46 protein-coding genes, 4 tRNA genes and 1 pseudogene (1 of these 51 running past the window's edge) are annotated in these 57,671 nt (G+C 35.4%); 29 read left to right on the top strand and 22 right to left on the bottom strand.

Features of this window, described 5'->3' with window-relative positions; translation table 11 throughout:
- From T368_RS0100290 to pseH, 5 genes are all read left to right on the top strand, one after another.
- On the top strand, window positions 1-643 hold the 3' portion of the coding sequence (locus T368_RS0100290) for a hypothetical protein (RefSeq protein ID WP_004083889.1). It extends 599 nt beyond the left edge of the window; 643 of the gene's 1,242 nt are visible here — the last part of the coding sequence; the start codon falls outside the window, past its left edge; it ends in the stop codon at window positions 641-643.
- A gap of 288 nt (window positions 644-931) precedes the next feature.
- Window positions 932-2,323: an arsenic transporter gene (locus T368_RS0100285; protein ID WP_004083891.1), complete on the top strand. Its 1,392-nt coding sequence runs from the start codon at window positions 932-934 to the stop codon at window positions 2,321-2,323.
- A 58-nt stretch (window positions 2,324-2,381) separates the two neighbouring features.
- Window positions 2,382-3,164, top strand: a complete 783-nt coding sequence (locus tag T368_RS0100280) for a hypothetical protein (RefSeq protein WP_004083897.1) — start codon at window positions 2,382-2,384, stop codon at window positions 3,162-3,164.
- Window positions 3,165-3,297: 133 nt separating this feature from the next.
- The gene (locus T368_RS0100275) at window positions 3,298-4,431 is read left to right on the top strand and encodes a cytidylyltransferase domain-containing protein (protein WP_004083898.1); all 1,134 of its coding nucleotides are present in this window, start codon (window positions 3,298-3,300) and stop codon (window positions 4,429-4,431) included.
- Window positions 4,428-6,047 (top strand): UDP-4-amino-4,6-dideoxy-N-acetyl-beta-L-altrosamine N-acetyltransferase, encoded by a 1,620-nt coding sequence (gene pseH, locus T368_RS0100270; RefSeq protein WP_004083899.1) that lies wholly within the window; start codon window positions 4,428-4,430, stop codon window positions 6,045-6,047. The genes T368_RS0100275 and pseH overlap by 4 nt, the downstream gene beginning before the upstream one ends.
- 427 nt (window positions 6,048-6,474) lie before the next feature.
- Here pseH and T368_RS0100260 read toward each other — a convergent pair whose 3' ends face one another.
- From T368_RS0100260 to hisS, 4 genes are all read right to left on the bottom strand, one after another.
- Window positions 6,475-7,206, bottom strand: coding sequence for a (Fe-S)-binding protein (locus T368_RS0100260; RefSeq protein WP_004083901.1), 732 nt, complete (start codon window positions 7,204-7,206; stop codon window positions 6,475-6,477).
- A gap of 329 nt (window positions 7,207-7,535) precedes the next feature.
- Complete coding sequence (locus tag T368_RS0100255) at window positions 7,536-9,080, bottom strand: class I SAM-dependent methyltransferase (protein WP_027338221.1); 1,545 nt, start codon at window positions 9,078-9,080, stop codon at window positions 7,536-7,538.
- A 176-nt stretch (window positions 9,081-9,256) separates the two neighbouring features.
- Entirely contained in the window at window positions 9,257-10,192 is a 936-nt protein-coding gene (locus tag T368_RS0100245) for a D-2-hydroxyacid dehydrogenase (RefSeq protein ID WP_004083907.1), read from the bottom strand.
- 343 nt (window positions 10,193-10,535) lie between these two features.
- Window positions 10,536-11,852 carry a histidine--tRNA ligase gene (gene hisS, locus T368_RS0100240; RefSeq protein WP_027338220.1) on the bottom strand — a complete coding sequence of 439 codons (1,317 nt, stop codon included), beginning with the start codon at window positions 11,850-11,852 and terminating at the stop codon, window positions 10,536-10,538.
- A gap of 274 nt (window positions 11,853-12,126) precedes the next feature.
- Here hisS and recA point away from each other — a divergent pair, with 274 nt between their 5' ends.
- The 5 genes from recA to T368_RS0100215 all read left to right on the top strand — a co-directional run bounded on the left by recA (window position 12,127) and on the right by T368_RS0100215 (window position 19,513).
- Window positions 12,127-13,167, top strand: a complete 1,041-nt coding sequence (gene recA / locus T368_RS0100235) for a recombinase RecA (RefSeq protein ID WP_004083911.1) — start codon at window positions 12,127-12,129, stop codon at window positions 13,165-13,167.
- Between the two features lie 240 nt (window positions 13,168-13,407).
- Window positions 13,408-13,887 (top strand): hypothetical protein, encoded by a 480-nt coding sequence (locus T368_RS0100230; RefSeq protein ID WP_004083915.1) that lies wholly within the window; start codon window positions 13,408-13,410, stop codon window positions 13,885-13,887.
- A gap of 192 nt (window positions 13,888-14,079) precedes the next feature.
- Window positions 14,080-15,690 carry a glutamine hydrolyzing CTP synthase gene (pyrG, locus tag T368_RS0100225; RefSeq protein ID WP_004083916.1) on the top strand — a complete coding sequence of 537 codons (1,611 nt, stop codon included), beginning with the start codon at window positions 14,080-14,082 and terminating at the stop codon, window positions 15,688-15,690.
- Window positions 15,691-15,698: 8 nt separating this feature from the next.
- Window positions 15,699-17,450 (top strand): single-stranded-DNA-specific exonuclease RecJ, encoded by a 1,752-nt coding sequence (locus T368_RS0100220; protein WP_004083917.1) that lies wholly within the window; start codon window positions 15,699-15,701, stop codon window positions 17,448-17,450.
- A gap of 47 nt (window positions 17,451-17,497) precedes the next feature.
- Window positions 17,498-19,513, top strand: coding sequence for a pseudouridine synthase (locus T368_RS0100215; RefSeq protein ID WP_004083918.1), 2,016 nt, complete (start codon window positions 17,498-17,500; stop codon window positions 19,511-19,513).
- 42 nt (window positions 19,514-19,555) lie between these two features.
- On the opposite strand, the gene T368_RS12835 is transcribed toward T368_RS0100215, so the two are convergent.
- Genes T368_RS12835 through T368_RS0100195 form a run of 4 tightly spaced genes read right to left on the bottom strand, consistent with a single transcriptional unit; the run spans window position 19,556 to window position 23,152 of the window.
- On the bottom strand, window positions 19,556-20,164 hold the full coding sequence (locus T368_RS12835) for a threonine/serine exporter family protein (RefSeq protein ID WP_004083919.1): 609 nt from the start codon (window positions 20,162-20,164) through the stop codon (window positions 19,556-19,558).
- Complete coding sequence (locus T368_RS0100205) at window positions 20,157-20,942, bottom strand: threonine/serine exporter family protein (protein ID WP_004083922.1); 786 nt, start codon at window positions 20,940-20,942, stop codon at window positions 20,157-20,159. Before T368_RS0100205 ends, T368_RS12835 begins: the two co-directional genes overlap by 8 nt.
- Before the next feature lie 16 nt (window positions 20,943-20,958).
- Window positions 20,959-22,203: a type 1 periplasmic-binding domain-containing protein gene (locus tag T368_RS0100200; RefSeq protein WP_004083924.1), complete on the bottom strand. Its 1,245-nt coding sequence runs from the start codon at window positions 22,201-22,203 to the stop codon at window positions 20,959-20,961.
- A gap of 34 nt (window positions 22,204-22,237) precedes the next feature.
- On the bottom strand, window positions 22,238-23,152 hold the full coding sequence (locus tag T368_RS0100195) for a hypothetical protein (protein ID WP_004083926.1): 915 nt from the start codon (window positions 23,150-23,152) through the stop codon (window positions 22,238-22,240).
- Between the two features lie 350 nt (window positions 23,153-23,502).
- Between T368_RS0100195 and T368_RS0100190 the strand changes: the two genes are divergently transcribed.
- The 4 genes from T368_RS0100190 to T368_RS16075 all read left to right on the top strand — a co-directional run bounded on the left by T368_RS0100190 (window position 23,503) and on the right by T368_RS16075 (window position 26,979).
- Window positions 23,503-24,069 carry a flagellar FLiS export co-chaperone gene (locus T368_RS0100190; protein WP_004083927.1) on the top strand — a complete coding sequence of 189 codons (567 nt, stop codon included), beginning with the start codon at window positions 23,503-23,505 and terminating at the stop codon, window positions 24,067-24,069.
- 384 nt (window positions 24,070-24,453) lie between these two features.
- The gene (gene pyrC / locus T368_RS0100185; RefSeq protein ID WP_027338219.1) at window positions 24,454-25,509 is read left to right on the top strand and encodes a dihydroorotase; all 1,056 of its coding nucleotides are present in this window, start codon (window positions 24,454-24,456) and stop codon (window positions 25,507-25,509) included.
- Between the two features lie 9 nt (window positions 25,510-25,518).
- A complete protein-coding gene (locus tag T368_RS0100180; protein ID WP_004083930.1) occupies window positions 25,519-26,799 on the top strand; it encodes a hypothetical protein in 1,281 nt (426 codons plus the stop codon).
- Between the two features lie 27 nt (window positions 26,800-26,826).
- Window positions 26,827-26,979, top strand: a complete 153-nt coding sequence (locus T368_RS16075; RefSeq protein ID WP_004083932.1) for a hypothetical protein — start codon at window positions 26,827-26,829, stop codon at window positions 26,977-26,979.
- A gap of 192 nt (window positions 26,980-27,171) precedes the next feature.
- Here T368_RS16075 and fliI read toward each other — a convergent pair whose 3' ends face one another.
- Window positions 27,172-28,539 carry a flagellar protein export ATPase FliI gene (fliI, locus tag T368_RS0100170; protein ID WP_004083933.1) on the bottom strand — a complete coding sequence of 456 codons (1,368 nt, stop codon included), beginning with the start codon at window positions 28,537-28,539 and terminating at the stop codon, window positions 27,172-27,174.
- 80 nt (window positions 28,540-28,619) lie between these two features.
- Here fliI and tig point away from each other — a divergent pair, with 80 nt between their 5' ends.
- Window positions 28,620-29,912, top strand: coding sequence for a trigger factor (gene tig / locus T368_RS0100165; protein ID WP_004083935.1), 1,293 nt, complete (start codon window positions 28,620-28,622; stop codon window positions 29,910-29,912).
- A 550-nt stretch (window positions 29,913-30,462) separates the two neighbouring features.
- Here the strand turns inward: tig and nikR are convergent.
- Window positions 30,463-30,933 (bottom strand): nickel-responsive transcriptional regulator NikR, encoded by a 471-nt coding sequence (gene nikR / locus T368_RS0100155; RefSeq protein ID WP_004083936.1) that lies wholly within the window; start codon window positions 30,931-30,933, stop codon window positions 30,463-30,465.
- A 175-nt stretch (window positions 30,934-31,108) separates the two neighbouring features.
- Between nikR and alr the strand changes: the two genes are divergently transcribed.
- The 3 genes from alr to T368_RS0100140 all read left to right on the top strand — a co-directional run bounded on the left by alr (window position 31,109) and on the right by T368_RS0100140 (window position 34,207).
- A complete protein-coding gene (gene alr, locus T368_RS0100150) occupies window positions 31,109-32,236 on the top strand; it encodes an alanine racemase (protein ID WP_004083937.1) in 1,128 nt (375 codons plus the stop codon).
- Window positions 32,237-32,335: 99 nt separating this feature from the next.
- The gene (locus T368_RS0100145) at window positions 32,336-32,854 is read left to right on the top strand and encodes a shikimate kinase (RefSeq protein ID WP_004083938.1); all 519 of its coding nucleotides are present in this window, start codon (window positions 32,336-32,338) and stop codon (window positions 32,852-32,854) included.
- Between the two features lie 12 nt (window positions 32,855-32,866).
- A complete protein-coding gene (locus tag T368_RS0100140; RefSeq protein WP_004083939.1) occupies window positions 32,867-34,207 on the top strand; it encodes a glycosyltransferase family 9 protein in 1,341 nt (446 codons plus the stop codon).
- A gap of 356 nt (window positions 34,208-34,563) precedes the next feature.
- Here the strand turns inward: T368_RS0100140 and T368_RS0100135 are convergent, their stop codons facing one another.
- From T368_RS0100135 to dxs, 4 genes and pseudogenes are all read right to left on the bottom strand, one after another.
- Window positions 34,564-35,859, bottom strand: a complete 1,296-nt coding sequence (locus tag T368_RS0100135; RefSeq protein WP_004083940.1) for a hypothetical protein — start codon at window positions 35,857-35,859, stop codon at window positions 34,564-34,566.
- 295 nt (window positions 35,860-36,154) lie between these two features.
- Complete coding sequence (locus tag T368_RS0100130; protein ID WP_027338215.1) at window positions 36,155-36,823, bottom strand: FkbM family methyltransferase; 669 nt, start codon at window positions 36,821-36,823, stop codon at window positions 36,155-36,157.
- Between the two features lie 412 nt (window positions 36,824-37,235).
- Complete coding sequence (locus T368_RS16420; protein WP_268902562.1) at window positions 37,236-37,691, bottom strand: transketolase C-terminal domain-containing protein; 456 nt, start codon at window positions 37,689-37,691, stop codon at window positions 37,236-37,238.
- Window positions 37,692-38,042: 351 nt separating this feature from the next.
- Window positions 38,043-39,587, bottom strand: a pseudogene (gene dxs / locus T368_RS16415) (1-deoxy-D-xylulose-5-phosphate synthase); the annotation flags it as partial.
- A 381-nt stretch (window positions 39,588-39,968) separates the two neighbouring features.
- Here dxs and T368_RS0100115 point away from each other — a divergent pair.
- The 11 genes from T368_RS0100115 (at window position 39,969) to T368_RS0100060 (ending at window position 46,778) form a co-directional block, all read left to right on the top strand.
- Window positions 39,969-40,046, top strand: a tRNA-Pro gene (locus T368_RS0100115).
- A 29-nt stretch (window positions 40,047-40,075) separates the two neighbouring features.
- Window positions 40,076-40,152: transfer RNA gene (locus T368_RS0100110), tRNA-His, on the top strand.
- A gap of 43 nt (window positions 40,153-40,195) precedes the next feature.
- Window positions 40,196-40,272 (top strand) — tRNA-Arg (locus tag T368_RS0100105).
- 6 nt (window positions 40,273-40,278) lie between these two features.
- Window positions 40,279-40,355, top strand: a tRNA-Arg gene (locus T368_RS0100100).
- Between the two features lie 154 nt (window positions 40,356-40,509).
- The gene (locus T368_RS0100095; RefSeq protein ID WP_004083946.1) at window positions 40,510-40,764 is read left to right on the top strand and encodes an HP0268 family nuclease; all 255 of its coding nucleotides are present in this window, start codon (window positions 40,510-40,512) and stop codon (window positions 40,762-40,764) included.
- A 213-nt stretch (window positions 40,765-40,977) separates the two neighbouring features.
- Window positions 40,978-41,670: a Bax inhibitor-1/YccA family protein gene (locus T368_RS0100085; protein ID WP_004083949.1), complete on the top strand. Its 693-nt coding sequence runs from the start codon at window positions 40,978-40,980 to the stop codon at window positions 41,668-41,670.
- A 210-nt stretch (window positions 41,671-41,880) separates the two neighbouring features.
- On the top strand, window positions 41,881-42,312 hold the full coding sequence (locus T368_RS0100080; protein ID WP_004083950.1) for a hypothetical protein: 432 nt from the start codon (window positions 41,881-41,883) through the stop codon (window positions 42,310-42,312).
- Window positions 42,313-42,612: 300 nt separating this feature from the next.
- Window positions 42,613-42,831: a hypothetical protein gene (locus T368_RS0100075; RefSeq protein ID WP_004083951.1), complete on the top strand. Its 219-nt coding sequence runs from the start codon at window positions 42,613-42,615 to the stop codon at window positions 42,829-42,831.
- Between the two features lie 12 nt (window positions 42,832-42,843).
- On the top strand, window positions 42,844-43,776 hold the full coding sequence (locus tag T368_RS0100070; protein WP_230455576.1) for a hypothetical protein: 933 nt from the start codon (window positions 42,844-42,846) through the stop codon (window positions 43,774-43,776).
- Between the two features lie 77 nt (window positions 43,777-43,853).
- Entirely contained in the window at window positions 43,854-45,320 is a 1,467-nt protein-coding gene (gene truD, locus T368_RS14340; RefSeq protein WP_004083955.1) for a tRNA pseudouridine(13) synthase TruD, read from the top strand.
- A gap of 30 nt (window positions 45,321-45,350) precedes the next feature.
- On the top strand, window positions 45,351-46,778 hold the full coding sequence (locus tag T368_RS0100060; RefSeq protein WP_004083956.1) for a DNA recombination protein RmuC: 1,428 nt from the start codon (window positions 45,351-45,353) through the stop codon (window positions 46,776-46,778).
- A gap of 220 nt (window positions 46,779-46,998) precedes the next feature.
- Here the strand turns inward: T368_RS0100060 and T368_RS0100055 are convergent, their stop codons facing one another.
- The 8 genes from T368_RS0100055 to T368_RS12825 form a co-directional block, all read right to left on the bottom strand.
- Complete coding sequence (locus T368_RS0100055; protein WP_004083958.1) at window positions 46,999-47,307, bottom strand: hypothetical protein; 309 nt, start codon at window positions 47,305-47,307, stop codon at window positions 46,999-47,001.
- Between the two features lie 14 nt (window positions 47,308-47,321).
- Entirely contained in the window at window positions 47,322-49,526 is a 2,205-nt protein-coding gene (locus tag T368_RS0100050) for an NADP-dependent isocitrate dehydrogenase (RefSeq protein WP_004083961.1), read from the bottom strand.
- 159 nt (window positions 49,527-49,685) lie between these two features.
- Window positions 49,686-50,633, bottom strand: a complete 948-nt coding sequence (locus T368_RS0100045; protein ID WP_004083963.1) for an arginase — start codon at window positions 50,631-50,633, stop codon at window positions 49,686-49,688.
- A gap of 17 nt (window positions 50,634-50,650) precedes the next feature.
- On the bottom strand, window positions 50,651-53,857 hold the full coding sequence (locus tag T368_RS0100040) for a cytochrome c biogenesis protein CcsA (RefSeq protein ID WP_004083965.1): 3,207 nt from the start codon (window positions 53,855-53,857) through the stop codon (window positions 50,651-50,653).
- Between the two features lie 51 nt (window positions 53,858-53,908).
- Window positions 53,909-54,514, bottom strand: coding sequence for a thioredoxin fold domain-containing protein (locus T368_RS0100035; RefSeq protein WP_004083968.1), 606 nt, complete (start codon window positions 54,512-54,514; stop codon window positions 53,909-53,911).
- 95 nt (window positions 54,515-54,609) lie between these two features.
- Window positions 54,610-55,197, bottom strand: a complete 588-nt coding sequence (locus T368_RS0100030) for a thioredoxin fold domain-containing protein (protein WP_004083969.1) — start codon at window positions 55,195-55,197, stop codon at window positions 54,610-54,612.
- A 401-nt stretch (window positions 55,198-55,598) separates the two neighbouring features.
- The gene (locus tag T368_RS0100025) at window positions 55,599-55,973 is read right to left on the bottom strand and encodes a GIY-YIG nuclease family protein (RefSeq protein ID WP_004083971.1); all 375 of its coding nucleotides are present in this window, start codon (window positions 55,971-55,973) and stop codon (window positions 55,599-55,601) included.
- A gap of 314 nt (window positions 55,974-56,287) precedes the next feature.
- Window positions 56,288-56,833 carry a restriction endonuclease subunit S gene (locus T368_RS12825; protein ID WP_004083973.1) on the bottom strand — a complete coding sequence of 182 codons (546 nt, stop codon included), beginning with the start codon at window positions 56,831-56,833 and terminating at the stop codon, window positions 56,288-56,290.
- Window positions 56,834-57,671 lie beyond the last annotated feature (838 nt).

Below are 57,671 nucleotides of genomic sequence, written 5' to 3'. Positions count from 1 at the left end.
ATATCTCTATTTTACTGGATTTTTTACTACCTTTGGTGTGAAAGCGGCAATGTCTTATTACATTACGCATGATATTAAAATGGAGACAAAGCTGCATATAGCAGGTTACAACAAATACTATCCGCATACTTTCCCTGCAAATGTCAATCATAAGTTTGAGTTAGCCGCACATGCTGGTGGTATGAATAAGGATATGGCAGGGGTCGCATGGCTAGAGCAAAAGGTAAAATACCTTGATTTAATAGAGGCAAAAGTAGGGCTTATAGGCGTTACACCAAGTGGAGCAGAACTAATCGATTATTATGGGCAACTCACACCATTTAAATACACCGTTGGTATGTTTTGGGCGGGGGCTATTACGACTTATGGGAGTGTGGGCTTTCATTGGGATAATCTCTTTGAGATAAAGGCTAGTGTGCGAGGTAGCTTTTTGCCTACTGGAAGTGTAACAAGCTTTGAGATAAAAGGCGAGAGTGAGTTTCCTATATGGCGACAAAGAGATCGCTATGGACAGCTTAAAACCTATATGAAAGGCAAAGTAGGGCTAAATCTCACAGGCGTATATAATAACACCCCAGCGATTAACTTCTATGGCGGAAATCAATATACAATTATACGCGGCTATTTTAGAATCTCCATTTAGTGTGGGTTTTAAATCTACACTTTTAGAGTGAGTGTAAATAGGGTTAGATTCTAATCCTTGTCATGTTGAGCGTAGCAAAAAACATCTAATATGGAATCTAAAGGAGATTTTTCATATTATGGTTCGCGCGATCCATAAAGATTTTTGCAAGCTTAGGTTTATGGCTTATGCTCACATTTTGCAGATACGGCAAGATTCTAGTTTCTAAAAATTACACCCTAAACCCTCTGTCCTATCCGAATTTGACAGGGTTCTAGTTTCTTAAATTTCATTCATAAGGCTAATTTCGTGAGTTTTCTCATTTTTATACTGACTTTGCTTTGCATTTATATCCGTCCTTTTAGGTTGCCTTTGTGGGTGTATAGCTCTCTTGGGGCGTTGCTTTGCTTGGGATTTGGGGTTGTAGGTTTTGCTGATGTGGCATTTGTGTGGAATATGGTATGGGATAGCACACTCACACTTGTTGGTCTCATCATCTTTTGCATTGTGCTTGAAAAGCTACTATTTTTTGACTTTTTAGCCTATAAGATTCTAAGATTTTTAAGTGAAAAGGGGGAGTGTGGGGGCATTTCTAGCTTTAAATTTTATGTGTTTATCGTGCTTTTTGGGGGATTTTTGGGGGCATTTTTTGCTAATGATGGTGCGATTTTAATCCTAACACCACTCATCATCGCCCTTTTTGGCAAACTAGATTCTAAAGATATGGAATCTAAGCTAGATTCTAAAAATTCAGCACAGATTCTAACCCCACTTGTGATTTTCCTGCTTATAGTGAGTTTTGTAAGTGATTTTGCTTCAAATACCTTTGTGATTTCAAATCTCACAAATATCATTGCCTTGCATTTTTTTAATCTTAATGCCCTAGATTTTAGCAAGGTGATGGCACTGCCACAAATTTTTATCATCATTGCTAGTCTTTGCTTTTTTATCCTTGTGCGTAAGAGATTGCCTAGAATCTTAGGGGTTAAGATTCCAAATGCGGAATCTCACAAGCCAGAATCTCATATTGTAGAATCTAGCATAATGCCCCAAAAAAGCGTGATTATTATCTGTTTTGCCCTGCTTTTCTTGCTTTTATGCGGGATTTTTATAGCAAATGCTTTTTCTCTCCCGCTTTCTTCTTTCACGCTTTTATGTGCGACTCTTAGCCTTATTCTTGCGTATAAAAGGATTGAGATTCTGCCCTGCCTTAAGGCTTCACCCTTTGGGATTGTGGTATTTTCTTTAGGGCTTTTTATCGTGGTGTTTGGGCTACATAGCACAAGCTCTTTTATGCGTGATATTTTTGCGTTTTTCCTTGATGATTCTCTAAGCGATAGTTTTTCTACACACACTCTCACACAAATCTTTAGCGTTGGTGCGATTAGCTCACTTGGCTCAAGCCTTATTAATAATCTGCCTATGGTTATGCTTGGGAATCTTGCTTTAGGCGACTTTGTGGGGTTAGATTCTAGCTCTAGGGAGTTACTCATTTACGCTCATCTGCTCGGCTGTAATGTCGGGGCAAAGATTACTCCCATTGGCTCACTTGCTACACTGCTTTGGCTTTTTAGCCTTAAACGATATGGCATTTATATTAGCTTTTGGCGATATATGCTAGTGGCAATGCTTGTCGTGCCTTTTATGCTGTGCGTGGGGCTTTGCGGACTTGTGATGTATGCAAGTTTAATATCATTTTAAGTTTAATTTAATTTTAAAATACTACAATTCTAGCTTTATTTTAAGAAAAAGGGCAACTATGAAAGGTAAAGTTTTAGCACCAAATTTAATCAGCGGTGAAGATGGCAATCGCTACACTTTTGAAGCAAGTGATGTATCAAATCTAGAGGGCAGAAGTATGGAAAGTCTCACAGGCTGTGAGGTGGATTTTGAAGTGAGTGAAAATATGGCAAAAAATATTTTCATCACAGGTGGTAGCATTAATATGGCAAATATTCAAGGGCAGCTTATGGCAAATGACACACAAAGCATTCGCTTTAAGTTTTTACTTAGCACTGGGCTTTATTTTGGAGGAAGTTTTATCTCTTTAATCCCATTTATAGGCTGGGTGATTGGGGGTATTTTACTCATTGCTGGGTTTGTGGTCTTTGTGTTGGCTGTGCTTGGGACAAAACGCACAAGTGAAAGTCCAACTTTGTTTAAAAACTTTATTCTCTCTATCGCGATTGTGGTGGTGGCACTTATTTTGGCTATGATTTTTGGTGGAACTGCGTTACTTGGGGGTATGGCTGGGTATAGCTCGGATGGTGGATTTGGGCTTGTTGTAGCGGCGATATTGCTTATTGTTGGTAGTATTGCGGCACTTGTATATAATCTCTTATTTTTTAGAGAATTAGCTTTTGTTACCGAGCAGAAATTCTTGCTTTGGGCTTTCTATGCAAATATTATTGGAAGCATAACAGCAGTTATTTTTATCGGTTGGTTGGTTATTGTTGCGGCTGTTGTGTTGTGGATTATTGGATTCTATCAAATGAAAGAAATCCGCAAACGCACTGCAACTGATTCTATGCCTTGGTTTTAGTGTGGTGATATGACTTTACATATCGCAAGATTCTGTAATATGTATAACGATTGAGGCTTATTTGTGAATCTTTTGCGTATATGGTGAATGAGACTTGCTTATCACATGTTAATGACATTTAAGGAATATACGTGTGAAACAAATTGATTGTGTGATTATCCCAGCTCGTGGTGGTAGCAAAAGGATTCCTAGAAAAAATATGCAGCCCTTTTGTGGCATACCTATGCTTGAGAGAAGTATAGATTTAGCAAGAAGACTGAGTGATAATGTGATTGTAAGCAGTGATGACTACTCTATGCTGGAGTTTGCTAAAAACTTAGGGGCATATCCATTGCTTAGGGATAAAGCCTTAGCAGATGATATGACGCCGACTTTACCTGTGATTATCCATGCTTTATTGCCTTTTATCAAGGTTGATTCTTTTGATAAGGGATTATTTGATTCTAAGTTGCTTTTCTCTAGTTTATTTGATTCTAATACACTTAGACATAAATCACAAAATAATAAGAGTTTAGATTCTAGTGATTGTCATATTCAGTGTAGCGAAATATCTAGCATATCAAATAGAGATATTTCGCCTTTTTCAAAGGCTCAATATGATAGGATTTTAGATTCTAAAAATTCTATTCTAAACCCATCAGCCCACATAGAATTTGATAAGAAACTAGAATCTAACAATCACGCACAAAGCACAGAAAATGCAAATACAAGTGATTCTAAAAATGCCAAAGATACACTACACATAAGCGACAAATCACAAAATAAAACATTTTTTGAAAACCACAAAAGCACCTTAAAAAATAACAACGCAACATTACAAAGCGACAAAAACACAACACAAAATAAACCCGCATTACAAATATTTCCACACTCAAAAGTCCTATGCCTTTATGCCACTGCGATGTTTGCCACAGAAGAAGTTATTTTAGAATCTTGCTTTATGCTTGATAAGAATCCAAGCACAGCCTATATAGTCTCCATGCTTGAAGCTTCAAAGACATTCCGTTCCTTTTGCCTTGATGAGTCTAGGCATTTAAACTTCTTATTTCCAGAGTTTATAGGCACTCGTTCGCAGGATTTGCCACAGGCTTTTATCGATGCGGGGCAGTTTTATTTGGGCAGGGCAGAAAGTTTCCTAAAAGAGATTCCTTTACTTGGGGATAAAAGTATGGGGATTATCATGCAGCACGCACATGATATTGATACCATGCTTGATTTAGCGATTGCAGAGAGTCTTTTTAGCCATATCAATAAGGGCGGGGAATGAAAATACGCATATTAACAGAGAGTGAAAAAGGCTTAGGTTTAGGGCATGTTGCAAGGTGCTATAATCTTGCTAGAGTGTTTGTTGGCATGGGATATAATGTCGATTTTTTTGTGCGTGGGAATGCGACTTTTAAGGATTTTATCGCAACACAAGGCAGGATTGAAGGCAAAGAAGCGGCATGCTATCCACTTGCATTACAATGGGAAGAGATAGAGAATAAGGCATTACTTCATAGCGATATTTGTATCATCGATAGCTATCAAATATGTGATTTTACCCCCTTTTTAGAATCTAGCAATGTGCTTGTAATCTTTGATGATGATGGCAGACATTTTGAGCTTTTAAAACGCATTGTGAGAGAGAGAAATAACACAAAAGCAAAGCTTTTTTTACTTAATCTCAATGGGTTCTATAACACACAGACAATAGATAGTGATATAAAAGAGCATATATTTTCAGGCTTAAAGTATGCGTTATTACACCCATTTTTGTATAGCATAGATATTACAAATAGCAAGAGAGAGAGTGAATTTTTTGTATGTTTAGGTGGTGAAGATTCTAAGGATATAAGTAGTGAGATTTTTACGCAGTTACTAAACTTTGCAAAAAGCATTGTAGTGGTTGTTGGACCAAACTATAAAGGCAGTTTGCTTAAAAGCAAATATCTATGCGACAACATAGATTCTATGAATCCTTATAGAATCTATTCTAACATCACACAGGCAGAAGTTGCCACACTTTTAGCAAAAGCAAAGCATTGCATTGTATCAGGCGGTGGGATTTTATTTGAAGCTTTGAAACTCTGCCCAAAAGTCTTTGCAATAAATCTAGCGACAAATCAAGACATACAAATAAGCACATTAGAAAAGCAGAATCTAATCCGCACAATCACACTGCCCTTGCAATCCACGATATCTGAAAGTCCAGATTCTATTAGCACCTTAAAGCCAGAGATTGGCACACATACAAAAGACTTTGCCACAGAGTTAATCTTTAATGCACTTAATCACACACTAAAAGCTAAACAAGAGATAAAAGCAAAAAACTTTCAGCTTGATGGATGCAGTGCATTTGATTTTTGCAACCTAAGCCATAAAGATTCTATGAATATACTCACATATAGGAATCACCCTTTTGTGCGAGAGCGAATGTATGGCAGTAGCGTAATTAGCAAACAAGCACATATTAGCTTTTTGCAGTCCCTGCCCTATGATGAACATGCTAGATATTTCCTTGTAAAAGACATAGAATCTTTACAAACGATAGATGGAAACACTACGCATGATATAGGTGTCATTAGCTTTTCACGCATCAATCTCAAGCATAAAAACGCCTATCTTGGAATCTATAAAAATCCATTTTTAGCAAAACATAAAACGAAGCGATATGGGCATATACTCATGCAGATGATACAGCATATCGCCTTTTGCCATTATAATCTTTACATGCTTTATCTTGAAGTCGTTGCCACAAACACACATGCACTAAACTTCTATGAAAAAGAAGGTTTTATCTATCTTGGCACTTTACAAAATGGCTTTAGGATTTGTGAAAACAACACTGAAACTTTCCACAATGTCTTGCTATATGGCATGAAAAATCCACATTTAGAGTGATTGGGATTTGTGTCTTAGAAAGCTCGTATAGGTTTAATTTCTTAGATAACTTGTATATTAAGTGGATTATAAGGTATGAAATATAAAAATTTTAGAAACCCAACACGCAAAGATTCTAAACTTAAAAATCCAAGCAAAAGCTCTAATCACTGGATTGCATATTCATCACATTTTTTATTTAGCACACTACAACACGATAAACACATGAACCCACAAAAGAGACACATAATGATCAAAAAAACTAACCCTACAAATTTAAACCTATTTAAGAATATAGTTAGATACCAATAGAATATCTAAATACAGATTATTCGGCAGTTTAAAATAAAGATAGGAATAAATACTGCATACCCACATTCATCAATCATCAAAAAAACTAAATTCTAGACATACACTCCCATCTATCTTAAACAACCCCACACCCTTATTATGCTATCCCCACGCGTTTTGCAAGGAAATCATAAAGATGCATAGATTGGATATCCACGCCCATTTTTGCCATAGCCCCACTAATATTCATAAGGCAACCCGCATCAGCAGATACTAGGCAATCAATATTTCTAGCCTGTATATCAGCAATCTTTTCGCTTACCATAGCGTGGCTGATTTCTGGTTCTTTCACACTAAAAGTCCCACCAAATCCACAACACTCTTCTTCTCTCTCAAGCTCTACAAGCTCCACATTGCTAAGGCTTCTTAAGAGATTTTTAGCACTTGTTATACATTTTGCAACACGCAAGGCATGGCAGTTTGAATGCCATGTGATTTTTATCGGCGCACCGACATCAAAGTATCTTACCTGCAACACTTTATCTAAATATTCGCTTAACTCATAGATTCTAGAACTAAATTGTTTGACTTCTTCTTCATATTTTGTGCCACAAAAAAGCTCTTTATAATCCTCTCTCATCATACCCGCACATGAACCACTAGGGATTATAATGGGATAATCACCCTTAAAAAGCTCTAAATTATGTAATACTACCTCTTTTGTTTCATCATAATAACCGCTATTATAGCTTGGCTGTCCGCAACATGTTTGGTCTTTTTTAAAAATCACTTCCACACCCTCTTTTTGCAAGAGCTGTATCGCATGCAAACAAGTATCAGCATAAGCAGCCGCACCCAAACAAGTCGCAAAAAAATACACTTTTTTCATACACATTCCTTTCACACTATCTTTGCATAGCTAGATTCTAACCTTAATTTTGTGAGTTTATAAAGAATCATATTATTTTTACAAGATGGATATGAAAAATGTTTATTAAGGTTACATGCTGTGTAACTTGTGGTTTTTAGTTTTGCTATGATTGCAATAAGCTACAAAAATTGATAGCAGATAGCACTAAATCTAAGATTAGATTCCAAGTAAAACACATTTAAGCCATATTACAGCATTAAATAATTTTGAAAGCACAAAATCTTTGACTAAAACACACTAAAGCTAGAATCTAGCATCCAATCCCAGCCTATTATCAGCACTATTTTCTAAATAATACCCAAATTCTTATAAAGCGGTATTTTTGGCAATAAATCCTGTAATACAGAATCAAGCTCTTTTATATTCTCTTTATCACTTTCTAAATCTACACCAGCCTTATTGAGTTTTCTACCTTGTGCCTTGAGAATATCCCATGCGAATGCACCTAAACCTTTTTCATCTACACCACTCATTAATCCATATAAAAACACTTGCGATACTTCATTAATCAATACACCGCCACCAATAAGTGGAGCAGCCGCATATCGCACATATTGCTTTTTGCACTGATTGCTGAAAATATGTCGATTGAAATCTATTGAGCGTTTTGCAATGGAATCTGTAATGTCTTTATTTGTTACTGGGTGTATATAGCCGCTTGTCATCATATCTGCGACAAGTTTAGCTAACTCTCGTATATGTAACCCCCCCCCCCCCAGCTGTAGCTGTGCCTCACGCATGCTTTTTGGTGTATAAGAATCTTTTGCAAGAAATGCAATCATATCTTTCCTAATTACATCAAGATCTTCTGCATCACTATCGGGTATGCTTGTAAGTGTAAAGCGGGTATTGAGAAACTTATCGCATATTTGCTGCCCTGATAGCTTTTGTGCCCCTTTTACAAATATATCATTTCGAAATTGTCTATTAAGATAGTAATCTTTTAGCTGCTCTTTTAATGTCGGTTCTGCGATTTGATCTAAAAAGGCTTGATTTTGCTTATTTAAACTAGAATCTTCATAATGCCACAAAGGTAATGCCCCACACGCAAATTGTAATTTACATGATTCCAAATCACGCACCATATCAACAAAGTAGCAACAATTTGCTCCATCATTAAAAAATTCATGTGCTAAATAGTCAAACTTTTCATTTTCTATTATTTGTGAGACTCGTGCTGCACTTGGATTATTCTGCAGATAAAGCGGATTTGTCTCTAAAAAGTCTTTGAAAAATCCAAGCGCATTACGGATTCGTTCGACTTTCGTACCAGACATATAGTCATGATACATTGTAAGTAACTTGCGTGAAGACCATTTGCCATCCCAGCCCGGAAAGCAATTATAGCTTACATATACAATACCGCCAACTTTCAAATGATCGCGGATAATCTGCAAAATCACCTTTTGATTCTCATAACTTACCCAAGACCACACACCATGCAACACAATGTAGTCAAACTCTGCTTCTTGCTTTTGCAATCGTTTATACAATAGCTCAAAGCTATCATCATAAAGCTGTATATCCGCGTTGCCAACTTTGGCTAAGTTTCTTGCAAATAGGGTATGCGAGGGATTAAAATCCGTCCCAACAAAACTCATATCAGTAGTGGCAGCATGCACGCATAAACTCACACCCCTACCAAAGCCCATTTCAAGATAGCTCTGCTTATCATTAGAGTCACTGCTTGTTTGCAAACTAATGCAGTCTTGCTGACCGACATCAAAACCCGCAAAAGTGAGATTCAGATTTATAAAAAGTGGATTTAGATACGAAAAATAAGTATCAAGATACTCAATGTCTGTCAAATAACCATCATTCCAATTTGCCATCAATAGTCCTTTAGTGTATTTTGTGTGCGATATTGTAGCATAAAACTAGCTTTGTGTATTGATATTGTAAGTCCCAATTTTTGGCTTAACTCATGTTGCACTGCGAACACATTGTGTTCATAAGCAAGGTTATGATAACAACTCATTGATAATGTTATGGCTAAACCAGACAAACACTACCCATTCGCATTCAAAAACTGCTTAATATTTTCTGCCACCATTTGTAGTAATCTATCTTTTGTGTCCTTATACGCCCATGCGATATGCGGCGTGATAATGATTTTATGTGCGATTTTAGAATCAAGTAGGGGGTGATTAGCTATCATTGGCTCTTTTTCTAACACATCTGTGCCAAATAGAAAGTCTTGTGTTTGCAGGGCTTGTGCGAGATCCTTTTCATTGACAATGCCACCACGACCAAGATTAAGTAGAATTGCTCCCTTTTTTAGCATTTGTAGTTGCTCTTTTGCGATTAGATTCTGTGTTGTGTTATTTAGCGGAGCGTGAATGGATATAATATCGCTTGTTTTTAGAATCTCATCTAGGCTTTTGTGTGGTATGTCATTTTGCGTATTATTTCCGCTTGTGGAATGATAGCTAACCTGCGCACCAAAGGCTTTTGCAAGATGGCATACCTGCTTACCAATGCTACCATAGCCAATAATACCCCATTGCTTACCATAAAGATCTTGTAAGTCATAAGTGAGATGGCAGAAAATCTCACTCTTACACCACTGCCCTTGTTGCACATATTGTGAATAATAAGGCAAACGACCAAGCAGACTTAATGCCAACATAAGCGTATGCTGTGCGACTGAATGCGTGGAATAACCTGCTACATTTTTTACCGCTATATTGTGTGTCTTAGCGTATTCCATATCAATATTATTTGTGCCTGTTGCACTCACGCAGATAAGCTTTAACTTTGGTAAAGAAGACAAAATCTTAGAATCTAGCACAACTTTATTTGTGATGATAATGTCTGCATCCTTTGTGCGTTCTAAAACCTGTGTAGAATCTGTAGTTTGATATGATTTAAATTCGCCAAATTGTGCGAAAAGTGTCTCATCAAAATTACCAAGTGTCATTTTATCAAGTAAAACAAGCTGCATATTTTTCCTTTCTATGAGATTTTGTATTCTAAAAGTCTTTACAGAACGCTTTTTTGATATAGCTATATCAATCTATAAAAGACCAGAATAGATAAAGTCTTACAATTCTAGCATTATTTTACATAAAACTATAGTGTAAAACTACATAAAAGTTATGTCAAAATTATCTCTTCGTAACACATTTGTAGTGAATCACAAAGGAATTATTTCTAGCATATCTCTTAGATTCTATAACAAATTGTCATGATTGAGCCTTTAGGCGAAATATCTAACATAGAATCTAAAAAGATATTTCGTGCTTACGCACTCAATATGACAATTGGTTTCTATACATTAATGCGATTTAAGAATTTCTTACAACTTGCAATGCGTGCAAAAAGCTTACTTTCTCAATCTGTATGCCTGAAGTCATATTTTTGACAGAAAGCGTTTTTGTTTGAAACTCTTCATCACCAATAATAATGCTGAATTCATGCCCTTTTGCGTTTGCATAGCCGAGAGACTTCTTAATCTTTACTGCATCTGGATAGACTTCAGCTTTTACATTGCTGTGCCTTAAAGCCTCTGCGATCCTATGTGCGAAGGCAAAATACGCCTCATTCGTTACAATTAGCAGCACTCTCACCATAGTCCCACGCAGTTCCAAAAGCTCAAGCTCCATTAGTGCCGCAATAAGCCTATCAAGACCAATACTCGCACCAACGCCACTTAATCGCTCTTTGCTAAAACTTTGTGTCAAATTATCATAGCGACCGCCACTACAAACACTCCCAATACTTTTTAGTCTATTTAGCGTTGTTTCATACACAATGCCTGTATAATAGCCAAGCCCCCTTGCAATAGAAAAGTTGATACGACAACTCGATATATCAAGCTCCAAATCATCAAGAATGCTAAACATAGATTCTAAATCTTGCAATCCTTTACGCAATGTTTCATTATAATCTTTAAGGTAGGCAATCTCTTTAAAGAAATCACTATAATGTGAAGTCTGCTTAATCATAACAAGTCTGCAAATCTCTTGTGCTTTTTCTGCTGTAATATTTAGCTCCTTTTGCAATTCTTTTTGCACTTCATCAAGTCCAATCTTATCAAGTTTGTCTATGATACGCAAACCAGATTCAACATTATCATGCAAGCCAAAATATGCAAAGATTCCATTCAGAATGTCTCTGTGATTAATCCAAATGGTAAATTCCTGCAAACCAAGTGCATTAAGCGAGCTATAAATAACCTGCAAAATCTCTGCATCACAACTTAGCGAATCACTCCCAATAAAGTCAAAATCACATTGTGTAAATTCCCTATATCGCCCCTTTTGTGCGCGTTCCCCACGGAATACATTGCCTATCACATAGCGTTTAAAAGGCATGATTAATTCATGTCTGTGCTGCGTGATAAAACGCGCTAATGGCACGGTTTGATCAAATCGCAAGGCGACATCTCTATCGCCATGGTCTCTAAATCGATACAATTCTTTTTGTATCTCTTCGCTTCCCTGCTTCACCAAAATGTCAGCATACTCTAAATGCGGTGTCTCAATAGGCATAAAACCATAGCTTAAAAACACTTCACTCACTTTTTCCACAATACTTGCTTTTGCATAAGCCTCTTGTGGCAATCTGTCTTTAAATCCACTTAATGTGCGTGGTTGTATCAGTGTATTACCCATTTATTCTCCATTTTGCAAAATTATTAGTTTATTTTCACTCAAAATGCTTGCAATAGCTTTAACTATAAAAATATATAAACTTACATTGTAGCAATAAAAAGTGTATTTCTCAATAACTGATGATATGGACATAAGAGACTTTATGCTTTTGCGATAACCTGCAGACGCGAATAAACAAGTTTTACAATAAAACATTCATTCGTTTTTAAAATCTACATTATCATGCTAGAATCTTATAAAAATTACTAGATAAAGGGTAAAAATGGCAATTGATCCAAATAAACAAAAAGCACTTGAAAATGCGATGAAGCAAGTGGATAAGGCATTTGGCAAAGGTGTGCTTATACGACTTGGAGACAAGCAGGTAGAAAAGATAGATTCTATATCCACAGGTTCATTGGGACTTGATTTAGCACTAGGAATTGGTGGTATCCCAAAGGGCAGAATCATTGAGATTTATGGACCAGAATCAAGCGGTAAAACAACATTATCTCTGCAAGTTATCGCAGAGTGTCAAAGAAATGGCGGTGTGTGTGCATTTATTGACGCTGAACATGCTCTTGATGTGTATTATGCAAAAAGTCTTGGCGTTGATACCGAGAATCTTTTAGTCAGCCAGCCAGATAATGGCGAGCAGGCGTTAAGCATTTTAGAGACGATTGCGTGTAGTGGCGGGGTCGATTTGATTGTTGTAGATTCTGTTGCAGCTTTGACACCGAAAGCAGAGATTGATGGCGATATGGGCGATCAACATGTGGGTTTGCAAGCAAGGCTTATGAGCCATGCTTTGCGTAAGATTACAGGTGTGTTATCAAGGATGAATACCACCGTGATTTTTATCAATCAGATTCGTATGAAAATCGGCGTTATGGGCTATGGTAGTCCAGAGACAACAACAGGTGGTAATGCGTTGAAATTCTATGCAAGTGTGCGTGTGGATATAAGAAAAGTGGCTACACTCAAGCAAAGCGATAGTATTATCGGCAATCGTGCAAAGGCAAAAGTGGTGAAAAATAAGGTTGCACCGCCATTTAGAGAAGCGGAATTTGACATTATGTTTGGCGAGGGTATCAGCAAAGAGGGCGAGATTATTGACTATGGTGTGAAGCTTGATATTATCGATAAAAGCGGTGCGTGGCTATCTTATGGCGATAAAAAGATCGGACAGGGCAGAGAAAACGCAAAAGCCTTTTTAAAAGAAAATGTTGATATAGCAAATGAAATTGCTGCGAAAATAAAGGAACAAATTGGCACAAGTGATGAGATTATGCCTCTGCCAGATGAATTAGAGGGGAGTGAGTAGAGATTATGTGAGTTGGGTGCAAGATTCTAGAATTTGGGGTTTGCTGGATTAGTAAATATTCCAAACCCATTATTATCTCATATGTCTCTAGTAATGGGGGTATTTTTGCAGATATATGGTGCATATAAGGTATAACAAAACTCAGCTTTACATAAATCTCTTCCAAAAGAAAATATTGTTTTTATAAATATCAAAGTTGATATTACATGTTTCCCAATCATCACGCTTGAAAGGAAATAAATGGATTCAATAAACTTTAAATTTCAACGCATACAAATTGATCCGCAAGATTATGATGATGAGTTATTTGCTGAATATACGCATGAGCTTATTTTGCAACCCTACATTAATAATCAATATTTTCATTTTGAAAACAATGCGTATTATTTAAATATTTCTCATTTAGAGTATTCCTTGCAAGAGAGTTGCAAATGCCCAATTTTTGTGTGTGGTTGCGGCGATGAAGGGTGTGCTGGGATAGTCAATACACCTAAAATTATCGTTTTAGATTCTGTAATTGTGTGGGAAATTTATGAGCCTAAAGAGTTTAACTTTACTTTTGATAGAATACAAATTTTAACCGCTATTAAAGATTTGAAAGATTCAATGTTGCAGCATTGTAGCCTTGAGGAATGGCAAAAAACTATGTATTTGGGAATAGAAGATGCGGATTATTTCTTACGCAAAAGCCCTATACACATATATAAAGACATAGCATGAAATAATCTTGTATCACAATTCACAAGCCTAAACTAAGCAAAGACTATGATTGCAATAAATACCAAATCTCACATAAACACAAAAAACCAAAATGACAACTTAAGAGAAATGATGGGGCATTGCACTTTTTACATACTTTTATTTTATAATTGCATTTGAAAAATAGACTCGAAAAAAACAAAAAGGTGTTATATGGATACAAAATATATCTTTGTTACAGGCGGTGTTTTAAGCTCTCTTGGGAAAGGCATATCATCATCATCTATTGGGACTTTACTGAAACATGCTGGGTTTTCTGTATCCATTTTAAAGATTGATCCCTACATTAATGTGGATCCCGGGACTATGAGTCCGCTTGAGCATGGTGAAGTGTTTGTTACCATTGATGGGGCAGAGACGGATTTAGATATAGGGCATTATGAAAGATTCTTAAATACAAGCTTTTCAAGGAATAATAATTTTACAACAGGGCAAATCTATCTATCAGTCATTGAGAAAGAGAGAAAAGGTGAGTATCTAGGCAAAACCATACAGATTGTGCCACATATTACAGATGAGATTAAAAGTCGTATAAAGCGTGCTGGTGTTGGCTTTGATGTGCTTATTGTAGAGCTTGGTGGCACGGTGGGCGATATTGAGGGTATGCCCTATTTAGAAGCCATGCGACAATTAAAGCATGAAAAAGGCGCACATAATGTATTAAGCATACATGTTACACTTGTGCCTTACATTAAAGCTGCTGATGAGCTAAAGACAAAGCCAACGCAACATAGCGTACAGGAATTGCGTAGGATAGGCATTAGCCCACAAATAATTATCGCAAGGTCTGAAGTCCCATTATCAAAAGACACAAAGCAAAAAATAGCTCTTGCATGTGATGTCGATACGGATAGTGTGATTAGTGCTGAAGATGCACAAAGCATTTATAAATGCCCTATAAACTTTATGAGTGAGGGGATATTAGCCCCATTATCACGCATTTTGCAATTACAGATTACACCAGATATGAGAGAGTGGGACTTGCTTGTCAAAAAGATTCTATCCCCTACAAAGCAGATTACAATAGGTTTTGTAGGTAAATATCTCTCCCTTAAAGAATCTTATAAATCACTCTTAGAAGCCCTAACTCATGCGGGGGCAAATCTAGATACAAAAGTTGAAATTGTGTTTTTAGATTCTGAACATATTGAAGAGTCTAAATTAGAGAATCTAGATGGCATATTAGTCCCCGGTGGCTTTGGTGAAAGGGGTATTGAAGGTAAAATATTTGCTATTAAATATGCTAGAGAGAAGAATATACCTTTTCTTGGTATCTGTCTTGGCATGCAGCTTGCCTTAATTGAGTTTGCAAGGAATGTATTAAAACTAGAAGATTCTAACTCCACAGAGTTTGATAAAGAATGCAAGAATCCTATTATCTACATGATTGAAGACTTTTTGGACACAGAGGGTAATAAGCAAGTAAGGACGCATAACTCCCCGCTTGGTGGCACAATGCGACTTGGCGAATATGAATGCTATCTAAAACCAAATACAAAGATTTCTTCTGCCTATAATAACTTAAAAGTTGTGCGAGAGAGACATAGACACAGATATGAGGCAAATCCAAAGTATAGATCTTTATTTGAAGAGAATGGCTTAATCATTAGTGGTGAGTGTAATGGGCTTATTGAGACAATAGAGATTGCAAAGCATAACTTTTTTGTTGGCGTGCAGTTTCACCCTGAATTTACCTCAAGATTACAGAATCCTAATGCCATTATCCTTGCATTCGTGCAGCAAGCCCTAAAGTATCACAAATAAGGTGTAATATGCCTAGTGATTCTGCTATAAACACGCAGCATGACTTTAATGCGATCAAAAAAGGCTTACAAACCTTTAGTCATATCGATGAGATAGAATCTATTTTAAAACAAAGATTCAAAGACTTTTGCTTTCATACATTAAAAGATATACCGCACCCAAAAGAACTTCATAATAATATGGAAGCAAGTCTTTTTGTATGTCAAAGTATATTGCGTAATGAAAAGATTGTAATCGTTGGGGATTATGATACTGATGGGATTTGTGCGACTTCTATTATGCTTGATTTTTTTGACCAGCTTTCATACAATAATGTAGCCTTTGCTATGCCTAATCGCTTTATACATGGCTATGGCTTTAGTGTGAAACTATTTCATGAGATTCTAAAAGACCATAGCGATGTAAAAGTGATTATAACCGTTGATAATGGTGTGAGTAGCTTTCAAGCAGCAGAGCTATGCAGGGAGCATAATATAGGATTGATAATCACAGATCATCATACACTTGAAGTAGATAGCAATAAAGACCAAAAGATTCCATATTGTAACTTTATGATTAATCCGCAACAAGCAATATGTAACTTCCCTTATAGTGAGATTTGTGGGAGCTTAGTGGCGTGGTATTTTTGCTGTGCGATAAAGATTAGTATGCTAAATCTTTGTAGTGATTCTAACACTAAGAATAATCAAACAAAAAAGCTTTTAAATTGCTATGAAAAGAATCTAAAAATTATAAGAATGGAATCTTTTCTACTGCTTGTAGGTATCGCAACAATCGCTGATGTCATGCCGCTAAATGCGATAAATCACACGATTTGTAAATATGCCTTAAAGCACATTCCAAATAGTAAGAGATATGCCTTTCAAGCCCTTATGGAGAATCTAAAAAGTGGCATTGATTCTCAAGTGCTAGGCTTTAGAATCATTCCGCTTTTAAACGCAGCAGGCAGGATTAGCGATGGTAAAATCGCCCTATCTTTCCTGCGCTCAACTTCATTATCAAATGCTAGATTCTATCTCAAGCAGTTAAAAGACCTAAACACACAAAGAAAACTTTTACAAGATGAGGTAACTAATAAAGCCTTTCAATCCATTAGTCAAATACCTCAAAATGAGAATATGCTATGTGCGGTGGGTGAAGACTGGCATGAAGGTGTGCTAGGGATTGTAGCGGGTAAAATGGCTGATGAGTTTCAAAAGCCCTGCTTTGTTTTAACAAATACAAATGGCGTATGTAAGGGCAGTGGTAGAAGTGCTGGTGATGTAGATCTCATCTCCAGTATGCAAAAAATAGGGCATTTAATGCAGCGGTATGGCGGACATGTGGGAGCTGTGGGACTGGAATTAAAAGACTATAATCTAGAATCTTTTATAAAGTCTTTCAAGCCAATTTCTCATAATATAGAGAAAAAAGAGAATGTTTTGGGTATATTAAACTCACATTTAATTAATTATGAGCTTTTTTCATGTATAACAAGTTTTGAGCCTTTTGGAAATGGGAATCCACTGCCAAAATTTCTCTGTGAAATGGAGATACTTGAGTGTAAGAAAACAGGGCAAGGCTTTCGTGAATTTCACTTTAAACGGACAGAAAATAGCAGTATTAAAGGCATGTTTTTTAATCAAAAATATGCGGATTATAACTTTACTATCGGTTCTATATTATGTTTTCGTGCGACAATAGCCCTTGATTCTCAAAGCTTTTATACCACGCAAAATAGACAGATTATGCTTATAATTGATAGAGTTTATACAGAATAGAATCTATTATTTTAATCTATGCGAAATATTTATAAGGGATAGAATCTGTGGGCTTTAAGACAATCTCACTTCAAGTAGCAGAACGCATAAAAGCTACACATTTCTTACTTCAAAATGGATATAGCAAAAAGGACACACAAAAGCTACTTGATAAAAACCGCATAAAACAAGATTCTAGAATCATTTGCAAAAAAGACTTTTTAGAAAAAGGATATGTAGAGATTCTAAGCTTTATGCCAGATGATATTAATCTTATACCATTCTTTGCTTGTGTGCCACCAAATCATGCGATTTTAAAGCAAGATATAGCAAACCTAGAGATAAAAATCTCGCAAAATCCTCCTTATTTTTGTGTGTTTAATAAGCCTTCAAAACTTCTCACTCACCCTAAAAACCTAGCAGATTCTAAAAGCATACTTGATTCTTTGCGGTATTATTTTGGCAAACATGCTAATCCCTGCCATAGACTTGATTATGAAACAAGCGGGCTTTTAGTGTGTTCTGTTGATAAGCAAAGTGAAGTTATGCTAAAAAATCTCTTTTTACAAAAAGGCGTAGAAAAAAGCTATATGGCTATTTTGCATGGCGAGATAACGCAATCTTTACTTATAGAATCAGAGATTATTTTTCCAAAAGATTTTGGGAATCTTTGCATTAAAGGTAGTGTAAAAAATTTAAAAGTAAAAACGATTAAAGAAGATGAAATAAAAATTATCACAAAAGATTCTATACAACAAGACCAAAGCAGGGCTACTACCATACTCACACCACTTCATGTATTTCATAACTTTAATGAAGTTTCAAGCTATCTTTATAAATCTAGCAATCCGTTTTTTTCACATAAAGCACTTTTTTCACTTGCACCGCAGGAAAATTTAGCTGATATTTCTAGGGGTTTTATACAAGATTTTATGCTTTTTACAGAGTGTGATTATGATAAAAAAATTAAGCAAGATTCTATAGCTAGAAAAAGTGATGATTTTACTTTGCAATATAGCGATTTTTTTAATAAAAAGAAGTTATTGCAATGTTATGAATCTTTTCTTAATGTGTGGGGTGCGGGGTTTAGGGCGCAAAATAATATTTTAGATTCTCATACTTGTCATACTGAGTCTTTAGGCGAAGTATCTAAAAAGCTAGATTTTACAACAGCCTTTCATGCTAACTTTAAGCAAAGCAAAAAAGAAATATCTAAAAACTTAGAATCTAAACAAAACGAAAAATTTACACTTGTAAAACTTTTTCCCTTAAGTGGCAAAACACATCAGCTCCGCATTCACACTTCAAGTGTGCAACATAAAATCTTAGGCGATACGCTTTATGGCTTATGCCCTGTTGTCGCAAGTTTATTTCTTGATTTACAAAGCAAGAAGTTGAGGGCAAATATAGAATCTTATCTCTTTGAAACTCTCACAAAAAAGCATTCTAGCAATATTCAAAAATATGTTTATGCTATCCACTATTTAAGGCGAGATAAAAATATAGCACAAACAATGCTTTATAATGCAATGCTACATTTTAGCGTAGTTTGTAAGACTATAGAAGCTAAAACAGCTTGTCATGTTGAGCAAAGCGAAACATCTAATATGGAATCTAAACAAAGATTACATTCTAAAATAGATTTAAATACAGATTCTAAAAACATTCAAGTTGCAGAATCTAAATATTTCGTTCTACCATTTTGTAAGTTTCTATCTCTATCACTTAGTAAGATTCTAATCTCTTGCTTTTTTTCTCAAAAATATAATAAAACAAATCGGGCGAGTTTTCTCTCATGTTTCCTGCATGATGATATAGAATCTATATCGCAATGCTTGCACCCTAAACCCTACTATCGCTCAAATGAGATAGATTCTAAACTCTCTCAACCACATAGCAAAACACAAGATTTTAATAAAGATTTTGAATCTTTCTTCTTTACATTTCTGCTTTTTTATTATGCCTTGCCCTCACAGCAAGAAAAGATTCTAAAAGATATAAGGCTTCATTATTGCAGCACAGATAGGCTATTACTACATGCTTCTAGTCTTAGCTTTTTGGAAGAGTGCTTTATATGTGAATAAGCAATAAAAACACAGATACAATATGAGTATAACAAGAGATTACTATGGCTTTTGCTTTCTAGTCTTACGCAATTCGCGTAATACCTGATAGATTGAAGTCTTTTTAGTCCCCCTTGTCATTGTAAAGTTTTGCTCATGGAAAATGATAAATATCACCAATACACCAGCAACAAGGGAAAGTGAGACAGATAGCATTGTTGTAATATTATTAAAAAATGCGAGTAAATAAGTAAGCTGTTCTGGCTTATCGGCATGTTGCGTAAAAGTGAGAAGCGATAAAATACTTCTATATCCATAGCTACCCGGAAACATAGGCAAAAGTGCGGGAAATACAATAACTTCTACGGGGACTTTTGTATATTTTGCAAGCAACACAACGACAAACCCCATGCAAACTGCCGCACAAAAAGTAGCACCAGCAAGGCTAAAAATAGGGCTTTGCAAAAGAATGGAGCGGATAAAATAGCCAAATCCAGCAACAATAATGATTCCAAAAAATACCTTTTTGGGCGGATGAAGTGCATAGGCAAAGCCAAATCCAGCAACCATAGCAAATAGCATTTTATAAAATATATGTGGCAGAGTGTTTGTATTAAAAAAATCAGTATATAAAAATTCTTGTAATTGTGGATATAACTCTAAATTAAACATCAAACACACTCACATGGGCGATACTCAAGGTTAAATACGCACCAACTGCAATACAAGTCAGTAAAATAATCATATTCACACCGCGACTTAATGCCATTAAAGTGTATTCATGCAAGACATCTGCTAGGGCATTAATGATTTGTATGCCGGGTATTAGATATACAATGCTTAAACCAATGGCAATTCCGGGCGTTTTTGTAATCCCAAAATGCACGCCAATATAGGCGACAAACGAAGAGATAAAAGATACTAATACATAGATTCCGCGTATATCAACCTGTAAATTTGTTAGTATATGCTTGCTTGCAAATCCAGCAAATGTCCCCATAAATACGCATATCAATGCACCAATATCACCTTCAAATAACTTGCAAAATGCCGCATTCGCAAGGCTTGCAAAAAAGAGTGTAGCAAAAAAGCCATTATGCTTATTTTGCATAATATGCTCAAATCTTATACGCGCTTCTTTGAGTGTGATTTTACTATCATGTATCTGCCAGCTTAATGCGCTAAGTTCTGATATGATTCTAAAATTTGTATTCATAGGAGGGTTTGAGCTGACTTGTGTGCGGCGATATTCATAATTATCTTTTTGTGCGATACTAAGATTAATGTATTTAAGCCAAATAATCATAGATACATCATATCCATAACTCTCACCAATACGCTCTGTGCAACGAGACACACGCGAGGTATAAGCACCACTTGATAATAATGCAGCAGCATATTTTGCTAAAAATATGCTTAACTCTTCTATATCTTCGCTGTTTTTATTCATAGTCTATTTACTCACTTTATTTTAACTTTACAGGGATAAAATGGGAATCTTTAACGCCATAGAATCTATTATGATATATCACTTGATTGCCTTGCAAACTTTCCGAGAAAAAACGCTGATTTGCTTTACTGCCTTGTGTTAAGAATATGTCAAGAGACAAAGCGGTTGCATAATTTACCCAGTCATATTGTAAGTCAGCAGATAGAATCTCATTAAATAGCAATAAACGCGTATGTATAGGGCTTATTGCACTCACGACAAAAAGCTTTTTAGCATCTTCCTTTGGCATTAAAGTAAGAAGTGATGGGTTATAATTAATCTGTGTGGAAAGAAAGACAGAGGGCATAGCCTTTGCGTTACCCATTTGAGGGATAATTAAGCCGCTTTTTATCACAGAGGTATTTAGCATAACCATAGAGTTTCTAATACCTTGACGATATTTTGCGATGATAGGGGCAAAATTAGTAGATTTTTTGGAATCTATTATTTCTTGTCTTACATTTCCAGCACGCGATTGCACGATTGCCCCAATCATTTTTCCAATCATGCCATCATCATTAAAGCTTATAATCGCATTCTTTTTTTGCTCAGCAAGTGTTACCATCATATTTACCTGACTTTCATAGTCAATACCACCAAAATATACATTTTTATTCGGTGCAAACTTCATAGCTTGTTTTTCATTAATGGTAGGGATAAAAAGCGGGGTTGTGATATTTACATTTTGCAGTAGATTCTCTAAGCCTTTTGGCGTGAGAATGCCAACTATAAGATCAAACTCTTCTTCATGTATTTTATTATAGCCCGCGACAAGGTTTTTTATCTCTTCATTTTGTGTATCAAAGACTTTAAAGGAAAAGTTATCGCCATGTGCGATGAGATAAGCAAGGATTGCATCAGCACTTGTTACAGAATATCTACCGACATTTTTTTGTGGAATCATTAAAGCAACGCGGATTCCATGACTAGAATCAAACAAAGGAATAACAGCATTAATGCCAAGCTCTTCTACAACAGCCTTGTATCTCTCATTTAAAGATTTATCTTTTGTGGAGCGATAATGTGAAGCAAAGCTAAAGAATTGCTCACTTTCATAGAGTTTATTTAAACATGATTTAGAACATTTTTTTATCTCAATATCTACAATTTCTTGTTCAGGGACTGGCAAGGGGGACATAATATGCTCTTTTGCTACTGCTAAATGCGTTACAAATATAACAAGGCATAATGCTATTTTTTGTATGATTTTGCTATGTAACATTCCTATCCTTAAATACAAATAATGAAGCAATATTTTAGCATGAAATTGCATAAATTGCATTTCTTAGCAATACAAAATTAATAAAGGCATCTTTTTTTAACTTTGGATTCATAAGCATTTGCATAATATCTGGCACACATACACAAAGCACTTTTTTGCCCTGTGCTGTATGATATTCAAGTAACTTACCACTTGCCTCTTGCAATGAAATCTCAAAGAAATCAAAGCATATATGCTCACCAAAAAATACCGCATAACTCATATTTTCAAGTTGAGCTTTGAGATAATTGCTACAAATGCGTCTTTGTGTAGCAAGGGGCTGTGTGCGGATTTGCATACTTATTTGCTGATTATTGCCAACCTCAGCACATTTAAAAAGCGGAAAAAGAAATACACTTTCTTTATAGAGTAAAAAGACTTTTTCTATAATGTCAAAAAGCATTTCATTACTTCTATTTAACTCAAGATTCTCTAATAAAGCATAGCTGTCTTTTGGAGCTTCCCTAAGATGCAAGGAATCTGTGATAAAGGCAATATTTGGAAATGCTTTTGTGTGATTTTGTATGGTTTTAGTGGCAATAGAATCTTTATTTGTAGTCTCTTTTGCATTGCTAGAGAAAGGCGTATCAATAGGATAATCTCTTTTTGTAGGTAAAATAGCACATAATCGTTCAGAATCTTTTACAGATTTAGAGAGAGAGCAAAGATTGCATTGTATAACTTTTTGTGCGATTTGTTGCATGTTTTGCTGTGTGTTTGTATGATTTGAAGTAGTTGCTTCATAGCTATTATATTGCTGATTTGCTTGTGTGGCAAGAGTGATTTTTTGCTTGTGTGTATTAGAATCTTGTTTTGCTAAATCCACAAAACTATCGCCAAGCATTGCATATCTATACAACATATCTAATGCCTTCACATGCTTATATAAAATCGCCATATCATCTTGCATAACACAATCCAAATTTTAATAAATTTTTACACACAACTTTGAGAGAAGATTCTAATAAAAATATATGCTGTTTTAATAAATATATTTCATTCGATATCAATATTTGCCGATATGTTTCAGTCGTGGTTGCGACTTTCAGAGTTTGAGAGAATCTTTAGCTAACATTATCTATAAAGGATTTAAGTTCTATATTACTTTCTTATTTTGAGTGTTAAACAAAAGATTTTTTAGAATCTTAGGCTGAATGTTTTTACATGCCCAACATGCTAAGTTGTTTTAGATTCTAGAATTTTGCAATGTTGGCATACTATTTGCTTAGTTTTAAGGAAATTTTAATACAAGGATGCGTTATGGACAAGATGTTGCAAACTTTTAAGAAGCATTTAGGTGGTTTAGATAATATCGAAGATATTATGATGAATGCAGTGCCGCAAAGCAAAATGCAAACACATCGTTTTGGTGAGGGAATAAAGGCTGCTAATGAGCTTGTAGGCTGTCTGCAAGTGTTAAGTGCAAAACTAAATAAATTGCAAACTATCGTTTCGAAGATAGAGTTTAGCCTAGAAGAAGATCCTACAAATCCAGCAAATGTGAATATGAGTGAGATTCTTCTCTCACAAGCTAGAGATTTGATAGCAAATACGCGTTTTATCGATAGAGATTTGTTTGATACAGAGCTTAGTGCATCGATGGGGACACATAGCGTATCTTTTGAGATGGCAAGTCCCATGCCACTTTTAAATGCTAAAGATTTTCAGTCATTGCATCAATACATAGACACTAAGAAAGAAGAGATTATGGCGTGTATGGAGGCAATCCGAGCGTTAAGTGAAATAAATGTAGCAACAAGCGATGTTTCTATGACTAATCTGCGTGGAAAAACTATCGGCGAAGCGTTAAGAAATAGCGGATTTTAGATTACGCTTTACTTCTAGATTCTATTAAACCACAAAGAGTTTATTAGAATCTACACATAAGATACTCCCAAAACAATAGGATAAATCAATTGCTATGTGTAAGCAATTGTGTAGGATTAACCACATTGATATACTCGATCCCAAAAAAATAAAAAAATAAGGCTTAGAGTGTTATAGAATCTTATTCACATTGAAATTATATGCTTTAAAGTTAAGATTCTAAATGGCTGGTCGTGCTTATAAATTAAGACGATAATTTACTATTTTCTAAACAACATATACTCTATTCTTGTGTTATAATTTCGCCTTTATTCTAATAGAGAGTTCGCTCCAACTTATTCAGTGCGATTGCTTTCGATTTTTATTATTTTCATGGGGTTAAACATGGATACCATCATCTTGCAAAATCCAATAGATATGCACATACATTTACGACAAGATTCTATGCTAGAAGCAGTGCTACCTTATAGTGTGCGACATTTTAGCACATTACTTGCTATGCCAAATCTAAATCCACCACTAATGGATGCGGAATCTATACTTGCTTACAGACAAGAGATTATGCGATTAGTTAAAAAAGATTCAGAAACTTGTGGCTTAAATGGAGAGCATTTTACCCCCATTATCGCCCTATATATCCATGATAATCTCACACTTGATATGCTAAAGGAAGCACATTTAGCTGGAGTTAAGATTCTAAAACTTTATCCAAAGGGGGCTACTACAAATGCTGAAAATGGCGTGAGTGAAGTGCTAAGTAAGCATTTATTAAGCTTACTTGAAGAAGCACAGAATCTAGATATGATTCTAAGCATACATGGTGAGAGTGCGGGTTTTAGTATGGATAGAGAAAGGGAATTTTTAGAAATCTTTAGTGAGTTAGCAAGGACTTTTCCGCAACTAAAGATAATCATAGAGCATTTAAGCGATAGGCATTCACTTGAGTGTATCCATAAGTTTAGTAATCTTTATGGCACGATTACACTTCATCACATGCTTTTAACGCTTGATGACATTATAGGCGGTAAGCTTAATCCTTTTATGTTTTGCAAACCTGTGGTAAAGACACCCAAAGATAGAGATGCGATACTAGAGGCGGCATTGAGTGGAGATTCTAAGATTAGCTTTGGGTCTGATAGTGCGCCACATACGATACAAGCAAAGCTAGATGGAGCGGCTGGAATCTTTAGTGCGCCAATTCTACTTGAAGCCTTATGCACGCTTTTTGGAAAGCATAATAAGCTAGAGAATCTCTCACATTTTCTAAGCCTTAACGCACAAAAGATATATAACATAAAGCTGCCTTTCACCAAGCAAATCACTCTTAAAAGAAGCCCTTTTAAGTTTGGAGAAAGCATAGAATCTAAGTTAGGCAATATCTCTGTATTTATGGGAGATTCTACACTTAACTACAAAGTAGATAAGATAGAGATTCTATAGGTTAAATATATGAAAATACTTGATTATCTCTTTTACATAGCGTTATGTATAGTAGCAAGTATTGGATTATTTAGCTTTAATCGCAGCGTTGATATGTATTTTTTCCTGCCTACTTTTGAATCAACACGATATGAAGTATATGAGAAAGATCAATGGCAGCTAGATTCTATAAATCTAGTCTCAATGGATATAACACAAATAAACCCTGATAAATATCTCATTAGCTACATAAGCAAGGATAATAATACAAATCTATATGGCATGATTTTTTATCCAAGCAAATACAGCATACTAACCCAAAAAGGAATATGGCAAAATATTGCCACAAACACAAAAACACATAGCCAAGAAATACTACTCTTTGACACAAAAACTCTTAACGCACAAACAAAGCAACACATACATTCCTTGCATAGTGCCTTGACACAAAATATTGATTCTAATCTTTATTTATTTCTTAATGCTACCCTACTACAAAAGCCACTTACCACAAGGACATATATCTTTCAAGCAAACTTAGAACATATTGCAAAAGCTATTGAATCTAATACTACACAAGAGAATGCAAACCCACTTTTTAGTTTGCACGAAAATCCAGCATTAAGCCTATTTGCAAGGACAAATGCGTTTTTCTCGCATAAACCAAGCACTTTTTTTGGCACAAATAATACTATACAAGGCATAATCTTACCATTTTTTACACATATAGAAAAAAATCAAGCATTTTTTGGAATCTTTAATAAAGAACTCCAACTAGAAGAGATAGCTAAGCCACATAATAACACGCTTTATTCAAATCCAATTATAACACCCCTGCATCCTAGCTATGATATAAATAATCCAGCAAATGATTCTATAACGCATCAGTGTTTAGCCTTATATAGCAATAAGAGTGTGCAAGAAAATACGCCAAATCTAGCTTATCAATTTTGTAAAATAAGCAATGGATCATTACAATCTGAAGATATACAAGAGAGTAATAATCTAAGCGTTGGGGCTATGAGTGTGGCAGCGTTTGGACGCTATATCGTGCTACTTTATACAAATAAAGAGAATACAACAATCAATCTAGCCGTATGGAATGGCAGTGATTTTATAACTTTAAAAGAGCTTGATAGAAGCACAAAGGGAAGCTTTATAAACCCAAAGATACTCACTCATGGACCTTATGCTTATATCGCTTACGCAAAAGATATGCAAAGTAAAATCAATATAATCACATTGAATGAAACTTATATTAATAACCTTATTGCATCACGCAATGCGATAAATCAAAATGCAATGAAATAGGGAGTTTTTGATAAGGCTAAAGACTTTATGGATTCAGCTGCTGATGCGATGGAAAGTCAAGTGAGAAAACAGGCTGCTAAAATGAGTGATTCTCAGTTGTTGGATCGCTATAATAATGCCGAGAGTGATAAGGTTAGAGCAATACTTGAAGCGGAGCTTAGAAAAAGAGGATTATTATAGGATAGTCCGCTAAGTCTAAATCTCTTACCGCAGCATTAAAGTTTTAATCAACACAGCTTTAATAAAAACTACAATGCAAATCTATCTATAAGTTAGAATCATGATAGATTTGCAACTAAACCCTACATTCTGTATAGCCTTAAACATTAAATTAGTTAAGTTTTACTCTAGTTTCTAAACCAAAACAAAATTTTACTGCATACCACCACTATTTGCTATCTCTATCATTTGCGTAATGCTTTCTTCATAACTTGATTGTATATTTTCATCTTGTCCTAGAAACTCTTCCATTAATGCTTTTTTATCAATCGCTTCATCAAGCTCGACATCATTGCCTTTATGATAGCTGCCGATGCGGATCAGTACTTCATTTTCTTTCAAAAGGGCTTGCATACGGCGAAATTTCCTTGCCGCATTTTTATGCTCTTGTGAGATAATATCGTGCATAACCCTTGATGATGAATTTAGTATATTAATAGGCGGATAGATTCCAAAATCAGTTAGATTCCTATCAAGCATGATATGTCCATCTAAAATACTTCTGCTTTGGTCAGCAATAGGATCATTTAAGTCATCGCCCTCCATAAGCACGGTAAAAAATGCGGTAATACTGCCCTTACCCTCTTCCTTACCAGCACGCTCCATTAATTGTGGCAGAAGTGTCAAAACTGAAGGTGGATAGCCCTTACTTGTTGGCGGCTCACCTAAGGCTAGTCCTATTTCTCTTTGTGCCATTGCAAAACGCGTTACAGAATCCATGATAAATAGCACATCATGCCCTTTATCTTTGAAAAACTCCGCTATTGCCATAGCCGAGAATGCCCCATATTTTCGCATAAGTGGTGAGTCATCACTCGTTGCCACGACAAGCACGGTATTTTCAAGATTCCCACCTAAGTTTTTCTCAATAAATTCAGGCACTTCTCTGCCCCGCTCCCCGATAAGTGCTACAACCTTTATTTGTGCGGCACTCCCTTTTACAATCATACCCATAAGTGTTGATTTACCCACGCCAGACCCAGCAAAGATTCCCATTTTCTGCCCCTTACCGCATGTAAGTAAAGAATCTATGCTTTTTACCCCTACGCTAAAGACTTCATCTATAAGCCCCCGCTTTAACGCAGAAATAGGTACGTTAATGATAGGGGTGCAAGCACTCGCATATAACGCCCCAAGACTATCAAGTGGCACACCTAAAGGATTTATCACTCGCCCTAAAAGCTCATCGCCCACAGGGATATTTAAACCCTCTTTTGCAATCATCACTCTATCGCCACTCTTAAAGCCCTCTGTAAAACTAAAGGGACTAATGCTAAAGACTTCCTTATGCGTAGCGATTACAATGCCCTCTGTGCGTGTATCATTACCGCGGATAAGCCATACGACATCGCCCACACTTGGTGATAAACCGACTGCCTTTATGATATTTGTCTCCACAGAGATAATCTCGCCAAAATTTGGCGAAAGATTCGTTGTAAGGCTTAGTTTTTGTTTTAGATTCTCAATAGAAGCAATTTTAATAGTTTGTTGTTTTGCATTGTTATCATGTGTTTTAGACATTTTTGCTCCTTAAAAGATTTACAAACAATAAAAATTTGGTTACAATACGAAATTATACTTAAAAACCCTTAAGGATAGTTATGAATACAGAAAGAATTAATGAAGCAAATGCAAAAGCAAGTGGAAAAATCGCTATTGAAACGATTAATAAGCACATTGAAACACTTGCAAGTAAGTATGCAAAGACTATGAAGCTAGATGGCTTTAGAAAAGGTAAGGTGCCAGTGAGTGTTATAAAAACTCGCTACAAAGATAGTCTGCTTGAAGAATCTCGTCAGCAAAGCATTAATGAGTTTTTTGCGAATGCTATTAAGGCATTAAATATCACCGAAAAAGATGTGATAGGGCAACCACTTATCTCAAAGTTTGAAGAAAGTGAAAGCGGTATTGATATTGAGCTTAAAATTGGCATTACACCGACATTTAGCGTTGATGATGCAATCTCTTGTATGCCAAAGTTTAAACCTGAAAAAATCACTGATAAGCAAGTAGATGAGCGATTAGAGCAACTCGCAAAAAATCGCGCTCCAGTCGTGCCATCAAAAGCTAAAAAGCTAAAAAGCGGACATATAGCACATATTGATTTTGAAGGGTTTTTAGATGGCAAGGCATTTGATGGTGGCAAGGCAGAAAAGTTTGATTTAATAATCGGTTCTAATCAGTTTATCCCCGGCTTTGAAGATGCTTTGGTTGGCATGAGTGTGGGTGAAGAAAAGATGATTAATGTAACTTTTCCAGAGGATTATCAAGCCCCAAACCTTGCAGGAAAAGCCGTGCAATTTAAAGTAAAATTACATGCTATCAAGCAAAAAGATGAAGTAACTATTGATGATGCCTTTGCAAAGGCTATTCTAGGCGATAAAGAAGAGAATACTCTTGCAACACTAAAAGATCAAATCAAAAAAGATTTAGAGAGAGAATCTAAAATGAAGCTTTATAATGAAAAGCTAAAAGAAGAAGCCCTAGAAAATATCGCAAAGAAATTTACATTTGATTTGCCAGAAAATATTTTAGAGCAAGAAACGAATGTATTGCTTAATAATGAAATATCTAGCATGAAGCAAGAAGAAATAGAAGCTTTAATGGGCAATGAAGATAAGGTAAAAGAGCTAAGAGAAGCACAAAGACCAAAGGCTGAGATGAGTGTAAAAGTTACTTTTGTCGTGGATAAACTCGCAAAACAAGAGAAAATCAGCGTAGATGATAATGAAGTATTTCAAACGCTTTATTATGAATCTATGATGAGCGGACAAAACCCACAAGAAGTAATCGAGCATTATCGCAAAAACAACCTTCTACCAGCAGTAAAAATGGCAATCATCGAAGATAGAGTTATCACGCACTTGCTTGATAAGCATAATGGGGTTAAGTAGAAATTGCCTACGATATACGCATTAAAACATGCTCTTCCTGCTTGATATAAAGTTGGAACTAGCATTGTTTGTTCTTTCTTTTTATTGATTGTTCATAAAATTACATTAATTACTAAAAATTGCAGAAATGTCGGCTTTTTGATAATCTTTAAGAAGCATTGTTTGAGAAATTTATTAGCTGTCTGCGCGATTGCCACTCTCACTAATTGTATATAGCTATATTGATTGATTTCTTATTCTTTTTTTCTGCATCTAGTTTGCAGTTAATTAATTGCATTATATCGCTAGAGTAGCTTTTTGCAGAGTTTTTATAAATATGAGATTTTATATATAAAAATTTCTCTATTCTAATTACAACATGTGTATTATTCAAAGCTATGTAATTGACAAGATTATCAAACAAAAAAGTCTTTTATATAGCAACTTGATCTCTAAAAACACATTGTATGTCCTTATTCCAAGACTTTGACGCATTACACAACATGACATAACTTATATCTATGGAAATTCAGAATCTTAATTTATTGCGGATAAATACACAACACAAAAACTACATCTGCTCCATAAAACTTGCAGTGCGTGTGAGTTTTGCAAATTTAACTCCAAGTAATCCACCAATCTCTATACACAGCTTTTCAATATCTTCTTTCTTACCCTTAAGGATAATGGTTTCAAGGCAATTATGATGATCGACATGCACATGCGTTGTGCAGATAATTTGCACTAAATGATTATTATGTTCTATTTCATTCTTTTTTTGATTTAGCCCCCTTTGATGATGATCATAAATCAACACCAATACGCCTAAATGCTCTTTTGTCCCCTCACTCTCGCCCTTATCCCATTTTTCATCGACTAGCTTTTCGCGTATCATATCGCGGATAAGTTCTGAACGCGAAGTGTAGCCATTTTGCGTAATCTTACTATCAAGCTCATCAAGCAACCCAGATGGTAGGGATACGGAAAAACGAATAATGGAATCTTTATTTTCTTGTGTTTTTTCACTCTTTACTTGTCGCATATCTATCTCATTTTATTTAGAATCTAGTTTACAAATCACTCAAAAACTTGCATAATTATAGCAAACTCTATATAAATTAAATATTTCATAGCTATATTACAAATGAAAAGCTAACAACACTTAGCAAAGTTTTAAGTAAAATTACAAGATATTATCAAACCACGAAAGCAACACAATGGCACATAAAGATTTAAAGCGTTATGTCTATGCAAATATTCATACAGACCATTTTCTACATAATCTAAAGCTGATACGCGAATATGTGCCACAACGCACGCATTTAATGCTAGTCCTAAAGGCTGATGCGTATGGACATGGTGCATTAAAGTTGGGAAAACTCGCCCTAACACACGGAATCTATCAAGTAGGTGTTGCCACTTTTGATGAGGCAATGGAGCTAAGAGAGCATTTAGCACAAGCCAAGATTCTAGTCTTGGGATATACGCCGCCTTCTGTCGTTGATGGGGCGATTAAGCATGACATTGAGCTATGCGTATATGATATAGACATGGCAAGAGAGCTAAATAAAAGCGCAAAAAGACAGAATAAACAAGCAAAAATACATATCAAGCTTGATACTGGTATGAATCGAATTGGCTATCAATGCGATTCAAAAAGTCTCAATGAAATCCATGAGATAGCAAAGCTACCAAATGTTTTTATACGCGGTATCTTTACGCATTTTGCGAGTGCAGATTGTGATTTGGGATATTTGAATCTGCAGCATGAACGATTTTGTGCTTTTGTATCTTTGCTTCCTAAGCATCAAGATACACTACTGCATTGTGCCAATAGTGCAAGCATTATGAATGCAAGTAAAACGCATTTAGATATGGTAAGACTTGGAATCATCGCCTATGGTTTAAAGCCATCTTTTGCGATGGATATGCAAGGGTTAGAGTTAAAACCTGTTATGAGTTTTAGGGCGCATATCGTGCATATCAAAGAGGTTGATGCGAATGAATGTGTGAGTTATGGTGGCACTTTTATCACACATAAGAAAACTAAAATCGCTACATTACCAGTGGGCTATGCTGATGGATATATGCGACTTTTATCTAATAAAGCAGAAGTTTTAATACGCGGTAAAAGAGCAAGGGTTATAGGCAATATTTGCATGGATCAATGCATGGTTGATGTGAGCGATATAGAAGAAGTGAAAGTGGGAGATTGTGCTGTGTTGTTTGGCTATGATGATTTTGGCAATATTCTTAGCGTAGATGAGCTAGCCGCACACATAGGCACGATTAATTATGAGCTTATCTGTGCAGTATCAAAACGCGTCGCAAGGGTGTATGTGTAGTATGCTTGTTCTTCATCATATAACCCCAAATATTTGTTATAATACTTCAATTAAAACCACCACGAAAAACGCTTTAATAAAACAAAAGAGAGACAAGCAATGGATAATATCATCTTAATAGGCTTTATGGGTAGCGGTAAAAGCACCATAGCAAAGCTACTTGCAACAGCCCTAAATATGCCCTTTATAGATAGTGATACATATATAGCGAAGAAAGAAAAAAGCAGTATTAAAGATATTTTTACATATAAAGGCGAAGCATATTTCCGCCATTTAGAATCTCTTTTTATAGAATCTTTTTCCACACAAAAAGGGTATATTATCGCAACAGGTGGTGGTATGCCAATCTTTAATAATGTAAGAGGGCTTGGTGTATGTTTCTATTTGCAAAGCGATTTTGATACAATCACACAACGCATTTTAAAAGAAAAAGAAGCCACAAAAGAAAACACACGACCTCTATTTGATGACATATCTACAGCCAAAGATCTCTATAATGAACGCATTAAAATATATGAAAACTCATGTGATTACATTATAGATTCTAGACAAGATACACAAGCAATAGTTGATAGAATCATATCTCTACTGCACACAAAACCCATACACCCACAATAAAAAGGCATATTCATGCTCACACTAAATACAAACAACCCTTATCATTTTCTACTCGTTCATTGCAATGAGTATAAAAATGGTGCAAGTCTTATACTCTCCTTGCATTGCATAAGTGCCCTTGCAAATGAGTTTCCAAACTCTAAAATTAGCTTTCTTTTGCACTCAAGTATGCAGGACTTTTTTCAAAATAATCCACATATACACAAGATTTTTTGCATTGACACAGACCCAAATCTAGCAAAATCCTTAAAAAATGCAAAGATTAATATTTCACTTTCACTTGTAGCTGATAAAAAAAGCACAATAGCATTATTTCGTGCTGGGATTAAAGCTAGAATAGGTGTATTTTCACACTTTTATTCACTTCTTTTTAACTATAAGATTAAGCAGAAACGCACATTAAATAACAAACATGAAGCTGAATATAACTTTGATTTACTGCGATTTCTGCAATGCAAACAATTCATATATCCAAAGCTATATCTCAAACTAAGCGATATAGCCACCGCCCAAGAGATTATCGCACAGAAGTTTGACACAGATCTAGACACTAGCTATATTACAATCTGCCCAAGTTATGGATTGCAAGAGCTAGGCTGGAAGAGTAGGCATTTCTTCACCATTGCAAATGCCATTGCTAAGTTTCATAATGTATTGATACTAGCCCCAATTGATGAAATGCAGGGTTATCAAGCTATGCTTTCACAATTCCCAAATCTCTCACAAAAAAATCTTTTTTCTAGCACAGCACAAGATAGCACGACAAAAACAAATACTATCACACAAGTCCTAGCCTTAATCCACCTAAGTAGCCTTTTTATCGCTAATAATAACACGCTTTTACACGCCGCCGCTGCACTTGATACTAGCACCTTTTCAATATTCCCGTATAAAAATACGATAAATCCGCACCGATATGCCCCCATCGGTCAAAATAAAAAGCATGTGATTTGCACACCTTTTGGTCTGTTTAACCCAAAAGATTCTCATGAGTATAGCGACTATGGATTGAATATGGATAGCATTACACCTGATATTGTATTAGCCATATTGCAGGCAAAATTCTTCTTAGATGAGCAGATTTTATTGCAGAATCTAAGCACGCCAATATCACAAGCAGACACAGAATCTAATACAGACATTATACAAGATTCTAACAATCTACAAAACTCAAAAATTACACAAGATTCTATAAATACAAAAGATTCTAAATATGCGAGTAATTCTGCTAACTTACAAGATTCTAAAAATTTGCAAGATTCTAAAACCACACAACCAAACCAAAGATTAGATATTACAGAATCTAGCCTTACATACACAAGACAAGCAAGTATTATTGATGAGAGAGGGTAATTACCCTACTAATATCTTAACCTTACAAACACCTAAAAAACCAATGCAAAAAAGTATCAATACTCCAAAGCCCTACATTAAAAGTTTTACATAATTCTATTAATCTTTCATATATTTGTTATAACTAAAAAACATATTGATAAGGCAAAATTACACTACTTTCAATACTTTCTTATAAGAATATGTTTGATTAAGTTTTAAAGGGTTGCATAAAGAGTAAAAACGATATTTTCTTAGTATTAGACTAGGGGATTGGAGCATGAAAAACTGAGATAAATTAAGATTACACAATAACACTTGCATAACCTCTAAAGATTCTATTTAACTACAAGGTAAAATCACATAAGAATCTATCCCTACTTTTTATGCGTGGTTTTATAGGGAATAAGGGCGTATTGCGCAACTTTAGTGTTGCCATAAGTTATTATGATAGAGCCTTTATTGTTTGCTATGAGTGTGTATTTTGGCAGATTGTCTTTTATGTCTGTATTGATACCATAAAAGTTAAGCCGCAGGGCTAAATCACTATTTGGCACATTGACATGTGTTATATTTCGCTTATACAATTCCTTTGCTATATCTTTTGCTTCATAAAACGAATAGGCAAAGTTATGTTGCACATTACTTATATAATAGGTAATTTTATTTCCAAAAAGAGCTATATTTCCAAATAGTAAAAATAAAATAAGCCCATAAATGCGAATCTTATATCGCATTCTAAATTGTGGCAAACGAGAACGCAAGTCAAAGAGAATCTTTTGCATAAAAAATGGAATCCCAACGCATAATGGCGGCAAAAAACTCTCAATTTCAATCTTTTGCCGTGTTGAAAACAGCATGATGAATAAAAATCCAACAAATGGTATGAGATGCAATAATAATGGGGACTTTTTAAAAGTGTAGCTATAAGTAGCAGCGACATAATATACAAACAATACAGGCGTAAAAACCAGCGACATAAGCCCCAAAGTATCAAAAAAATATGAATTTGGGACACCATGTATAGGTGCAAATTGATACATATTAACACCAAAACATATCATACTAAAAACCATTGTATAGGCTTTTCGCTTTAAGAGTGCGTAAAAAAAGAGAGCTAAGCACAAGATCGCCGCACCAGAATCTAAAAATACAGCAATGATAAATAACTCATAAGCAATGCGTTTGTAACGCACTTGAAAATACACAATAAGTAAGCATAAAAGTGTTAAAATCCCCATGTAAGAGAGAACTAAAGCTTGGGCTGATACGCCCGGTATCGCCATAAAAAGTAGCACACATACAATCGAATCGCTACTTTTATGCAAGATATGTAATGAAATGCTATACATCAGTATGCAATTAAGTATATGCAGACATATAAAAGGCAGACGCATACCATAATCATTGAACAATGGATTATGAAAAAAGTGTTGCATAAAAGATACGCCGATATTTGCAAGATAGCTTGGAAGAGAATCTTTATTAAAAAAATCATGTGCTTCTCTAATATATATACTCGTTTGGCTAGTCATAAAGCAAAGCAAGGCTACATCAAGTAGTAAAATAAGGCAAAAAGTCGCATGTAGTTTAAGATAATTTATAGAATCTAGCGTTTGAACTCTATGTGTATAGTCATATACCTTGCGTTTTGTGCCATGTTTTGTTGTCATTATCTACCTATTTTGTTGCCATTATCTCTAGCATTGCATTGTATGATAAAAATGTAAAGTTGTTGTTGTCTTTATTTGCTTGTGCTGGGATTGAATTAACATATTGATTTTTTTGTTGATATGATTGAGTGAATGGACATGACGCTATATGTTGTGATTACAGCCTATTTGCACCTGTGAATATATAGAATTATACAAATAAAATAGGAATAAAATGGGTGTAAGATTCGATGATTAAAACGAAATCCATCATCTTGCCACTCATTTAAACTTGATACAGAATTTACTTACATTTTTACACAAGCCATTGTTGTGTTTTGTAATTTTCTAATACTGCTTTTACATTATCATTATAGTATTTCGTTTGTATGAAAAGGGCATTAGCAAAATATTCGCTTGCACCAACAAGTCCCAAGAAAATAAAATCTCTTGCTTCAAGATAGCACTTTATATCATCAAATAAGGGTTGATTTTCATATAACTCCATAAATTCAACTTCTGTGTAAATGAGTTTTACATTATGAATTCTTTCACCTAGCCCCTTTAGTGCTTCAAGCTCCCCACCTTGTATATCCATCCATAAAATATCAATACACGGGATATTATTTTGCTGCATAAAAGTATCCAGTCGCACAGATTTTACACGCACTTCATCTTGCACATAATCTTCTATAGAATACTTACCAGAAGCCTTGAGTGTAGAGCTTGCACCTTGATTGCCATCAGAGTGAGTTGTATTTGTATGCTGTGCATTAATGGGATAAAAACTAATATAATCATCACTTTGTGATACTGCGGCTTCTGTTAATGTTATGTTTGAATAGAGTGAAACATTGCGGCGACAAGTAGGCAATGTATTTTCATTGCACTCAAAACTCCATATACAAGCATTTAAATTATTTTTAGCAAGTGTTTTTGCAAACGCCACGCTGTCTTCGCCATATCGCGATCCAAACTCAAACACATGGGTTACCCCCCCCCCCCATTTGTATTGCCTAACTTTGCAATACGAGGTATATGACTGAAAAATAAGTGATCGCCCAATCCACCATATTCTACTTTTATAATTAAATCTTTTGACATTGCTATCCTTTTTATGAAAATTAATGAATTTTAGAATAAAGATTCTATTATAATAAAAACAAAAGAAGTATTATTAAATCGTGTATAATTTTTTATTTTGATTGGGTTTCACACTATAACATAAAGAATATTGATTTAATCTTTTAATTCTAGTTTATTGGATTTTGTCGCAAAAATATCCAGCATAGAGTCTAAAAAAATAATTTCATTAGAATTTCAGTGAGATTCTAATGTAATAAATACTTAGATTCGAATAATCTTTAAATCTCGTAGTATATTTAGGTATATTTTAATTAAAAGTGGGTTGATTCTAAAACTTTAGACACCAAACTTTCTGTGTCTATATTAAGCTGTTTTTCAATCTTTTGTGTGTTGCCGTGTTTGACAAAAATATCTTCTATTTCAAAGCTTATAATCTTTGGAATCTGTGCTAGATTGCCACGCTCTAACTCACTAAATGCAAACTGCATGATACATGCACCAACACCATTTAGCTTATAACTATCACTCATAACAAAAATATGCGTATAGTCTCTCAAACACATAGCAAACATATCAGTATCAAGCGGCTTTAAGCTAATTATATCAAGCAGTGAAGCATAAATATTATGCTCTATTAGCAAACTAAGCCATACATCAAGCATACGACCCACACCATTGCCATAACCTACGAGTAGAATCTTTTTCCTGCTAGATTCTGTGTTATGTTGTATAGAATCTTTTGTATGCACTAAGCTACCATATAGCATTTGTGCTTTGTGTGCTTTTAGGTGTGTGTTATAGTTTTGTGTGTTATGAAGATTCTGCAGGACTATTCTACAAGATTCTAAATTCTCATTATCTTGCACCCCAATGCCTTGCACCCGCCCAAATGGTTGAGGTTCTAGATTCTTGTCGTTTTGAGTTTTTGACAAAAGCGAAAAATCTTTATTTGAATCTTTTTTAGATTCCGTGTTAGATACTTCGCCTAAAGGCTCAGTATGACAAGCGGTTGTTTTAGAATCTGTTTGCGTTGTCTCTTTAGTGCTTTTTGTAGATTCTGTTATGTGTTTATTAGAATCTAAACTTTGAGACATTTCGCTTCGCTCAACATGACAATTATTAGATTCTATATTTTGCCTTGCTTTTGTATCATAATCCTTTATAATAGAATCTAAACGCATATAGCATTTTTCTAGCATAAACTGCCCTCTAGGATAGCGGATAGCAAGCGGTGAAGTTACATATTGTGAATATTCAAGTTGCAAAGAAAGTGTATTATTATCCCTTGGGGCAATGAGAGTTATATTTGGTATGCTTTGTAGATAGGCAATATCTAGTAAGCCTTGATGCGTTTCACCATCTTCTCCCACAATCCCAGCTCTATCAATGCAAAATACCACAGGGAGTTTCATAATGCAAGTATCATGCACAATCTGATCAAATGCTCGTTGTAAAAAAGTAGAATAGATAGCAATATAAGGCTTAAAGCCTTCCTTTGCCATAGCTGCCATAGAGGTTACTGCGTGTTGTTCTGCGATTGCTACATCAAAGAATCTCTCTGGCATTATATCCATGAGTTTATCTAGCCCTGTGCCACTTGGCATAGCTGCGGTTACGCCTACGATTTTTTCGTTTTGTTGAGCCATACTTAAAAGCGTATCACTAAACACAGCGGTTGGGCTTTTAATCACACTTTTTGCAATCGCTTGTCCCGTGTTTAAGTCAAATGGGGCAACGCCATGCCATTTTTCATATTTACCTTCAGCGATTTGATAGCCCTTGCCCTTTATGGTTTGGCAATGTAGCAATACGGGACGATTTAAGTAGGCGACATTTTTTAGCGTAGTAACAACCTCTTCTATATTATTGCCATCAATTGGTCCTATATAATCAATCCCAAACTCTTCAAATAATAATCCGGGCGTAATGAGTTTAAAACTCTCTTCAAATCGTTTTGCGATAAAAGTCGTGCCATTTGGCATTTTATCCACTATTTTTTTCACTTTTTCTTTCATGGATTGATACAGCGGACTTGCAATCGTTTTTGATAGAATCTTAGAAATCGCACCAATAGGCTTTGCAATACTCATTTCATTATCATTTAAGATAATAATTACAGGCAGTTTTAAATCCCCTAATTCATTCAACGCTTCATAGACTAGCCCCGCACTCATAGAGCCATCGCCTATCATTACAATGGGCTTATGCGGATCATTTCTTAGCTTTTTAGCTTTAGCAGCACCTACTGCAAGGGAGAGTGAAGTCGAGCTATGCCCTGCTATAAAGTAGTCAAGACTGCTTTCATAAGGTGCGATAAAACCACTTATGCCATCAATTTGACGCAAACTCTCAAACTCTTTATACCTACCTGTAAGCAATTTATGTGCATAGGCTTGATGACTCACATCATAAATAAATGGGTGCAAAGAGCAGTCAAACACCGAGTGCATACCTACAATCAATTCAACCGCTCCAAGCGTAGAACTTAAATGTCCACCATTTTTACTCACCACTTCTAAGATTCTATGTCGTATTAACTCTGCTATGCTTTTTAACTCTGCTATGCTTACATGTGGCAATAAATGATGAATGTCTTCATTATTGAGTAGTTTTTGTGTGATACTACAAGGTGTGGCTACTTGCTTTGCAGTATCAGTTTGCATATCAAGATTATCAGTAAGAGTATTAACAAGTGTATCAATAGGTAAAGCCGTATTGCTAGTTGTGGATATAGATTGCCGCATTATCTCTCCTTTTTGTTCCTTGATATTATAGCGTTATATTGTAGTTTTATGTTTGTCGAGAAACTCGAATTTTTGCAGAGAGAGAGCAAAAATATAATACAACAGATACAAACATAGTATAAATGTTTTTTACTATAGAAACGAACTCTCACGGATTCTCCATAAAAGCCTAACTCTACTTGTTTTTGCTATACCTATATAAAACAATATTTGAAAACAAACAAAAAAACTAAACTTAAAATCATAAAAATATCTTGACTTTATTGCAAAAATATCTTATAATCACTTCTTTTTTTGTGTCGGGGCGTAGCTCAGTCTGGTTAGAGTACTTGGTTTGGGACCAAGGGGTCGAAGGTTCGAATCCTTTCGCCCCGACCATTTTCACTTAGCGTATTAAGGCATGTATGGTGGGTGTAGCTCAGTTGGTTAGAGCATCAGGTTGTGGCTCTGAGGGTCGTGGGTTCGAGCCCCATCATCCACCCCATATTTCTACATTGTTATAAAGCATAATATAAGCGAAGCTTTATGCGTCCATAGCTCAATTGGATAGAGCACCAGACTTCGGATCTGGGGGTTAGGGGTTCGACTCCCTTTGGGCGTACCACTTCATGCGCTCATAGCTCAGCTGGATAGAGCAACGGCCTTCTAAGCCGTAGGTCAGAGGTTCGAATCCTCTTGGGCGTACCACTTCTTTCTGGATTTTCAATTAACCATACTAAAGTATTTTTACATATGTTGCGTGGCGTTGTGGAGATATAATCTTAATTATGCTGTAATGCCGAAATCTTAACAAGATTAAGATAGAATGTCATTCATTTTAATTATATGAAAAAGGATATACATGGAACTAAAACTTGCTAAAGAAAGTCTCAAGGCAGATATCAAAGCAAACACCATTACATTTGAAGCAATGGCAAAAAAGGTGGAAGAAAGCGGCAGCAAAGGTGCAATATTTTATCTTGATAGAGAAAATGCGGAAAAGGATTTGAAAAAACTTGAGAGCTTTTTTAAAGGGAAAAACCATCACACGCTTATACGAGAGTTGCGTTATAGTATGGACACAAAGGATTATATTTACGAAGTGCATGTTTTATAAGCTAAATGTCGTTTTATATCATCATGCGGTAATGAGTGCTTTATGCACCCTACATGCCAAAGAATCTAGGATGGTCCAGCAGGGTGGGACTACTTATAAAGTCAAATAACTTTGATTATACATAGTTTGGGCTTTTGTGGAGCAATGCATTTTGTTGCTTGGTTAATAATTTTTGGTTAAAATCTCGCAAATTCTTTATTATGAGGAGAAATTATGGGAATTTATGATAGAAATTACACTCAAAATACACAAGAAGTAGATTACCAATCTTCATATAGTGATACTGCTCTTGTGAATTTTGTAAAAACGACATATAAATTTTTTGCAGGCAGTTTGCTTTTAGCAACAATAGGTGCATTGGTTGGTATGGCAAACTTTGAAGTTGTCATGCAATATAGAATGCCGATCTTGATAGTTGAGCTTGCTCTTATTTTTGGTCTAGGTTTTGTGCAAGATAAGCCCGGTATTAATCTAGCTGTATTCGCCGCATTTGCTTTTATTAGTGGTTTAGCTTTAGCTCCGATTTTAACTTTTGTGATGATAAAAAATCCAGCAATTGTAGCTCAAGCTCTTGCTATGACTACTATTATTTTTGGTATCATGAGTATTTTTGCTTTGAAAACTAAAAAAGATTTGGCAAATATGGGGACTGCACTATTCTGGTCAGTGCTTGTGATTTTTGTATTTGGTCTTTTAAATATGTTTGTTTTCAAAAGCCCTATGTTTCAGTTTGCAATTGCAAGTGCAGTAGTGCTTATCTTTAGTTTGTATATCGCTTATGATACACAAAATATTGTAAGAGGTCGTTATGATAATCCTATTATGGCGGCTATCTCTTTATACCTTGATGTGTTGAATATCTTTACTGCATTACTGCAGATATTAGGTCTTTCAAATAAGGATTAATCTAGAATCTGGGTGATACTTTATCATATTTGAGTGTAGCAAAATATCTCAAATTTAGATTCCATGAGAGTCTTTGCCCAATGGCTCAATATGATAAATCAAAGTTACCCGCTTATGTATGGTTTGCAAAGTAGAAACCTAGATTCAAAAATATTCATTTTTTAGCTTTACATTCACTTGCTTTTTTTATTCTATAGTTAAAGATATTTTATGAATACAGATAAAACTCATACAATATTGCGTATATTAGATGCAAATCTCAATAGATTGCAAGAGGGCATTCGCGTAGTAGAGGATATATTTCGCTATGTATATGACAACAAGGAAATAACCTATACGCTAAAGCAAATGCGACATAAAGCTATTTTACAGCATACAGATTTGCTGTTACAAGCACGCGATGTTGAATGCGATATTGCAAAAGGCAGCATTGACACAGAGATTGAAAGGCTAGATTTAGCAGCAATACTTCATGCAAACTTTCATAGAATCTGCGAAAGCGCAAGAGTGCTTGAAGAGTGTCTAAAGCTAAAAGAATATCAAAAGTTTGGCAAAAGTCAAACTTTTAAATCTTTGCGTTATGAGGCGTATAATTTGCATGTCATTGCAAATAAAATAATTGTGGATAATGCTTGCAAATAAAAATAAAATAAAAAGCAACACAAACTCTAAAGCCTAGCAATATCTATTTAAATCTTTTTAACCAAGTTGATATGCCTTGATGACTGAATAAACGCTTACAATCTCAGATAACAATCATTGCACTATGTAATATTGCAACAAGATTCCATGGCACGATATACAATAATAAAATGAATGTGATCCTAGCTATTTAAATCTCATGTATATTACAAAAAGAATGATATAATACGCCTTTTTATTATAATACAAATAAATCCTTTAGAATCTAAATCAAACGAGTTTAATTATAGAAAGGCAATTATGAATAACATTACACAAGATTCCACTATAAAATCCACACAGAATCCACAAGCACAGCAGACTTACCATGAAGTGCTAATAAATATAGAATGCAAACAGCAATATTTGCAAGATATTATCACGCAAAGCATTGCAGATATTATTTTGGAGCATGGAGATGGCGTAGAATTCATGGATAATACTAAGATTACGCTAGATTCTATTGAGAATAATGCTTAAATGGAAATCTTTGTGCGACAAAAGATTCTTATTGCCCTATTTGTCATGCTTGTCTGCTCTATACAAGCCGCACCGCTTCTACCTTTCATTCAAGCAAAAGCAGATATTAATGAAGATAAAGTAGGCTGGGAGGTGGATCTAAACCGCATTGCCCTAAATTTTACACAAAGCTCTCTTAGCAATCAAAAGCTCTACACAAGCTTTTCTGATAGTAACTTAAAGGGTAACTCCCAACTTGCACTGCAATTCTTTTTTACTCTAAATGGCAATTTCTATGCCCCACGATTTGTGGTCTTTAATACTGCCTATGCAGAATATGGCTTTACACAAATCACACAAACAAACAAAAGCGTTGTTACCAACAAAAACCTTGATAAAATGGTATTTTCAACAGACTATACGCAAAGAATGTGGGATTTTGACTGGGGTTTTGAGATATTTGAGATGGGTCCTTATGTGCGGGCTTCCTATCAAACAGAGTTTAATCCAACGCCAAGTGTGGGTCGCAGACATATCATAAACTACATGGCAGGGGCAAAGCTCTTTGATGGTAGATATGTGAAAAATCTTTATTTTGACTTCTTTGGCGAACATGATTTTAATCCCATGACAAAGCTAAATGGTGCAGGTTTAGAAGTGGGCGTATCGCTAGAATATAGCCTAAATAAACATGTAAAATGGACTTATACGATGAACTATAAAAAGTATATTTTCAATGCAAAAGATTCGAGAATCTCGCCTGATTATCAGATTCTACTTGAAACTCGCATTGATGCAAAGCTATTTAAAAGCTTGAGTATCGCACCACTTTTGCGTTACTATATGCTTAAAGCAAATGATATAGACTTGCCTGCATCAAACTTTATGGTTGGCGTATCGCTTAATTTTGGTAAAGTTTTGCTCCCACCGCAACAAGCATTAAAAGATTATGAGTTTGTGTATTAGATTTATAATGCAGGGCTAAGTTATTAGCGATTTTATGCTTTAATTGTATCTTAATTATTTCGTAAGGACGAGAATTTATGAGCAATACAAAGCCAAATGATGAGATACTAACACTCTTAGAGCAATACGCCACACAAAAAAGATTCTATGGTAAATCTTATCCTAAGATCCCATTTGTATTTTCACATAATGAGAGAGATTTTATCGTAGAAGAGATTCCACTCTATCCTTTTAGCAATACCGGGGAGCATAGAATCTTAAAAGTGAGAAAAAAGAATATAAGCACACTAGAATGTGTGAATCTCATCGCACAAGCCCTACATATCAAAGAAAGGGATATCGGCTATGCGGGATTAAAGGATAAGCACGCCCTTACTTATCAGCACATTTCAGTCCCAAACAAGGCATTTAAAGCCTATGAAAATAATCTACACAAGATAGATCAAATAAAGATTCTAGAATCTTATTTGCATGGGAATAAAATAAAAATAGGACATTTACAAGGCAATAAGTTTTTTATCCGCTTAAAAAAGGTTACACCGCAAAGCTTTGAGCGGCTAAAAGAAGAAGCACACCTAGCACAAAAGCAGGGCTTTCCAAACTTTTTTGGCTATCAAAGATTTGGTAATTTTGGGGATAACTATATGCAGGCATTACAGATTAAAAAGCCCCCAAATAAACAAAATCCATTAGAGCAACTGCTTATATCAAGTCTGCAAAGCGTATGCTTTAATCTATGGCTTGAAGAGCGACTAAAAATAAGCAATATCATGCAAAGTTTCAGTCTTAAAGATTCTATACAAGCTCTCTCTAGCATGTATAATATCACTATGGATAGAGAGATTTTTGAGATTTTGCACTCACAAGCCCTGCCACTCACACCACTCATAGGCGATGTATGTATGCACTATCCACATGGGAAATTTTTCTACTTTGGAGATAAAAGATTAAATGATTCACAAGAGATAAATTATGCTAAGACTATATTGAATGATACAGAGAGATTAAAGAATGGGGATATTAGTATCACAGGGCTATTAAGCGGTATGGATTGCAAAAAGATTCTAGAATCGCATTTGTTTGAATGCGATTATGAGTTTAAAGGGCAGAATAAGATTCGAGAAATTAATCTAAATAGTGTGGATTTTAAGCAGAATATAGAATCTAAGAATTGTCATGTTGAGCGTAGCAAAACACCTAACACTTTAGAATCTAGAATAGATTTTTTACCTACGGCTCAAAATGACAAGATTTCAGAATCTAAACAAAATCTAAAGTCTCACACAACACAAAATCTAGAATCCAAAAGCAATCATCACAAAATAAGATTAGCAAAGCAAGACGCATGTAGAATAGAAAAAAACTTTGCCTATCCCATTATGGCAAACGGAGCGAGGCGATATGCGTGGGTATATCCAAGCGACTTATCTATCAAATACAACGCAGAAAAAGCACAAGTAGAAATCGCTTTTACACTCCCAAGCGGTGCGTATGCCACAAGCTTTTTATCCTATATCAAAAACGGCGATGTGCGAGAATTTTAATGTAAAAAATAACTTCAATAAAGGAATAATATGCAATCTCTATATATACATATACCTTATATTTGTGTCATTATTTGCTTATTTATCATGCTTGTTTTATACAGACAGAGAGTAAAGGCTTTACGCATAAAAGAAGCATTAAACGAACAAGCCATTTTGTTTACAAATAAACATTATGAAGAGAAAATACAAGACTTACAACACACATTAACAGCCACAAAAAGCGAATATCTAGCACAATTAGAATCACTTAAAAAAGAACACACGCTAAATCTAACAAATGCCTTGCAAGAGAGGGAAAACGCCCTAAAAGCCCAATACACACAGAAGCAAGAACTCATGCAAGAGCTACTGCAAACTAACCAAGAGAAGCACACCGCATTAATGACGCAAAGATTCTATGAAATAAGCGAGCAGTTACTAGAAGAGAAAAATCGCCAATTCCAAGAAAAGCAAACCGATAGCTTAAAGCCGCTTTGCGATGAGATTATGCGATTTAAAACGGAGATAGCACAGCACACAAAGGACAATCAAGAGCGACACATTGCCTTGAATACCGAGATTAAACACCTAAAAGAAGCAAGCCTTAAAATATCAGCCGATGCGACTAATCTAGCAAACGCAATGCGTGGGGATTCTAAACTGCAAGGGCAATGGGGCGAGGTGATTTTAGAGCGATTGCTTGAGTCTAGCGGTTTGCAAAAGGATAGGGAATACTATACGCAGGTATTTGTGAAGAATGAAGCAAAAGAGATTTTGAGACCAGATGTTGTGATACATTTGCCAAACAATCGCTTTGTAGTTGTGGATTCTAAAGTGAGTTTGAGTGCGTATGAGAGATTTTTCAATGCGACAGATTCTAAAGAAATGCACCTAAACGCACATATCGAGAGTGTGAAAAATCATATAAAAAGCCTTTCACTCAAGCAATATCAACATTGCATTGAAGGGGGACAGCTTGATTTTGTCATTATGTTTATGCCGCTAGAAGGGGCGTATAGTGCGATTTTACAGCATGATATGCAGCTATTTTTAGATTCTTATAATAAGGGCATTATCCTTGCTGCCCCGACAACTCTTATGGTGATTTTGCGGCTTATCCATCATATTTGGAGTAATGAAGCAAAGGATAAAAATATCACAAAGATTCTGCAAGAATGCGTAAAACTTATTAAAAAATTTGATGGCTTTACAGAGAGTATGGAAAAAATTAGCCGTGCTTTAGAAACCGCCCAAAATGCGTATGAAAAAGCCGAGATTCAGATAAGAGGTCGCGGCTCACTTGGCAGTTATATCAAGAATCTAGACAACTATATGTCCCAAATCACAACGGATACAAAACCACAAACAAGCCCAAAAAACAATAAAGCATTAGAATCACATATTAACAAAGAAGAAGAACATATACAAAATGACCCTATGCCAGAAACCACAGACGATGAAAAAATCGCATTGTAGATTTAGCTTCTTATCTCTCTTTTACACACATGAATATGAGTTAATCACGGGTAATAAATGCATGATATTACAACATGACACAATAAAATAAAAATGATTACTCACTCTAAATTAGCGCAACTTGGAATAAAATCAAAATAAGTAGATAAAAGTGGATTGAAATCTACAGAATCTATATGATAAGATAAGACTTTCTTAGATTGTCTTTGTTTGAGATATTCTAGAGCGAACTAAAACCAAGATAGAGTATAAAGCCACAGCCTACAATACTCATAATCCCAAGTAGAGATTCTGAGACTTTAGCCACGCCCAAAATCACCGCAATGCTTACAGCGATAAGCAGGAGTGAGCCTAGATTTGTCCCGCAGATTGTCTTTAAGGCTTGTGTGCTTTTGCTTTTAGAATCTTGCCCTTTTAGCGTATTTTTTAGCACAAGGGCAACAACCGGTCCGGGTGTAATGATGAGTGTAATAACAGCACCCAAATACGCACCAAACAAAGTAAAATCTAGTAAGGTAAAATCTAGCATTTTAGTTGCTAAGACTATTTCTTAGCAATCTTTTCAATCACCGCATTAAAGCTTTTACTCGGTCGCATAATGTTTTCTGCCTTGCTGTCATCAAATTTATAATATCCGCCTAGATCTACTTTTACACCTTGTGCGGAGTTAAATTCAGCTCTAATAGAATCTTGCTTAGATTCTAGCTCATTAGCAATGGGTTTAAAAAATGCTGCAATGCTAGAATCTGTGCTTTGATTTGCCAACGCCCTAGCAAAATACATCGCCAAGTAAAAATGACTTGTGCGGTTGTCATCTTCGCCCACTTTGCGTGAAGGGGCTTTGTTGTTATCAAGCCATTGTGAAGTAGCCGAGTCTAGCGCGTCTGCTAGCACCTTTGCCTTAGGGCTATTTTGCTTTTGCGCGTAAAACTCTAGGCTTGCTTGCAGGGCTAAAAACTCGCCCAAGCTATCCCAACGCAAATGATTTTCTTCCACAAGCTGTTCTACCTGCTTTGGCGCACTGCCCCCAGCCCCGGTTTCAAACATCGCCCCACCATTTAGCATAGGCACGACGGAGAGCATTTTCGCACTTGTGCCAAGCTCCAAAATGGGGAAAAGATCCGTCAAATAATCACGCAAAACATTGCCTGTGATAGAAATGGCATTTTTCCCAGCACGGATAAGTCGCAGGGATTCTAAACAAGCTTCTTTTGGGGCTAGAATGGCTATGTCTTTGCCCTTTTCTTGCAGTCTCTTCTTAACTAAATCAATCATAATTTTATTACTAGCCCTCTTTTCATCTAGCCAGAAAATCGCCCTATCCCCTGTTAAATCCACCCTTTCAATCCCTAAATCAATCCAGTTTTGCACCGCATCAAATTTCGCTTGATTAGCTCTATAAATGTCATTTTTACGCACTTTGTGAGAAAGCAAGGTTGTGCCATTAGAATCTACGATAACAAACTCCCCATCATTTGGGGCTACAAAGGTTTTGTCGTGTGAGCCATACTCTTGGGCTTTTTTCGCCATTAAGCCTACATTGCTAACACTGCCTAAAGTCGCAGGATTTAGCACTCCATTAGCCTTTAAATCTTCAATCACGGCTTCATAAATAGTCGCATAAGTTTTATCGGGAATCACAGCGTTCGCATCGCATTCCTTGCCGTCTTTATCCCATAATCTCGCGCCATTTTTTAGCATAGCAGGCATTGAGGCATCTACAATCACATCGCTTGGGATATGCAGGTTGGTAATGCCTTTGTCGGAATTCACCATAGAAATTTTGGCGGATTTTTCTAAAATCTCATTGTATTTAGCGAGAATTGCCGCTTTTTTGGGGCTAGATTCTATCTTTGTAAGCAGCTCACTCACGCCATTATTGGCATTCACACCTAAAGATTCTAGCTCGTCTTTAAACTCAGTAAAAAGCTCTTTGAAATACGCTTTCACCGCATAGCCAAAAAGGATTGGATCGCTTACTTTCATCATCGTAGCCTTTAAATGCAGTGAAAAGAGTATGTCTTGCTTTTTGCAGGATTCAATTTGCTCTGTATAAAACTCACTTAGCTTTTGTGCGTCTATAAATGTGGCGTCCAAAATCTCATTTGCCTCTAGCTTTAGCTCCTCTTTCAATACCTTTTGCCCGCTAGAATCTTTGAAAATAATCTTAGCAGTCGTGGGAGATTCGATTAGCACCGCCTTTTCATTATCAAAGAAATCGCCCTCTTTCATATAGCTCACACAGCTTTTTGAGTTTTTATCAAAAGGCGTAACGCGGTAAGGATTTTTCTGTGCGTAGGATTTGACCGCATTGGTGCTACGGCGATCGGAATTGCCCTGTCGTAAAACAGGATTGACTGCCGAGCCTAGCACTTTTTGGTATTTTTCTTTCACTGCCTTTTCTTGCTCGTTGCTCGGCTCATCTGGGAAATTTGGCACATTATAGCCCTTTGCTTGTAGCTCTTTAATGGCGTTTTTAAGCTGGGGGATTGAAGCGGAGATATTTGGGGTTTTAATGAGATTTGCATTTGGCGTTTTGACAAGCTCACCAAGCTGACTTAGGGCGTCTTCTACGCGTTGATTTGGATTTAAACTCTCCGGGAATTGTGCTAAGATTCTAGCACTTAGGGAAATGTCAGCGCTCTCTACTTTAATGTCGGCGTGGTTAAGAAAAGCCTTTGCGATAGGCAGAAATGAGTAGGTCGCTAGGGCTGGGGATTCATCTGTGAGTGTGTAAGTGATTTTCATTGTGTGTCCTTTTGTCGTGAAATTAAAAGTGTCTTTAGTATAGCAAAAATCATTATTTTTGGAATAATAGGCAAGATTTTTTTAAACTTTTGGTGTGATAAGGGCGGATAGGTAGCAATGCATAATGTTTTAGTTGCAAGGCAATAAAGCCACCATATACTATCTTTGCGATACAACACTATTTGTTAAAGATTCTATAATCTCATGTAAAAAGTTGCATACTGCGGCTTTGTCTTGTTCTTTTGTGTTGCCTAAGGTTGGGTTAAATTCACTCAGCTCAAAGGCGATGATTTTATGTGAAAAAGATTCTATAATATCTTTAGTAAGCATGATTAACTCTTGCATATACAGCCCATTTGACTCGTTGCAACCTGTGCTTTGAAACTCACTGCAATCAAGCACATCTATATCTACACTCACATAAATCTTTGTGCTTTGAGTTAAGACTTCTTTCATCTTTTCTATACAATCTGCCCTGCCCTTTTGTAAAGATTCCACACTAAAGACACATATATTTTTAGAATTTATAACATCTTGTTCTGCTTTCTCTAAGCTTCTAATACCGCAATACACAATATTTTCTGGTTGTATAGAATCTTTTGAGATATTCATTAACTTTTCCCAAGATTCTTCTTGTGATTGTGTGAGTGTGTTTTTATTTGAGGCTTTATGTCCTATGAGAGCGGCTAAGGGCATACCATGCAAGTTACCGCTAAAAGTGCTAAAAGGCGTGTGAATATCCGCATGTGCATCAATCCAAATTATGCCTATTCTCTCATCTGGCAATGCGTTTTGAATGCCTTGTGCTACTGCCAATGCACTTGAGTGATCCCCGCTAATAATAAATGGGAAATTCTTCTCACAAATAATCTCTTCAGCCCTTTTAGCAACCTTATCTTTAAAAAAATCATACAATACATCAATATGCTTTGTATAGTCATCTTTTTTTGCTGGTGGGATTATGCTACTATCTAAAGAGAGATAATTTTTATCATGCAAAATAGCAAGATTCTCCTCTCTCATATACTCACATAGCAACGCAACACCTTTTGCTGAGCCAAGCTTCCCCCCTGCAATATCAGAAGCTATTCCTAGAATCTCTATCATGCCCTACCCTTTTAATATTAATGTGTCTCTTTTGTATGAAGCAATTTTCTTTTCATAAAAGCTAAAGCGACTGGTATAAAAATTAATGCCAATGAAATAAAAATAAGCCTATTTACACTATCGCCCTCACCTTGTGCGTAAGCGTGCATACCTGTGCCAAGATAGAAATTCACCCCAAAATATGTCATCAAAATGCTAGAGAAAGCAAGCACTGCAAGGACATTGTAGATATAAGGCAAATAAAGCGGTTTTAATAATCTCACATGCAGCACACACGCATACACGCCAACAGATACAAGCGACCAAGTCTCTTTAGAATCCCAACCCCAATATCTACCCCAAGATTCATTCGCCCATACACCACCTAAGAATGTCCCAACAACAAGCATTAATATCCCAATAATCATGCTCATCTCACTGATCGCACTTAAGGTAAGAATGGCAGAATCTACTTGTGGTCTTTTCTGCTGATTACGGAAGATAAAGAGAATAAGATTTGTAATGCCAAGCATGAAAGAAAGTCCTAAGAAGCCATAACTTGCTACAATTACTGCAACATGGATATTAAGCCAATATGATTGAAGCACTGGCTGAAGATTGCCAATTTGTGGGTCCATAAAACCCCAATGTGCTACCATTAGAGCCATACCCGCAAGAAAACTAGCCCCACACATAGCAAAATAAGACTTACGCAAGATAATAACACCTGATAAAGCACTAGCCCATGCGATATAAAGCATAGATTCATAAGCATTACTCCATGGAGCATGTCCGCCGACATACCAACGCAAAATAAGCCCTAAAGTATGCGCGACAAACACACAAAAAAGCAAGATATAGCAAGTTTTGCCAAGCCATTTTGGAATCTGCTTATTACTTAAAATCGCAATAAAAGCTATGAAAAATAATAACATGCCAAGCGCTAAATAAAAGTATTGTGATACTGGAAACACATCTGTTTTATTGAGAAAGAGTTCAGATTCTACAAGTGTGGGATTAAGATACAAGCTACCACCTACAAGGGCTTGATAGCGATTGTAAAAAAGGAGTGTTTCATTTAACTTCTCCCATTCGTCTAAAGCAACACCTACGCGTGTTTGCAAACGAAAATCTTCTAAGAAATAGACAAGCAGTGTTAGCTCTTTTCTATCCTCTGGATTACTTTGCTGAATTTGTGCTATATCAAGCATATTTGGATTACCAAAAGGTATCCATGAGTCGCCATCTGCTGGAATTAGTCGCAAATAATGCCATATTGAAAACGGCATAAGCAAGTCCATTTTCTCATGCAATCTTAAGATTTGCTTATCAAACTCATTGCGTTCAGAATCTCTTTTTTTAAGTGCCGTATTTACAAAATGATAAAGCTTATATGCTTTCTCAAACTTCTCTAATCTCTCTGCGTTAGGGGAGACGCTAAAGGCATATACATCATTTAGTTTGTCTTTATGAAATAAATCTTCAAACGATACATAGCTATCCCTAACGCCCAAAATATCAAGTATTTCTTTATTTGTTACTTTGATTAACCTTAGCTTTGCCATATCCTCTGGCATAGTCATAAGTCCTAGTAAAAACTGATTATGCTTTAAGCCCTTAAATTCTTTTTTACCTGTAACTTTTCGCATAATCTCATCACTATAAGTATCAAGCAGTTTAATACGCCCATCAAAGCCTTGTATCTGTATCTTTGCGAAACGCTTTAAAGTCTTATTAGGGATTTTTTTAAGCCCCTCTATTCTCTCTCTTATAGCTTCATCGCTCATATCTGCAAAAATGGGGGCAATTTTTTCTGTACTTTCTTTGCTTGTTGCAATGTGTGCTATGAAAGCTTCATTTGCTTGTATATATTTTTCTCTTAGTTGTTTATCTAAATGTGATTTTTTCTCACTATCAACACTATCTAACGATTTTTTGCGGGGTAATTCTTGTGAGAATTTGCTTGTATCAGATTCTATATTTTTAGATTCTGTATTTGCATATAAAGGTGTGCTTAATTGAAATAAGGCTAATCCAAAAAAGAGAAAGGCAATGCTTAATACCTTTTGTGATTTTACATAATTGCTTAACTTTCTAAAGCGAGAGTCATTATCAAATAAAAGCCATAAAGCCCCTAGAATTAAAAGCGTATAGCCTATATATGTTGGAATCTTGCCGGGGTCATTATTAACTGAAAGAATCGTTGCTGCATAAAGTGGCATTCCATTTTCATCGTGCATTTCTTTGCCCTCTTCATCTCTTTTTACACGATATTCACTTTGGAAGAATCTATATCCCTTGTAGTCAAGCACATTATTCATAAATATCTTAAATGGATATTCGCCATGTGTTTCATCAATCACACGCACATAAGAAGCAAAGCTTGATGGCATTTGTGAGCCCGCATAATTTATCACTTCAAATTTATCAAGCTTTAATTCAAATGGAAGTTGTATAAACTTTGGTCCCCATGAAAGTGTAATAAAGCGATTGCCAAAACAAGCAATTGCCCTTTCACCGCGATTTGATAAAAGCATGGTATGTGTGATACCATCATAGGTTACTTCAAATTTTGCTAAATAATGATTCTCTCTTTTTTTCACATCAATCTCTTTAGGATCTATCTCTCTATTCTCATTTTTTGCTTGTTCAAAAAGAGAGCTTAAAGAATAGTTAATAATAGAAACAGATTTAATGCTTAAAGGTTTATCAAAAGCCTCTTTTGTATCTAAGCTAAATTTTGAGAATCTCACATAAGGACTAAGTGAAATATCATAACCCTTTTTAAAGCTATCGAGCGGCAAAATATCACTTTGTGTGCCATTCTCCCCGACATCATTACTCACAAGCACATTTAAAAAGTTATCCCTAGATTCTATAAAGCTACTACTTCCCCCATCTTCTAGCACCATATTCCCCTCAAAGCCATAATATCGCGTAATACCAGCCCCCATAATAATCACAATCAAAGCAAAATGGAAAATATGCACGCTGACTTTAAAGCCATTATATTTCACACTCTTTAGCATACAGCCAAATAGACTAAGCCCAAGCCACGCATTAAGCAACTCAAACCACCATGACGCATAAATCACATCATGTGCGACAATAGAGCCATACTCTTTCTCTACAAAAGTAGCCCAACCGATTGAAGCCGCATAAAGCACCATGAGAAAAATGCTAAGGGGCATGGACGCAAAAAGATTATTCAAAAGTGCCTTAAGCAATACAGAAAGTTTTGCCATAATATCTCCACTTACAATTCACTACAAAAGAGATTCTCTAAAAGTTTAACCCTAAAAATTTAATTTGCCCTGCGTGTATTGCTCTATAAACATAGCCATACGCTTTTCACTATTTTTTTCATCGCCATAACCTTTGTTTTTTACAAATTGTAACATTGCATTAAAATAATTAGGATCATATCCATCAAGTTTTAGAATCCTAGTCCCATCACTCTCAAGCCATATAATAAGCGGTGTTTTCACCGCACCATAATATCTTGCTAAATCATCACTTTTTAGACTTTTTTGCATATAGGCTACTTCATGTGTTTTGCTATAACTTGTATTTACATAATAGGTTACAAAGTTATCTTTTATAAAGTCATGCAATTTTTGATTATCACGCATATCTTGTTTTAATATCTCGCAATATTTACAATTATTCACACCAAAGATAAGCATAATAGGCTTAGAATCTGATTCTATACGCACATTATTGCTGATAATATCTTCTAGTCCCTTATATCCAGCCACATCGATATTTTCTAGCTTTGTATCTAGCTCTTTTGTGCTTTGTTCTCCATCGCTAATTGAGATATTACCATCTTTACAGCCAGACATAACACAGCAAAAACCTAATATTGCTATACTTAAACTTTTCTTAAAAACTTTATTCACAACAATCCTTTTTATATTTAATAAACCTTTAACGCTTTTTAGACTTTAGTCGCCCTACCCTATTTTATAGAATCTTATCTTGATTTTATAGAATCTTATTTTGCACCTTTTGCTAAATCCTCTTCATATTCCAAGAATCCAGCCACACGCTCTTTTGGGCTATTATAATTTTTCCAAATATCATTGTAGATAAATTCTAATAAATGTATTATCCTTTTCTCCCCGGGGAATCCAGCTACACGCATAATCTCTTTACCATCAGTGCTTACAAACACGATTAAAGGCAGGGATTCTAACTTATAGAGTCGTGCGGTATCAAGTGAGCTTAACCCAGAGAGATTGAGATAGGGGATAGAGTGCCTTTTCTTATCGCTTAGATTGATATAATAAGGCAAGAAATTTAGCGTAATATAGCCTTGTATCACATCATTACCGATTAAACTTGCACTCAAAATGCTACAATGATAGCAATCATCTTTGCCAAAGACTATCATCACAGGCTTATCACCAAGCTGAATGCTTTTACTATTAAGAAAGATAGAATCTAAATCATCATCTATATTCACATTCGCCACTTCTTGCTTTGCCATAGCATTTTCATTATGATTTGCATTTGCTTGCAAGATTCCAAACACACCAAAAACTAACAAACATAAAAGCATTGTGCGTATCTTACATTCCATTTTGATACTCCCTTTATCCACAAAGCATAAAAGCTTGTATTCTACAATCTTAAAGGAAATAAAACTTTAATAAACTTGCTTAGATTCTATGTTTAAAATGCAATAAGTTACCAAACTATAAGGCAAAATCTCTAGCTTAGATTCTATATTTTGTGATACTTCATCTAGGGCTTAGTTATGACAAGTTTAAAATCTAAGCTTAAATACTTCACTACGCTTTAATCATCATAAAATACATTGTCATTTTGAGTTTGCGTAGCAAACGAAAAATCTCTATGCTTGTCATTTTGAGCCTTTGAAAAAGGCGAAAAATCTCTTTTAGATTCTGTTGTGGATTCTGTATTATGGGATACTTCGCCTAAAGGCTCAGTATGACAAGTGAGCGAAAAATCTTTCCTTAATCATATCTTATCCCCTTTTGTTGTAAATGCGGTATCTAAACCTAAAAATTCGCTTAGGTCTTTATATTGTGGATTGATAGATTCTATAAGCTTATTTTTAAATTCTCTTTTTTTGCCTTTTAGATATTTTTCTCGTTCAATAGCTTGTGAAATATTTTCAAATGCTTCAAAATATACAAGTCTTGTGCAGTTGTATTTTTGGCTAAAACCTTGCATAAGCTTGTGTTTATGCTCGTAAATGCGTTTTGCTAAATTGCTTGTAACGCCTATGTATAGCGTGGAATTTGTAGCATTACTCATCATATAAATGTAGGCTGGATATTTTGCTAGGCTTAGTTGATTTTGTGTCAATGTGATGTGTGGGCTTTGTGTCATTTTAAATTATCCTTTTTGTTGTTTTATATTGTTCCTTGTTTATCATTTTGAACCCTTTTTTCCTTTGTCATTTTGAGCCTTCCGCCTCCCTCTTGTCATTTTGAGCGTTAGCGAAAAATCTTTTTAGATTCTGCATTTTTAGATACTTCGCTTCGCTCAGTATGACAAGGTGGCAAGGCTTTTGATATGACAAGTGGGGACATTGTCATACTGAGCCCTTTTCCCTTTTGTCATACTGAGGCGTGAGCCGAAGTATCTATTATAAATATCTTATAAATATCTACTAGAAATCTCCCTTTAAACCATAATAACGCTTAAGCAAATATTGCTTTTAATAGCATACCCCGCATTGCTTGGAGATTCCGAATCTGTTTTGCATTGTGAGATATTTTCTCAAAATATGTTTTTAGATTTACACTTGCTAAAGATTCTTTGTCGGGTTTGATTATATGGTAATTAGCTATATCGTTTTTATTAATATGTTGTTGTGCTCCACCTGTTTGATTTAAAATAATTTCATCAATATTAAACTTTATCCATAAATACAAAAATTCACTAGAAAAATCATCATTTGGTATAACACCCACAACAGATTGATTTGCACAAGAATCAATTTCTAGCAAACTTACTTGTCCCAATGTAGCACCTGTTATTGCTATCACAACGCTCCCTTTAGGTAAAAGCTTTGTGTTTGATTTTTCAAATCCTAATTTTGTAATAGTTTTTGTTGGCTTAACGATTCTAAATTTATTGATTTCTCCAGAATTAATCCAAGCAATATCACCTCCCCAATATTCACTTTTTGCAGTATTTGGGGTGCCGCCTAGTTCTATTCTCACATAATCCCCCAATTTTCCCATTTCCCATTTTCCACTTTTTTGATGAGAGGAGGGAGGGGCTTGAATTGCGAAGTCGCTCCCTTCCCCTCTGCCATAACTTTCTTTTGCTTAATTCTGCTTATTTTCTATGAATATTTTTTAATCATCATGCAACTTCATAAACTTGTTATATCTTTTCTCATGGATAATATGACAAAAATCTCTTGAGTTTTTCAACTCAAAAGAATAAATCTTAAATAAAACAAAGGAGTAAAATGAAAAATAAAAAAAGCTCCTAAAGGAGCCTATAAAAGGAGTGGAGAGTAACAAAAACTTCACAATTTGTGTGGTTTAGCAAAGTTTTTGAAGCTATTAGGTGTAGGGAAATTGGAGGGGGTAACCTAACCTACATAACTACGCCCTAACATTAGGAACGCGATGAAACTATACATAAAAAATAGTTATTTGTCAATAAAAATGTAAAAAATACTTTACATTTTTGTATATTTTCATAACACAACCCCTTATAATTGTATGAAAATGGGATTTTTAGATAAATCTCTATATGCGTAATGGTCTCTTATCAATCAAATTTTATACAAATACAATGCCTGTTGAATAAGTGGTTATATGTATTAGTTAGAGATTTCGTCGTTGAAGTTATTAGCCCATTAGATTCTAAAGCTAAAAGAAATTTATGTAGTGAAAGTTATAAGTAAATAAAATAAAATCGTAAAAAACTTTGATAGCCAAAGCATTATCAAATAGAAATGGTTAAATTCTCCCTATAACCCCCTATCTTCTCCCCCTTGCATCAAGCCCCTTTTTTACAGATCGTTCAAACTCCATAGCAAGTTCTGGGTGTTTTTCTTCAAATCTT

Source organism: Helicobacter bilis ATCC 51630, assembly GCF_000686565.1.
Classification (GTDB): domain Bacteria; phylum Campylobacterota; class Campylobacteria; order Campylobacterales; family Helicobacteraceae; genus Helicobacter_A; species Helicobacter_A bilis.
The sequence above is the reverse complement of the archived record's forward strand: the minus strand, read 5'-3'. Positions and strand labels throughout refer to the sequence as shown.

Bases quoted from the DNA above. Each gene is read 5' to 3' on its own strand.
- T368_RS0100280 (WP_004083897.1), top strand. From the start codon at position 2,382: ATGAAAGGTAAAGTTTTAGCACCAAATTTAATCAGCGGTGAAGATGGC.
- pseH (WP_004083899.1), top strand. From the start codon at position 4,428: ATGAAAATACGCATATTAACAGAGAGTGAAAAAGGCTTAGGTTTAGGG.
- T368_RS0100260 (WP_004083901.1), bottom strand. From the start codon at position 7,206: ATGAAAAAAGTGTATTTTTTTGCGACTTGTTTGGGTGCGGCTGCTTAT.
- T368_RS0100255 (WP_027338221.1), bottom strand. From the start codon at position 9,080: ATGGCAAATTGGAATGATGGTTATTTGACAGACATTGAGTATCTTGAT.
- T368_RS0100245 (WP_004083907.1), bottom strand. From the start codon at position 10,192: ATGCAGCTTGTTTTACTTGATAAAATGACACTTGGTAATTTTGATGAG.
- recA (WP_004083911.1), top strand. From the start codon at position 12,127: ATGGCAATTGATCCAAATAAACAAAAAGCACTTGAAAATGCGATGAAG.
- T368_RS0100230 (WP_004083915.1), top strand. From the start codon at position 13,408: ATGGATTCAATAAACTTTAAATTTCAACGCATACAAATTGATCCGCAA.
- pyrG (WP_004083916.1), top strand. From the start codon at position 14,080: ATGGATACAAAATATATCTTTGTTACAGGCGGTGTTTTAAGCTCTCTT.
- T368_RS0100220 (WP_004083917.1), top strand. From the start codon at position 15,699: ATGCCTAGTGATTCTGCTATAAACACGCAGCATGACTTTAATGCGATC.
- T368_RS12835 (WP_004083919.1), bottom strand. From the start codon at position 20,164: ATGTTTAATTTAGAGTTATATCCACAATTACAAGAATTTTTATATACT.
- T368_RS0100205 (WP_004083922.1), bottom strand. From the start codon at position 20,942: ATGAATAAAAACAGCGAAGATATAGAAGAGTTAAGCATATTTTTAGCA.
- T368_RS0100200 (WP_004083924.1), bottom strand. From the start codon at position 22,203: ATGTTACATAGCAAAATCATACAAAAAATAGCATTATGCCTTGTTATA.
- T368_RS0100195 (WP_004083926.1), bottom strand. From the start codon at position 23,152: ATGCAAGATGATATGGCGATTTTATATAAGCATGTGAAGGCATTAGAT.
- T368_RS0100190 (WP_004083927.1), top strand. From the start codon at position 23,503: ATGGACAAGATGTTGCAAACTTTTAAGAAGCATTTAGGTGGTTTAGAT.
- pyrC (WP_027338219.1), top strand. From the start codon at position 24,454: ATGGATACCATCATCTTGCAAAATCCAATAGATATGCACATACATTTA.
- T368_RS0100180 (WP_004083930.1), top strand. From the start codon at position 25,519: ATGAAAATACTTGATTATCTCTTTTACATAGCGTTATGTATAGTAGCA.
- T368_RS16075 (WP_004083932.1), top strand. From the start codon at position 26,827: ATGGATTCAGCTGCTGATGCGATGGAAAGTCAAGTGAGAAAACAGGCT.
- fliI (WP_004083933.1), bottom strand. From the start codon at position 28,539: ATGTCTAAAACACATGATAACAATGCAAAACAACAAACTATTAAAATT.
- tig (WP_004083935.1), top strand. From the start codon at position 28,620: ATGAATACAGAAAGAATTAATGAAGCAAATGCAAAAGCAAGTGGAAAA.
- nikR (WP_004083936.1), bottom strand. From the start codon at position 30,933: ATGCGACAAGTAAAGAGTGAAAAAACACAAGAAAATAAAGATTCCATT.
- alr (WP_004083937.1), top strand. From the start codon at position 31,109: ATGGCACATAAAGATTTAAAGCGTTATGTCTATGCAAATATTCATACA.
- T368_RS0100145 (WP_004083938.1), top strand. From the start codon at position 32,336: ATGGATAATATCATCTTAATAGGCTTTATGGGTAGCGGTAAAAGCACC.
- T368_RS0100140 (WP_004083939.1), top strand. From the start codon at position 32,867: ATGCTCACACTAAATACAAACAACCCTTATCATTTTCTACTCGTTCAT.
- T368_RS0100135 (WP_004083940.1), bottom strand. From the start codon at position 35,859: ATGACAACAAAACATGGCACAAAACGCAAGGTATATGACTATACACAT.
- T368_RS16420 (WP_268902562.1), bottom strand. From the start codon at position 37,691: ATGCTATATGGTAGCTTAGTGCATACAAAAGATTCTATACAACATAAC.
- T368_RS0100095 (WP_004083946.1), top strand. From the start codon at position 40,510: ATGGAACTAAAACTTGCTAAAGAAAGTCTCAAGGCAGATATCAAAGCA.
- T368_RS0100085 (WP_004083949.1), top strand. From the start codon at position 40,978: ATGGGAATTTATGATAGAAATTACACTCAAAATACACAAGAAGTAGAT.
- T368_RS0100080 (WP_004083950.1), top strand. From the start codon at position 41,881: ATGAATACAGATAAAACTCATACAATATTGCGTATATTAGATGCAAAT.
- T368_RS0100075 (WP_004083951.1), top strand. From the start codon at position 42,613: ATGAATAACATTACACAAGATTCCACTATAAAATCCACACAGAATCCA.
- truD (WP_004083955.1), top strand. From the start codon at position 43,854: ATGAGCAATACAAAGCCAAATGATGAGATACTAACACTCTTAGAGCAA.
- T368_RS0100060 (WP_004083956.1), top strand. From the start codon at position 45,351: ATGCAATCTCTATATATACATATACCTTATATTTGTGTCATTATTTGC.
- T368_RS0100055 (WP_004083958.1), bottom strand. From the start codon at position 47,307: ATGCTAGATTTTACCTTACTAGATTTTACTTTGTTTGGTGCGTATTTG.
- T368_RS0100050 (WP_004083961.1), bottom strand. From the start codon at position 49,526: ATGAAAATCACTTACACACTCACAGATGAATCCCCAGCCCTAGCGACC.
- T368_RS0100045 (WP_004083963.1), bottom strand. From the start codon at position 50,633: ATGATAGAGATTCTAGGAATAGCTTCTGATATTGCAGGGGGGAAGCTT.
- T368_RS0100040 (WP_004083965.1), bottom strand. From the start codon at position 53,857: ATGGCAAAACTTTCTGTATTGCTTAAGGCACTTTTGAATAATCTTTTT.
- T368_RS0100030 (WP_004083969.1), bottom strand. From the start codon at position 55,197: ATGGAATGTAAGATACGCACAATGCTTTTATGTTTGTTAGTTTTTGGT.
- T368_RS0100025 (WP_004083971.1), bottom strand. From the start codon at position 55,973: ATGACACAAAGCCCACACATCACATTGACACAAAATCAACTAAGCCTA.
- T368_RS12825 (WP_004083973.1), bottom strand. From the start codon at position 56,833: ATGGGAAAATTGGGGGATTATGTGAGAATAGAACTAGGCGGCACCCCA.